The organism is Brachybacterium sp. p3-SID957, assembly GCF_025144775.1.
In the GTDB taxonomy this organism is placed as follows: Bacteria; Actinomycetota; Actinomycetes; order Actinomycetales; family Dermabacteraceae; genus Brachybacterium; species Brachybacterium epidermidis.
Genome location: NZ_JALXKT010000002.1, coordinates 57,672 through 104,064 on the forward strand (window position 1 = coordinate 57,672; position 46,393 = coordinate 104,064).

Here is a 46,393-nt window from a genome sequence, read left to right on the forward strand (position 1 = left end):
CAGCTGCGCCGGGACCTGGGGAATCCGAAGAAGATCGTGCTGGGCGTGGACCGCCTGGACTACACCAAGGGCATCCGGCACCGCCTGAAGGCCTGGCAGGAGCTGCTCAACGACGGCTCCGTGGACCCCTACGAGACGGTGATGATCCAGGTGGCCACACCGTCGCGTGAGCGGGTGGAGGCCTACCGCCAGCTGCGCGACGAGGTCGAGCTCACCGTGGGCCGCATCAACGGCGACTTCGCGCCGATCGGCCGGCCCGCCGTCTCCTACCAGCACCGCTCCTTCGACCGTCGCGACATGACCGCCCTGTTCATGGCCGCGGACGTGGTGCTGGTGACGGCGCTGCGGGACGGCATGAACCTGGTGGCCAAGGAGTACGTGGCCTCCCGCCCGGACCTGCGCGGCGTCCTGGTGCTGAGCGAGTTCGCCGGCGCGGCCGACGAGCTGCGTGCGGCCGTGCTGGTCAACCCCCACGACATCGACGAGCTCAAGGCCGCGACCCTGCGCGCCCTGGCGATGCCCGAGGAGGACCAGGAGGAGGCGATGCGCTCCCTGCGGCGCCAGGTGATGGACAACGACGTGCAGGCCTGGGCCCATTCCTTCCTCGACGAGCTCGAGCAGTCAGGCAAGCCGCAGGACGACGCCCCGGCCGTGATCCGGCTCAGCGGCGACGATCCCACCGATCCCGGTGAGCTCGACGAAGCCCTGGCGCAGTTCGCCCGGATCCCTCGGATCCTGGTGGCCTCGGACTTCGACGGGGTGATCGCGCCGATCGTGGCCGACCGCGACGCAGTCCAGCCCGACCAGGCGGCGCTGGGGGCACTGCGCGACCTTTCCGAGCTGCCGGGCACCTCGGTCGCGCTGGTCTCGGGCCGTGCCCTGGGGGATCTGGACCACCACACCCGCATGCCCAGCACCGTGGTGCTGGTGGGGAGCCACGGCGCCGAGGTGGGTGCACTGCCGCCGTGGATGCACGCTGAGGTGCTGGACAACACCGCGCTGGCGATGACACCGGAGAAGGAGCAGCTGCTGGCCTCGGTGACCCGCACCCTGCGGCGGATCGCCGCAGAGAACCCGGGGTCGGAGGTGGAGACGAAACCGGCCGCGGCCGTGCTGCACACCCGCAACGCCCGCGGGCGCGGCTCCATCAACGCCACCGAGGCTGCTCTGGCCTATGCCCGCACCCTGCCGGACGTGGTGGTCACCCCGGGCAAGGAGGTGGTGGAGTTCTCGGTCATCCACACCTCCAAGGGCGTGGCGATGGATGCGCTCGCCCGCGCCAGCGCCGCCGATGCCTGGCTGTACGTGGGGGACGACGTCACCGACGAGTCGGTCTTCGCCCAGCTGGGCGACTCGGACCTGGCGATCAAGGTGGGCGGCGGGGAGACGGCTGCCTCCTTGCGCATCGATGATCCCGAGGCGGCCTCCGCACTGTTCGCCCGCTTGCTGGAGCTGCGGCGCGAGCAGGGCTGAGCCCGGGCCTGCAGGAGCCCGCGTTCCCGCCCCGGCGACGGGGCGGGGCTCAGCGCTCTTCGTGCGCGGCGATCTCCGCGAGCGTCGGTGCGCAGGAGCCCTCGGGTCGTGCCGCATCGCACCCAGTGTGAACCCACGCAATAAAACCTGAGCCGCGACACCGTCTGTCAACGATGTCGCGACTCAGGACACCAGTGCCCGCGACAGGATTCGAACCTACGACCTTCTGCTCCGGAGGCAGACGCTCTATCCACTGAGCTACGCGGGCCCGGTCACGAACGGATCGCGACCGACCACGGCAGTCTAGCAATGGGTGTGCACCGGATGCCGTCTCCCGGGTGGGTGCGCTGCGCAGGTGAGGCGGAGGTCACGCAACGGGCGAGGGGCGGTGGGCGGACGGTGCTCAGCGCGGCAGCGGAAGCTGTGCCCCGTGCAGCACGGCGGAAGGATCCGCCGCGATGCCGAGGCCGCTGGGGTCGGCATCAGCGCGCACCAGAAGGTCACCGACCGCGGCGATCATCGCCCCATTGTCGGTGCACAGCCGCGGCGGCGGGATCCTCAGCTCGATGCCCTCGGCCTCGCACCGCTCGGCCGCGACGGCCCGCAGTCGCGCGTTGGCGGCGACCCCGCCGACGATCACCAGGGTGTCCAGACCGCGGTCCTTGACAGCCCGGACCGCCTTGGCGACCAGCACGTCCACCACGGCCTGCTCGAAGGAGGCGGCAATGTCCGCCACCGGCGCCGGGTCTCCGGCGCGCTCGATTGTCTCAACGGTACGGGCCACCGCTGTCTTCAGCCCGGAGAAGGAGAAGGTGTAGGCCGGATCGCCGCTGCGCATCATCGCCCGCGGGAAGCGGAATGCGGCAGGATCCCCGTCGACGGCGGCCCTGGAGATCACCGGCCCGCCCGGATAGCCCAGTCCCAGCAGGCGCGCCACCTTGTCGAAGGCCTCCCCGGCGGCGTCGTCGAGGGTGTCGCCGAGGTGCTCGATCGGGTCCCGCACGAGGTCGCCGATGGCGAGGATGGAGGTGTGACCGCCCGAGACGATCAGCACGATGCTGCGCTCCGGCAGCGGGCCGTGCTCGAGAGTGTCGGCGGCGGCGTGGCCGGCCAGGTGGTGCACCCCGAACAGCGGCACATCGAGGGCCCAGGCCACCGACTTGGCGGCCGCCAGGCCCACGTGCACAGCCGTGGCCAGTCCCGGCCCGGAGGTGGCGGCCACGTGGGTGATGTCGCCCAGCTCCACTCCCGCATCGTGCAGGGCGATCTGCAGGGTGGGCACCGCGGCGTCGAGGTGCGCGCGGGCGGCGATCTCGGGGACCACTCCCCCGAACTCTGCGTGCTGGGAGGCGCTCGAGGCGAGGCCCTGGCCCAGCAGGGTGCCCTCGGAGACGATGCCGAACCCGGTCTCGTCGCAGGAGGACTCGACACCGAGGACGACGGGAGTGCGGGTCACCGCAGCAGCGACATCGGGTTGGAGTAGGTGCCGGCCTCGTCCATCTTGGCGAAGTGGAGGTGGCAGCCGGTGGAGCGACCGGTGGAGCCCACGTAGCCGATGACCTCGCCGGCCTCGACGGTGGCACCCACGGAGGTGCCGTAGCTCTGCAGGTGGAAGTAGCCGGTGATGACGCCGTTGCCGTGGTCCACCTTCACGCGCTTGCCGGAGGCACCGTTGTACTCGACCGCGATGACGGTGCCGGACTGCGCGGAATGGACGGGGGTGCCGCAACTGGCGCCGAAGTCGACGCCATCGTGCATCTTGCTGTATCCGAGCACGGGATGGGTGCGGTAGCCGTAGCCTGAGGTGATGGGGCCGCCCACGGGGCGTACGTAGCCGCCGGAGTTCTGGGGCAGGGCCTGGCCGGACTCGTCGACCGCGGCGGGCTCAGGCTCCGGCTCGGGCACGGTGACCTTGATGCCGGTGACCGCGTCGTTCTCCGCCAGGGTGGCCTCGTCCTCGACGGGGGCGGCCGGGTCGTCCGCGGAAGCGGTACTGCCCTCGGCGGGCGAGGTGCGCTCCTGATCGCGGGTGGCGGCGGTCTCCTCGGTACGCACCTCGGCACCCTCGGCCGCGGGCAACGGCGCCTCGGCGACGGGGAGGGCGACGGGCTGGATCGATGCGACGGGCGCCTCGACGACGGGGGAAGCAGCGGGCTGATCGGCCGGGGCCGCCTCGGTGACGTCCGCGGCCGTGGCGGCCAGCGGGGCGGCGATGGTGGCGGTGGCGAGGGCGCCCAGGACGCCGGACTTCACGACACCGGCGCGGACAGCGGAATCGCGGTGCGTGCCACCACCGGAGCGTGCGCACACGAGTGCTCGGCCATGGGCGCGATGGTTCGCCACTGCTTGCTACCTGCTTCCGGGATCGACGTCGGGTCCTGTCTGTCCGAGCGCGACGCTGGACATGGGAAGGACGCGTCGCCGAACAACCTCGTCAAGGCTACGGCCGGGCTGTCAGGACGTACGAGCAGGTCAACGCTCCCATTGCCAAATCTTTGCCCCGGGGGCCCGCGATGGGGGAACTCTTGACGTACCCCCTTGTCGGTTTGACAGGAACGCGGTTCTTCGTTCCGTGGTCGCGGGATGCACGTCACATCCGACCGCCGTCCGGGACGCTCGCTACAGTGTCGCCATGTCGACGCCTGAGACCAGTCGCAGCAGCGCTCCCCCCGTACGAGTCGTGGTGATCGAGGACGAACCGACCATCACGCAGGCGATAGCGGATCGCCTCACCGCCGAGGGCTGGGACGTGAGCACGGCCCCGGACGGCCCCACGGGCGTGCGGACCGTCGCCGAGGTGCGTCCGGACGTGGTCGTGCTGGACGTGATGCTGCCGGGCTACGACGGCCTGGAGGTGTGCCGCCGGATCCAGGCCGACGAACCCGTCCCGGTGCTGATGCTCACCGCCCGTGACGACGAGACCGACATGCTGGTGGGTCTCGGCGTGGGGGCCGACGACTACATGACCAAGCCCTTCTCCATGCGGGAGCTGGTGGCACGGCTCAAGGCGCTGCTGCGTCGGGTGCGGCGGGCCGCGGCACCGGATGCCGCCAGGGAGAGCCAGACCATGCTCGAGCTGGGCGACCTGGTGATCGACCGGGCCGGTCGGCGCGTCACCCGCGGCGGTGACCCCGCGCACCTGACGCCCACGGAGTTCGACCTGCTGCTGTGCCTGGCCTCGACCCCGGGCACCGTGCTCACTCGCGAGCAGCTGCTGGCCGACGTGTGGGACTGGGTGGACGCCACCGGCACCCGCACCGTGGACTCCCATGTCAAGGCGCTGCGTCGCAAGCTGGGGTCGGATCTGGTGCGCACCGTCCACGGCGTGGGGTACGCGCTCGAGCTGCCCGGCCCCGACAGCGAGGCCCCCGAGGCCGCCGAGGCGGATCCGGCGGCCGATCGGGCATGACCCCGAGGCGCGTGCCCGAGCGGCTCGACGTCCGCCCGCTGGACCGCTTCCGCTCCTTCAAGGTCAAGCTGGGCGTGCTGGTGGTGGCCGTGGTGAGCGTCTCCGCCCTGCTGACCTGGGTGAGCCTGAGTGCGGGCCTGGAGCCGATCCTGGCGATCCCGCTGGTGGTGCTGCTCGCGCTGGTGTTCACGCAGCTGCTGGCCCGTGGCATGACCTCGCCGCTGCGCGAGATGACACGGGCGGCACGCGCCATGGCCACCGGCGACTACACCCAGCGCGTCCGCGCCAGCAGTCGTGACGAGGTGGGGCAGCTGGCCGCGGCCTTCTCCACCATGGCCTCGGAGCTGGAGCAGACCGACCGGATGCGACGGGACCTGGTGGCCAACGTGTCCCACGAGCTGCGCACCCCCGTGGCCGGCCTGAGGGCCCAGCTCGAGAACATCGTCGACGGGGTCACCGAGCCCGATCCCGCCGCGCTGTCGGTCGCCCTCGCCGAGACCGAGCGCCTCTCCCAGCTGGTGGACCACCTGCTGGACCTCTCGCGCATCGATGCCGGTGCCACCGCGCTGCTGCACGAGCAGATCGAGCTGACGCCGTTCCTGCACGAGGTGGTGGACAGCGCTGCTCTCGCGCCCGGTGCTCAGGACGTGCGCTGGGTGATCGAGGTGGAGCCGGCCGGACTCACCGTCCATGCCGACGCCGCACGGCTCCACCAGACCATCGCGAACCTGCTGGACAACGCCACCCGGCATTCGCCACCGGGCGGTCGCATCCGCGTCGGTGCGGCTCGCGACGAGGCGGGCAGCGGTGTGCGGATCGACGTGCACGACGAGGGCCCGGGCATTGCACGGGAGGACCGCGACCGCGTGTTCGAGCGGTTCCAGCGCGGGGGCGCATCCGACACCTCCGGGGGCACCGGACTGGGCCTGGCGATCGCCCGCTGGGCGGTGGGGCTCCACGGCGGGCGCATCGAGGTGATCGACGATCCGCGGGACGAGCTGGCGGTGCAGGGGCGCTCCTCCCTGATCCGCGTCACCCTGCCCGATGCAGGTGCTCCTGCGACTCCGGTCACCACCGCGGCAGGCCCTGCACCCACACCCCCGGCGGACCTGGGATACTGACGCTGCGACATCACCGATCCGCCGCCGCCGTGCGCCGAGGTCGTTCGCGCAGCAGCGGCTGGTTCCCCCAGGGGGCACCGCCTCCGTTACGCTGGTCGCATCCACATCACTCGAACGTGAGAAGGCTGGCGATCTCATAGTGTCACAGCAGACACAGAGCACGGACACCCCGGAGTTCGGTCCCAACCAGTGGCTCGTGGACGCGCTCCGCGAGCAGTGGCAGCAGGACCCCACGAGCGTGGACCGGAGCTGGGCGGAGTACTTCGCCTCCCACCCTGCCGCCGGGGGCGCGGTCACCGAACCGCCGCAGCCTGCTGACGACGCCGGCGCAGGCACAGCCGAGCAGCCCACCGACCGCTCGGGCGGGAGCACATCCGACGGTGCCGACCCCGACGGCGGCGGCCGGACGACCGCCTCGCAGACGAACCTCGACGTCCCCTCCCCCTCCTCGACCCCCGCGAAGGAATCCGAGCCCGTGAACGACGCCGCGAAGGCCGACGAGAAGAAGACCGACGAGACGAAGGCGGCCCCGAAGGCCGACGAGACGAAGGCAGCCCCGAAGGCCGACGTGAAGAGGGCCCCGGAGAAGAAGGCCGAGCAGAAGTCCGAGGACAAGAGCTCCTCGCCCGCCGGCACCAGGATCTCCAGCACCTCGGACCGCCCCGCCAAGATCCCCACGACCACGACGCAGATCCCCGCTGTGGAGCTGCGCGAGCCCGAGCCCGTCAAGCTGCGCGGCCCGGCGGCGGCAATGGTGCGCAACATGGACGAGTCCCTTACCGTGCCCACCGCCACCTCGGTGCGCGACGTGCCGGTGAAGCTGCTGTTCGACAACCGGATCGTCATCAACAACCACCTCAAGCGCAACCGCCAGGGCAAGGTGTCCTTCACCCACCTCATCGGCTGGGCGATGATCGAGGCGATCACCGAGATCCAGGACATGAACAACGGGTTCGACGTCGTCGACGGAAAGCCCGTGATGCTGAAGCGCGAGGACATCAACTTCGGCCTGGCGATCGACATGCCGCGCCCCGACGGCTCCCGTGGCCTGGTGGTGCCCAACATCAAGGCGGCCCAGCGCTTCGACTTCCTGGGCTTCTGGCGCGCCTACGAGGACGTCGTGAAGAAGGCCCGCGCGGGCAAGCTCACGATGGACGACTTCTCGGGCACCACGGTCTCGCTGACCAACCCCGGCGGCATCGGCACCGTCCACTCCATCCCCCGCCTGATGAAGGGTCAGGGCGTGATCGTGGGCGTGGGTGCGATGGACTACCCCGCCCAGTTCCAGGGCGCGAGCGCCAGCACCCTGGCCGACCTCGCGGTCTCCAAGGTGATGACGCTGACCTCCACCTACGACCACCGCATCATCCAGGGCGCTGCCTCCGGTGAGTTCCTCAAGGTGATGGCCGACAAGCTACTGGGCAAGGATGCCTTCTACGACCGCGTGTTCGCGGCGCTGCGCATCCCCTACCAGCCTATCCGCTGGGTCGAGGACAACCCGTTCCGCTACTCGGAGTCCGAGCGCCTGGCCCCGGTGATGGACCTGATCCACTCCTACCGGGTGCGCGGCCACCTGATGGCCGACACCGACCCGCTCCAGTACCGCGTGCGCCACCACCCCGATCTGGACGTGGAGACCTACGGACTGACCCTGTGGGACCTGGACCGCACTTTCCCCACCCGCGGGCTGGGCGGCAAGGACTCGATGACCCTGCGCGAGATCCTCGCGGTGCTGCGGGACTCCTACTGCCGCTCGATCGGCGTGGAGTACATGCACATCACCGATCCCGAGGAGCGCAACTGGCTGCAGCGGGAGATCGAGACCCCGCGCCGCCCCTTCGACAAGGAGGAGCACACCCACATCATGGACCGCCTCAACGCCGCCGAGGCGTTCGAGACGTTCCTGCAGACCAAGTTCGTGGGCCAGAAGCGGTTCTCGCTCGAGGGCGGCGAGTCCGTGATCCCGATGCTGGACTCGATCCTGCACGACTCCAGCCACGACGACGTCGAGGAGGTGTGCATCGGGATGGCCCACCGCGGCCGTCTCAACGTGCTCTCCAACCTCGCCGGCAAGAGCTACTCGCAGATCTTCCAGGAGTTCGAGGGCAACGTCGGCACCAATCTCGGTTCGGGCGACGTCAAGTACCATCTGGGCACCGAGGGGACCTTCACCGCACGGGACGGGGCCACGACCAAGGTGTACCTGGCGGCGAACCCCTCGCACCTGGAGGCCGTCAACCCCGTGCTCGAGGGCATCGTGCGCGCCAAGCAGGACCGCCTGGAGCGCGGCAACGACTTCCCGGTGCTGCCGATCCTGATCCATGGCGATGCGGCCTTCGCCGGGCAGGGCGTGGTCACCGAGACCCTCAACCTCTCAGAGCTGCGCGGCTACCGCACCGGCGGCACCATCCACGTGATCATCAACAACCAGATCGGCTTCACCACGTTGCCGGACTCCTCGCGCTCCTCCTACTACTCCACGGATGTCGCCAAGTCCACGCAGCTGCCGATCTTCCACGTCAACGGGGACGACCCGGAGGCGTGCGTGCGCGTCGCCGAGATCGCCTTCCGCTACCGCCAGAAGTTCCACCGCGATGTGGTCATCGACATGGTGTGCTACCGCCGCCGCGGCCACAACGAGGGCGATGACCCCTCGATGACCCAGCCGCAGATGTACGCGCTGATCAAGAACCAGCCCACCGTGCGCAAGCTGTACACGGAGGCGCTGATCGAGCGCGGCGACCTCACCGAGGACGAGACCCAGGGCGTGATGCGCAACTTCCAGGAGCACCTGGACCAGGCCTTCGCCGCGATCCGGCCGAGCAAGAGCGATGACTCCGATGACAGCGTGCGGGGGCTGGACCTGCCCGAGTCCCAGCAGGAGGAACCGGCCGGCGCCCCCAGCGACGAGGACGAGATCTCCACCGCCGTGGACGCCTCGGTGCTGGAGCGGATCGGCGAGGCCCACACGGGCTACCCCGAGTCCTTCACCGTGCACCCGAAGCTGGCGCCCCTGGCCTCCAAGCGCCAGCAGATGTCCATCGATGGCGACATCGACTGGGCGTACGGCGAGCTGCTGGCCTTCGGCTCCCTGCTGCTGGAGGGGCGCCGGGTGCGCCTGGCGGGGCAGGACTCCCGCCGCGGCACCTTCGTGCAGCGCCACAGCGTGTTCATCGACCACGAGAACGGCGACACCTGGACCCCGCTGTCCCACCTCGGTGAGGGCCAGGCGCGGTTCAACGTGTACGACTCCTCCCTCTCGGAGTTCGCCGCCCTGGGCTTCGAGTACGGCTACTCGGTGGAGAGCCCGGACTCCCTGGTGCTGTGGGAGGCGCAGTTCGGCGACTTCGTCAACGGCGCCCAGACGATCATCGACGAGTTCATCTCCGCCTCCGAGCAGAAGTGGGGCCAGAACTCCGGGGTGGTGCTGCTGCTCCCCCACGGCTACGAGGGGCAGGGACCGGACCACTCCTCCGCCCGCATCGAGCGCTTCCTGCAGCTGTGCGCGGAGGACAACATGCGTGTGGCGATGCCGTCCACGCCGGCCAGCTACTTCCACCTGCTGCGCCGCCAGGCCAAGGCGACCCCGCGCAAGCCGCTGATCGTGTTCACCCCGAAGTCGATGCTGCGCAACAAGGCCGCCACCAGCCAGGTGGAGGACTTCACCAGTGGCTCCTTCGAGCCTGTGCTGCCGGACACCACGGTCGATCCCGCGAAGGTGAAGCGCGTGCTGCTCACCTCGGGCAAGGTCTACTGGGACCTGGTCGCCAAGCGGAAGAAGGAAGGGCGCGAGGACACCGCCATCGTGCGGGTGGAGCAGCTGTACCCGCTGCCGGCCGAGCAGCTCTCCTCCGTGCTGGAGGCGTACCCCGACGCCGAGCTCACCTGGGTCCAGGAGGAGCCGCGCAACCAGGGCGCCTGGTTCTACATGGCGATGAACTTCGCCGTGACCGTGGGCCGTACGCTGCGCGTGGTGGCGCGTCCCGCCTCGGCCTCGCCCGCCGCCGGATCCTCCAGCGTCCACAAGGCCGAGCAGGAGGACCTCCTGCGCCGTGCCTTCGAGCGCTGAGCGGTCCGTCGCTACAGTGGAGACTTCGTCCCCGCCCCAGGAGGTACAGGTGCCAGCAGCGTCCACCCCGTCCGATGCCGGTCAGGAGCCCCGCATCCGCATCATCGCCCTCGGCGACGAGCTCCTCGCCGGTGTGGGTGATGCCCGCGCCCTGGGCTGGCTCGGCCGAGCGGTGGCCAACGAGCAGGGTGCCGACAGCCGCATCGACCTGTTCACCTCCGCCCTGCCTCAGGAGACCTCGGCGCAGCTGGCCGAGCGCTGGGATGCGGAGGTGGCGCGCCGCCTCGACGAGCGGGGCCGAGCCGAGGGCAGCATCGACCACCGGGTGGTGCTGGGGATGGGGCGCGCGGACATCACCACAGGAATCTCCCTGGCGCGCTCGCGCCTGAACCTCGCCAAGGTGCTGGACGGGCTGGAGCGGCAGCGGCTCTCGGCCTTCGTGGTGGGCCCGCCGCCCAGCCGCGATTCCGAGCTGACCGCGAGCGTGCGCGATCTCTCCGGTGCCTACGAGGACGTCTGCTCCCGCCGGCGCATCCCGTACGTGGACACGCTGAACGCCCTGGACGGCCACGAGCAGTGGACCGCGGACATCGCTCGTTCCCCGGGTGATCATCCCGGTCAGACGGGCTACGGGCTGATGGCGTGGCTGGTGCTGCACGGCGGCTTCGGCAGCTGGCTGGGCACCTCGGCGTGACCGATCCGACCTTCATCACTGCCTGCTCGGGCCGCTGCGAGGCGCAGCGATCCCGGTGACTGTGGCACAATTGCGGGGTTGTCCGGCCGAAGGAAGGAGAGCGCGATGAGCAAGCGCGGACGCAAGCGCAAGGCCCGCCGCAAGAACGGCGCCAATCACGGCAAGCGCCCCAACAGCTGACGCCACCGAGCACGACGGCGTAGTGAAGGCCTCTTCTCCACCTGGGAAGAGGCCTTCGTCATGCCCGGACCGGTCGCGGTCAGGACGGCGGCAGAACGGTGGAGCTGGTGGAGGTGATGCGCACGCTGGAGGTGCCGTCGGTCCCGGTGCGCGAGACGGTCACGCTGCGGTACTGCACACTGATCCGCTCCCGCAGGGAGCTGGGGGCACGGTCCGCACAGCTGCGGCGCACCAGGTTCTTCACCCGGCGCAGCCGTTCGAGCTCGTCGGCGCACTCGGGGCAGTCCTGGGCGTGGAGGAGCATGCGCTCCACCATTTCGACGGGCAGCTCGCCGTCGATCGCTCCCTCGAGCCCGAAGCGCAGGTCGCGGCCGTCCTCGCCACTGCTGGCGCCGGGCTGCTCGCGCCGGCTCTGATCGCGGTTCATCGCTCCTCCTCCGACTGCTCGTCCCCGCGCAGGTACCCACTGCGACGCGCGTAGTCCGAGAGCAGCTCGCGCAGCTGCCGCCGACCGCGGTGCAGCCGGGACATCACCGTGCCGATCGGGGTGTCCATGATCTCGGCGATCTCCTTGTACGCGAAGCCCTCGACGTCGGCCAGGTAGACGGCCAGGCGGTAGTCCTCGCGCAGCTCCGCCAGCGCGTCCTTGACCGCGGAGTCCGGCAGGTGGTCCAGCGCCTCCGCCTCAGCCGATCGCAGGCCGCTGCTGGTGTGGGACTCGACCTCGGCCAGCTGCCAGTCCTCGACGGTGTCCGTCCAGGACTCCTTGGGGCGGCGCTGCTTCTGCCGGTAGGTGGAGATGTAGGTGTTGGTCATGATGCGGTACAGCCACGCACGCATGTTGGTGCCCGGGGTGAACCGCTCGCGGGCGCGGAAGGCCTTCATGAAGGTCTCCTGCACCAGGTCCTCGGCGTCCGCGGGCTTGCGAGTCATCCGCAGTGCGCCGCCGTAGAGGGAGTCGAGATGGGAGAGGGCCTCGGCCTCGAAGTCGAAGTCCTCGGCGGCAACGGGGGCGGCGAGATCCGCCTGCGGGGCGGAGTCCTCCCGCGACAGGTCGGTCGGCTCGGTCTGTGTCATCAGGTCCCAACCTACGCCAGGTGGCTCCAGCACAGCGACGCCCATGCGCGCTCCTCTCGATGCTCGTCCGGCATGTCGGCGCGGATCCGGTTCGGGCCCGCACCGGATGAACGCGGCAGGTGCTCCGGTTGTTCCCAACGGCCGCCGGCGCTGCCGCCGCGGCTGCTGGGGACTGCTCCGCCACGGCCGGACAGGATGCTGCACCTGGCAGTGGGGCCAGTCACGGTAGGCTGGGCGCCATGCCGAGCACCTCGGGTGGGCACCACCGCCCAGGCCCGGCACCACGAACCATCGTCGAGAACGTGAGGACACCATGGCCCTGGTCCGCCGCATCGCCCGCCCCCTGCTCGCCGCTCCCTTCATCCTCGAGGGGGTGCGCACGGCCTCGCAGCCCGAGCGTGAGATCGACGTCTACCCCCAGGCCTTCGAGGCCGTCGACTCCGCCCTGGCGAAGACCTCCACCCCGGACTTCCTGGACGCCCGCACCATCATCCGTGCCTCCGGTGCCATCGCCGCCGGCGCCGGCATCATGTACGCCACGAACCGCCGCCCCCGCCTGGCTGCTGCCACCCTGCTGCTGACCACCTCGGTGGGCTGGGCCGGCCGCAAGCGCATCTGGGAGCTCAGCGGCGAGGAGCGGATGCAGGAGATCCAGTCCATCCTCACCGACGCCGGCCTGCTGGGCGGCGTGCTGCTGGCCGTCGTCGACCACGACGGCCGTCCCTCGCTGGGCTACCAGGTGAACAAGTTCGTCGAGCGCAGCAAGAAGAACGCCGCGGCCAAGCAGCGCGAGATGGAGAAGAAGGCCGACGCAGTCGGCAAGCGGGCCAAGAAGCGCGTGGACGCCACGCAGAAGAAGCTGGCCTCCGCGCGGGGCTGACGGCGTGACGTCCGAGGTCCTGTGGACGGCTCCTGTCGCACAGGGGCCGGTCGACGCACTGGTACGGGTCCCCGGGTCGAAGTCGCTGACCGCACGCTGGATGCTGCTGGGCGCCATCGCCGATGAGCCCACGCGGCTGCGCAGAGCGCTGGTCTCCCGCGACACACGCCTGATGCGCGATGCGCTGGAGCGCCTGGGGGCCGTGCTCTCGGTGCAGGACGGGGAACTGCAGGTCACCCCGATCCCCCCTCCGTCGGAGGCTCCCGCCGAGCCGATCGAGATCCACGCCGGGCTGGCCGGCACCGTGATGCGCTTCGTGCCGCTGCTGGCCGCCCTGCACCACGGTGACGTGCGCTTCACCGGGGACGACGCCGCCCTGCAGCGGCCCATGTCACCGGTGATCGCCGTGCTGCGCGCGCAGGGCGTGGAGGTCACCGAGCACGGCGAGGCCGGACGCCTGCCGTTCACGGTGCACGGGAAGGGGCACCTGGCCGGCGGCCGCATCGAGGTGGACGCCTCGGAATCCAGCCAGTTCGTCTCCAATGCCCTGCTGGTGGCCGCCCGGGGGGACCAGGACCTCGAGCTGGTGCACCGGGGCGCCTCGCTGCCGTCTCTGCCCCACATCGACATGACCATGGAGACCCTCAGGGCCGTCGGCGTGCAGGTCAGCCACGAGGTCGACGAGGACGGCCTGCACCTGTGGCGAGTGGCCCGGGGAACGATCGCCCCCGGCAGCATCGTGGTCGAACCGGATCTCTCCAACGCCGGGCCGTTCCTGGCCGCCGCCATGGTCACCGAGGGCACCATCGCGATCGCGGACTGGCCCGAGCGCACCACCCAGCCCGGGGACGCCTACCGCGGCCTGCTCGAGCAGATGGGTGCAGAGGTGTGGCGCGAGGACGACTCGCTGTGCGTGAGCGGCACCGGCACCATCATGGGCATCGACGCGGACCTCTCCCGCACCGGCGAGATCGCCCCCACCATCGCGGCGCTCGCCGCGCTCGCGGAGTCCCCGAGCCGTCTGCGCGGCATCGGGCACCTGCGCGGTCACGAGACCGACCGGCTGCGGGCACTGGCCACGGAGCTGACCCGGCTGGGTGCCCGCACCGTGGAGCTCGAGGACGGCCTGGAGATCAACCCCAGTCCCTTGCGCGGGACGGTGTTCGAGACCTACGAGGACCACCGCATGGCCACGGCCGCCGCCATCATCGGACTGCGGGTGCCGGACGTCCGGGTGGTGAACGTGGAGACCACCCAGAAGACCCTGCCCGACTTCGTGGGCATGTGGCTGTCGATGCTGCACACCGATGCTCCCGCGGGGGGCACCTGGTGAGGCGCTCCTACCGCGACCTCGACGAGTCCGACGTCAGGGTGCGACCCAACCGGCGGGGCAGCCGCCCCCGCACCAAGGACCGCCCCGCGCACGAGGACGCGATCCCGGCGCGCGTGGTCGCCGTGGACCGTGGCCGCTGGCGCACCGTGGTGGGCGCCGGCACCGACCAGGAGCGCACCGTCACGGCGATGCGGGCCCGCGAGCTGGGCCGCTCCCCCGTCGTCCCCGGGGACGTGGTGGCGCTGGTGGGTGACACCAGCGGCACGGACGGCACCCTGGCCCGGATCGTGCGGATAGAGGAGCGCTCCTCCTTCCTGCGCCGCAGCGCCGACGACGACGACTCCTCCGAGCGCCCGCTGGTCGCCAACGTCGACACGATGGTGATCGTCACCGCCCTCGCCGATCCCGAACCCCGCGGGGGCATGGTGGACCGCTGCCTGGTGGCCGCCTGCGTGGCCGGCATCGACGCCCTGCTGGTGCTGACCAAGGCCGATCTGCGCGACCCGGAGGACTTCCTGCACACCTACGCGCCGCTGGGGGTCGAGCACCTAGTGACCCACCAGGATCAGGACGGGCGGATCGTGGGATTGGAGCAGCTGCGCGAGCGGCTCACCGGTCACGTCAGCGTCCTCATCGGGCACTCCGGCGTCGGCAAGTCGACCCTGCTGAACGCCCTGGTGCCCGGCACCGAGCGCGGCACCGGGGTGGTCAATGCGGTGACCGGGCGCGGCAGGCACACCTCCTCCTCCGCTCTGGCGATGCAGCTGCCGGATTCCGCGGGCTGGGTGATCGACACCCCAGGAGTGCGGTCCTTCGGCCTGGGCCACGTGGCCCCCGAGGAGCTGCTGAACGCCTTCGCGGACCTCGCCAAGCTGGCCCAGCAGTGCCCGCGGGGCTGCACCCACCTCGAGGACGCCCCCGACTGCGCCCTGGACGAGCTGGTGGAGCAGGGAGAGGCCGGCACGGCGGGGCCGGCCCGCCTGGCCTCCTACCGGCGCCTGGCCGCGGCCCTGCGCCGCAACGACCCCTGGGACGTCTGAGCCGCAGGGCAGGAAGGAGATGACGGGGCCCGGGAGGTCCGGGCTCGGGTCGCCGCGTCGCTCCCGGTCCGCGGCACCGGGTGCCCCTAGTCTTTACCCATGTCCAGCCGCTATGCCGACGATCTCCGTCTGGCCCATGTGCTCGCCGATGCCGTGGACCAGCTCACCATGTCCCGCTTCAAGGCACAGGACCTGGAGGTCACCACCAAACCGGATCTCACCGAGGTCACCGACGCCGACCGCGCCGCCGAGCAGCTGGTGCGCTCCCAGCTCTCCCGCTCCCGCTCCCGCGACCAGGTGATCGGCGAGGAGTTCGGCTCCACCGGCTCCTCACCCCGGCAGTGGGTGATCGATCCGATCGACGGCACCCGCAACTTCGTGCGCGGGGTGCCGGTATGGGCCACCCTGATCGGCCTGATCGAGGACGGCCAGCCGGTGATCGGTCTGGTCTCCGCGCCCTCGCTCTCCCGCCGCTGGTGGGCCGGCGCGGGTGCGGGCGCCTGGACGGGCACCCGCATCAGCTCGGCCTCGCAGCTGCAGGTCTCCCAGGTGGACGACATCGAGGACGCCTCGCTGTCGTACTCCTCCCTGCACGGCTGGGCCGATGCGGAGCGGCTCCCCCAGATGCTGAACCTCATGCAGCGGTTCTGGCGCACCCGCGCCTACGGCGACTTCTGGTCGTACATGCTGGTGGCCGAGGGTGCGGTGGACGTGGCCTGCGAACCGGAGCTGAACCTGCACGACATGGTGGCGCTGGCACCGATCGTCACCGAGGCCGGAGGTCGCTTCACCTCGATCGACGGCGAGGACGGCCCCTTCGGCGGCAGCGCCGTGGCCAGCAACGGGATCCTCCACGACGAGGTGCTCGAGGCGATCGCCGCACGCAACGAGCGCGATTGATCCCTCCCGCAGGGATTCACCTGAACAGGGTCCCCCACCCGGCTCGGTAGACTCTGGACGTCGTTGACCCGAACCGTGAAGGGACCTGATCATCCATGACCGTCAAGCGCGTCGCTCTGCTCACCGCCGGTGGCTACGCCCCCTGCCTCTCCTCCGCTGTCGGAGGTCTCATCGAGCGGTACAACGAGCTGGTGCCCGACGTCGAGATCATCGCCTACAAGCACGGCTACTGGGGCCTGCTGTCCGGCGAGAAGATCGTGGTGGATGACGAGGTGCGTGCCAAGGCCGGCCTGCTGCACAACTACGGCGGCTCCCCCATCGGCAACTCCCGCGTGAAGCTCACCAACACCGCCGACCTCGTCGAGCGCGGCCTGATCAAGGAGGGCGAGAACGCCCTGGAGGTGGCCGCGAACAGGCTCAAGGAGGACGGCGTCGACGTCCTGCACACCATCGGTGGTGACGACACCAACACCACCGCTGCGGACCTGGCGAAGTACCTGCACGAGAACGACTACGACCTGCATGTGGTGGGCCTGCCCAAGACGATCGACAACGACATCGTGCCGATCCGTCAGTCCCTGGGCGCGAAGACCGCCGCAGAGCAGACCAGCGTGTTCGCCCAGAACATCATCGCCGAGCACGGCTCGAACCCGCGCATGCTGATCATCCACGAGATCATGGGCCGCGCCTGCGGGTACCTCACCGCACAGGCCGCCGAGTACTACCAGCAGTGGCACGCCCAGCAGGAGTGGCTGCCGGCGATCGGCCACAAGGCAGAGCGCTGGGACGTGCACGCCGTGTTCCTGCCGGAGATGAAGCTGGACATCGACGCCGAGGCCGAGCGCCTGAAGAAGGTCATGGACGAGACCGGCTGCGTGAACATCTTCCTGTCCGAGGGCGCGGGCATCCCCGAGATCGTCGCCGAGATGCAGAGCCGCGGCGAGGAGCCGGAGAAGGATCCCTTCGGCCACGTCAAGATCGACAAGATCAACCCCGGCCAGTGGTTCGCGGGGCAGTTCGCGGAGAAGCTGGGAGCGGAGAAGGTCATGGTGCAGAAGTCCGGCTACTTCTCGCGCTCCGCGAAGGCCAACGCCGAGGACCTGCGCCTGATCAAGTCGATGACCGACCTCGCCGTGCAGGTCTCCCTCGAGGGCGGCTCCGGCGTGATCGGCCACGACGAGGAGCAGGGGAACGTGCTGCGCGCCATCGAGTTCGACCGCATCGCCGGCCACAAGTCCTTCGACATCTCCCAGCAGTGGTTCACGGACGTGATGGACCGCATCGGCCAGAAGGTCGCCCCGGCCGAGAAGGACTGACCGAGCACCGGCCGATACCGCACGCCCGACGAGCCCCGCGCACCCGATGAGCGCCCCCGTCCCCGGGGCGACCGCTCACGGGCAGCGCGGGGCTCGCGTGCGCCTGCGCACCTGGCGACGGTCCCTGACGGCTTTGGCCGGCCTCCTGGGTCGCATCAGGGTGACGTCGTCCTCGTCGGCCTCGTCGGGTTCGGAGACGGCATCCTCGCAGGGCCTGGCCCCGGGTCCGCATGCCGTACGGTTCGCGCAGGACCGTGGGCCGTGGCGGCCATCGGCTCGGCCCCGCCAGGGACGCCTGGGCGACTGCTGGGTGATGGCGGGGATGCTCGCGGTGCACGAGACGGCTCCGGAGCGTCTGCGGGCGCTGATGACCCGGGAGCAGGACGGATCGGTGACCGTACGGCTGCCAGGAGCCGGGCATCCCGTGCGGGTGGATCGGATGATGCCGGTGGACGCAGCAGGCGTGTTCGTCTACGGCCGGCAGGACGGTGGAGGCCCCGGCTGGGCGGGGGTGCTGGAGAAGGCCATCGCTGTGCAGGTGGCGGGCGGCTACCGATTCCTTCAGCGGGGCTTCGGGCGCTTCGGCCTGGAGCTGCTGCTGGGCGAGAGGGGACGCATGCTGCTGGCGATGCCCACCGCCGGTCAGATCGAGGCCTGGAGGGCCGAGCACCGTGCGATCCTCGCCTCCACCCATCCGCTGAGCCGCCGGGTGCGCACGGCCCACGGCCCTCTGCCGCCGAACCACGTGTTCGCGGTGATCGGAGCGGAACCGGTCAGTGGTCACATACTGCTGCGGAATCCGGTGAACCCGGGGCGGGTGCTGCGGGTGGATGCACGCACGTTCCGGCGGGGGTTCATCTCGGTGGATGTCACCGGGCCGCTGCGCTGACCGGGCAGCCGGGAGCAGCCGGTCCCGTCAGTCCCGGGCGTCGTCGATCCGTGCGAATTCGGCCAGCCAGGCGTCGGCGATGAGGCGGTGACCGGCGATCGTGGGGTGCACGCCGTCCTCGGCGATGCTGGCGGGTGTGTGCCCCACCGACCAGGCCCGCTCCATCACCTGCTCCAGGTCCACCACTGCGTGCCGGAACTCGTGGGCCAGATCGCGGATGACTGCCACCTTCTGGTCGAGATCGGCATGGAAGCCGGCCTTCTCCTGGTCGATGTCGGTGACGAAGGGGACCACCATCAGCACGGGCACAGCGGGCCGGGTGGCCGAGAGCTGGTCCAGCATGTACCGGTAGTCGCGCTCGAACTCCTCCGCGGTGACGGTCTCGCCCCGGGTGAAGCCGTGCCAGGTGTCGTTGACTCCGATGTAGACGGTGATGACGTCGGTCTCGAGCTCCAGGCAGTCCCGATCGAAGCGACGCACCAGCTCCTGAGCCCGGTCGCCGGAGATGCCGCGGTTGATGACGCGGGCGGTGGGCTCGTGAGCGGCGAGGTGCTCGGCGATGAGGCGCACATAGCCGTAGCCGAGACCCTGTGGGTCCTCGGCGCGGCTGCAGTCCGTGATGGAGTCGCCGAGGAACAGGAAGGATCGCTGAGCGCGGGCAGCGGGTGCGGTGGCCGTCATGGGGCAATCCTGCCAGACGGCCGAGGAATCGGGCGAGCACGACTGGCCTGGAGGAATAGCGAAGGCCCTGATCAACATTCCTGCTGATCAGGGCCTTCATCTCGTAGCGGGGATAGGATTTGAACCTATGACCTCCGGGTTATGAGCCCGGCGAGCTACCGAACTGCTCCACCCCGCGGCGACGTCCTCCACTGTAGGGGGTGCGGCGTCGGCCCGTCCAGGCGGGAGGGCATGAACGTGGGACAGCCCACGTTCACGCCCCGTTCACCGCCGGGGTGGACCCGGCATTCAGCCGCCACTGCCCTCGAGCTCCTGGTTCGCCTGGATGGCGCGATCGAGTGCGTCGGCGACGCGGTCCTGGGCCTCGCCGTACTTGGCCCAGTCCCCGGCCTCCAGCGCCGCCTCGGAGTCCTTGACGGCTTGGTCCATGTCGGCCAGGGCCTGGTCCAGTCGCTCCTGGGGGGTGCCTTCCTCCGGTGCGGCCGGGGCGGAGCTGTCGGTCTCCTCCCCCTGCGGCGCGTCGGTCGGGGCGTCGGTGGGCTCCTCCGTCGGGGCGTCGTCCGGGGTCTCCACCTCGCCCTCCCCGGTCTCGGTGTCGGCCGTGCCCTTGGCACCGTCCGGATCGGTGACCGCGGCGTCGCCGGCGTCGGCGCCCGAGTCGCCGCCGAACACCAGGTCCAGCGCCTCGTTCAGCGTGGGAGCGAACCCGATCTTCTCGCCGAAGGAGACCAGCACCATCTGCAGCAGCGGGTACTGGGTGCCGCCACCGGAGGCGGAGGACTGCAGGTACACCGGCTGCACGTACAGCAGGCCGCCGCCCACCGGAAGCGTGAGCAGGTTGCCGTTGATGACCTCGGAGTTGCCGGACTTCAGCAGGTTCAGCGCCTGGGACACATTCGGCTCGGCGTTGAAGGTGGCCTGCACCTGACCGGGTCCGTTGACCGGGTTGGTGGCCGGCAGCACCAGCAGCGTCATGTCACCGAAGGTCTCCGCGGGGTTGCCCTCCAGGCTGCCCGTCTCGGAGTCCACGGCCAGGAACCCGGTGAGCACGTTCTGCCCCTGGGCCGGGATGTAGCTGGAGGACAGCGTGAAGCGCGGATCATCCATCCCGGGCACCTGCATGGTGAGGTACATGGGCGGCTGCGGCGCCTGCTGACCTGCGGATCCATCCGGGTTCTGTGGGGCCGGCTGGGTGGGATCCGGGGGGATCTGCCAGAAGTCCTGCTGACCGAAGAAGTCATCCGCATCGGTGACGTGGTACGTAGCCAGCAGTTCGCGCTGCGCCTTGAAGTAGTCCGCGGGGTAGCGCAGGTGGCTCATCAGCTCGCCGCTGATCTCCGTCGCGGGCTGCAGGGCCTCGGGGAACACCTCGCCCCACGCCTTGAGTATCGGATCCTCCGTGTCCCACGCGTACAGCTTCACAGAGCCGTCGAAGGCGGAGACGGTGGCCTTGACGCCGTTGCGCATGTAGTTGGCCTGCCGCACCCGATTGCCGGCCGTCTCCCCCGGTGTGGTCTGGGAGTCGTTGATGGCCTCGTCCAGATTGACGCTGCGGGAGTACGGGTAGTGGGTGGTGGTGGTGTAGCCGTCGACCACCCACACCAGCTCACCGTCGACGACCGCCGGGTACATCTGCGAGTCCAGCGACAGGAACGGTGCCACCTCCCGCACCCGCTGCTGCGGGTCGCGGTCGTAGAGGATCTGCGACTCGGGGTTGACGTAGTCGGAGATCACGATGTTGGGGTCGCGGAACTTGATGGCGTACAGGAGGCGGTTGAAGAAGGTGCCCACCGACGGGCCGCCATCACCCTGGTAGGTGTTGTTCACCTGGGTGCCGCCGTCCTCTTCCCCGGTTCCGAGCTGGTAGTCGAACTCCTCGGGTTCGGCACCCTCGGGGGCGCCGACGATCGAGTAGTCCGGGGAGTGGCGGCCGAAGTACACCCGCTCCTCGTACTCCCCCAGGGACCCGTCGCCGGGGACGCCGGACTGCAGGAAGCTGGGCTCACCGTCGGCGTTGCGGCGGTTGCCGTAGGCGGCGGCGGTGCCGTAGCCATGGGTGTAGATGATGTGCTGGTCCACCCAGGAGCGGCTGTCCAGCTCGAACTGGTCCGGGCGCAGCTCGCGCACACCGATCACGGTGTCCTGCAGCGCGCCGTCGATCTCGTAGCGGTCCACGCTGAGCACCTCGTCGAAGCCCCAGTAGCGACGGTTGGCCTCGCGCTGCTCGAAGGTCTTGGAGACGATGTTGGGGTCCATCAGGCGGATCTGCGCGGTGGTCTCGGCGTCTTCGCGCAGGGCTCCCGGAGCGGCATCGGTGCTGGCTGCGTAGGAGACCTCGCGAACGTCGTCGATGGCGAACGCAGCACGGGTGGCGTCGATGCTGCGCTGGATGTAGGGCTGCTCGAGGGCGCGCTCATTGGGGTTGACCTGGAACTGTTGGATCGCCCAGGGGTACAGGTTGCCCACCACCAGGGTGGAGAGCACCATCAGGCCGGCGCCGATGGCGGGGATCCGCCAGTCCGCGCGCACGATCCACACGATGAACAGGAACGCGACGATGATCGCGGCGATCGCCAGGATGGTCTGCGCGGGCAGGATCGCATTGACGTCGGTGTAGGAGGCACCGTCGAAGCGGCCGTGCGGGGTCACCAGCAGGTCATAACGGTGGAACCAGTGGCCGAGGCCCAGCAGCAGCACGTAGACGGTGGCCAGCACGCCGAGGTGGCGGCGGGCCGCCTTGGTGACCTCGAGACCGCTCTCCTGCCCCCAGGCGACACCCCCGTACAGGAAGTGCCCCACCACCGCACCGACGATGGCGACCAGGCAGACGAACTGGCCGAAGGCGATGATCAGGTCGATCAGGGGCAGGGTGAACACGTAGAAGGAGATGTCGTTGCCGAACACCGGATCGGTCTCGCCGAAGGGCTGGGGGTGCAGGAACAGCTGGACGTCCTGCCAGCGGCGCGAGGCGGCGAGCCCGCCGAAGGCACCGATGACCAGGGGGGCGACGATGGTCAGGCCGCGGCGGAGCGGGTCCACGGCGGAGCGGAACTGCTCCAGGGCCTCCTGCTCCCGGGTGACCGGCGGGTACACGGGGCGCTTGGTGTAGGCGATGCGAAGGCTCAGGTACAGCGGCACCGCGAACAGCACGAAGCCGATCACGAACAGGATCGCCTCGGTGATCCACCGGGTGAACAACACGTCGGAGCGCCCCAGCTGGTCGAACCACAGATAGGTGGTCCACACCTCGGAGGCGATGATCAGCGCCACCAGCAGGGCACCCAGCACGATCGCCGTGATGCTCAGCGGGTTCAGCTTCGGCCGGGAACCGCCTTCTCGAGCAGCCGGACGCGGACGCGGGGAAGGGGTGTCACCGAAGGGGACGGAGAAGCTCACAGATGACCTCGTGTTGATCTCGGGCCCGCGGCCGCGACAGGCGCGGTGGGGGTCCGGGTACAGTGTGGTGCCCCCGCTGACGGCGGTGGCCCGTCCATTCTCTCAGGCGAACCTGTAAGGGAACCTCTCGATCTGATGACGAATCCGAGCCCTGACCCCCTTGATGCGCCCACGGCTGCCCTCGCCGCGGCGGTGCTGGAGATCGCCCGGCATGTCGAAGGCGAGCCGCTCGCCGCACCGCGCTGGTTCGCGCTGGCCAACGGTGCCCAGCTCCTCGCGCAGCAGCCGGGGCTCGCGGCTCTGCTGGGAGAGGAGTCGGCGGCAGTGATGGCCGGGGACGAACTGCAGCTGATCTCCATCGAGCTCGACGAGACTGCAGATGCGGACAGTGCCGACCCGCTTCACGCCCTGGCCCACGTCGAGTGGCCGGAGATGGCCGCCGGTGGAGTGCTCGCCTGCGACCTCGCTCCCGAGCAGTGGTCCGTGCGCGAGGAAGACGACACCAGCGCAGCCACCCCCGGGGCGGTGAGTGCTCATGGGACGGGCGGTACGGGACCACTGCGCATCGTGGTCGGCGCGCTCGAGGACGGCACCACGTGGTCGGCCCTGCAGCGTGACGGGGACCAGCAGTACACCCTGGGGGCTGCGCTCCTCCCTGATCTGACCGCTGCACTGCTGGAGAGCCTGCAGCCCGCCTCCTGAACGGAGCGGACGTGCTGCGACTCCCGAGCGCCGGTGCACCGGCAGCCCGGGAGCTGCGCAGCCGGGCCCGCACTCAGTGCGAGGCCACCAGCGAGTCGTCAGCGGCCGTGTCCTGGTCGAGCAGGCCCTCGGCACCGCCGGAGCCCAGCCCCTCCGATCCCCCCGCGGGGGCACCGTCCTTGATCTCGCCGGTGTCGTGATCCACATCCGGGATGTCCGCCACTCGGGGCGGCTTGGTGAACTCGGCGGTCCCGAAGGTGAGGTCGTGGCCGATGGTCTCGGCGGTCAGCGTGAGCGAGTGGTACGTCCTACCGTCATCCCCGGTCCACTCGGAGGTGCCCAGGCGGCCCGTGGCCACCAGCGGCTGCCCCTTCTTCACCGAGGCGATCACGTTGCGGGCCAGCTGGCGCCGCGCGTAGACGTTGACGAACTCGGTCTTGCGGTCGCTGTAGTCGTTGATGCTCGAATCGAAGTAGCGCGAGTTCACCGCGATGCGCACCATGGCGCTGATGTCGCCGTTGGGGAACTGCTTCTCGCGGGGGTTGTCGGTGGCGTTGCCCACGACGGTGCTGCGGATCTCTTTCATGGTGGTGTCCTTCCTCGATGCGGGGGCCGTCCCCGTCGTCGACTCCGTGCCGACCACCTCAGCGTGGCGAGCGCCGCGACGGGGGACCACCGGGTCACGGGGATTGGGGACGAACGGACTCTGGGGAGGAACTTCGTCGCACACGACGACGGCCGGCCCCGCAGAGGGGACCGGCCGTCGGTCGTGGATCGGTGCGCGGCCGGGGCCGCGACGCGATCAGGCCTGGGGGACCACCAGGCCCGAGGCGTTGGTGCGGGCGTTCTCGAAGCGCGCCTGGACGTCAGCCCAGTTCACAATGTTCCAGATCGCCTCGACGTAGTCCGCCTTCACGTTCTGGTAGTCGAGGTAGAAGGCGTGCTCCCACATGTCCAGCTGGAACAGCGGGATCGTGGCCACCGGGACACCGTTCTGCTGGTCGTAGAACTGCTCGATGACCAGGTTGCCGCCGGCCGGCTCGTACGCCAGGACCGCCCAGCCGGAGCCCTGGATGCCCAGAGCAGCGGCGGTGAAGTGCTTGCGGAAGGCGTCGAAGGAGCCGAAGTACTCGTCGATCGCGGAAGCGAGCTCACCGGTGGGCTTGTCGCCGCCCTCCGGGGAGAGGTTCTTCCAGAAGATCGAGTGGTTGGTGTGGCCGCCCAGGTTGAAGGCGAGATCCTTCGAGAGCTGGTTGACGTTGCCGAACTCGCCGGACTCACGCGCCGCGGCCAGCTTCTCCAGGGCGGTGTTGGCGCCCTTGACGTAGGTGGCGTGATGCTTGGAGTGGTGAAGCTCCATGATCTGGCCGGAGATGGAAGGGGCCAGGGCCCCGTAGTCGTAGTCGAGATCCGGAAGCGTGTACTCCGCCATGTCGTCCATCCTCTCTGTTGGTCGTTCCGAACCCGAGGGGGTCCGGTGCGCTTCCATCCTGCCACGATCGTTCGAGGTGTGGTGAGGGGCCGCTGCACCCTCCGATCACGCGTTCAGGTGGAGAGGTCCAGATCGTCCCAGTCCCGGTGCGGGATCGGGGGCTGCCGCACCGCCCGATCCAGGGCCCACCGCGATCCGATCCGGTGTCCGATCCTGGTTCCGCATGCTGCCCCCCGCTCGCCGTCGTGCTGCGAGTGTCCCACCCACGGTCCACAATGGGGCGGTGGCACGACAGGACCGGGACGGCACCGCAGCAACGGGTACGGCGACCAGTGCGCTGGACCTGTTCAGCGCGCCCACTGCCCACTGGTTCCGCGAGGCGTTCGGCGCGCCCACGCCGGCGCAGGAGGGGGCCTGGCGCTCGGTGACCGCGGGGCAGGACACCCTGGTGGTGGCGCCCACCGGGTCCGGGAAGACCCTCGCCGCGTTCCTCACTGCGATCGACCGGCTGGCCTTCGGACCTGAGGAGGACGCCCAGGAGCCGTCGGGCACCAGCGTCCTGTACATCTCCCCACTGAAGGCCCTCGGGGTGGACGTGGAGCGCAACCTCACCTCTCCCCTGGTGGGAACGATGCGGGCAGCGCAGCTGCTGGGGCATGCGCGCCGATCGATCGAGGTGGGGGTGCGCACCGGGGACACCCCGCCCGCCGAGCGCAGGCGCCTGATCGCACATCCGCCGGACGTTCTGATCACCACCCCGGAATCGCTGTTCCTGATGCTGTCCTCCGCCGCCCGCGAGACGCTGCGCTCGGTGCGCACGGTGATCGTGGACGAGGTGCACGCCGTGGCCGGCACCAAGCGCGGCGTGCACCTGGCACTGTCGCTGGCGCGCCTGGATGCGCTCGCCGCGCACGCGATCCAGCGCATCGGCCTGTCGGCCACGGTGGAGCCGGCCGACGAGGTGGCGGCCTTCCTGGCCGGGAACGGTGGGGGGCAGGATATGACCGTGGTGCGGCCGCCCTCCCGGAAGGAGTGGGACCTGTCGGTGCGGCTGCCGGTGCCGGATCTCTCGGCGATCGAGCCGCCGGCCGACGCCGCCGATGAGGATGACGTGGCCGGCACGATCTGGCCGCACGTGGAGCGCGCGGTGCTGGACGAGGTGCTCGCCCACCGCTCCACCATCGTGTTCACCAACTCCCGCCGCCAGGCTGAACGGCTCACCAGCAAGTTGAACCTGCTGCACCGCAGGCGCGCAGGCGCAGATGTCGACGACGTGGCGCGCGCCCACCACGGCTCCATGTCCAAGGAGCACCGCAAGCAGATCGAGGAGCAGCTGAAGGCCGGTGCCCTGCGCTGCGTGGTGGCCACCAGTTCCCTCGAGCTGGGGATCGACATGGGCGCGGTGGATCTGGTGATCCAGGTGGAGACCCCATTCTCCGTCTCCTCCACCCTGCAGCGCATCGGCCGGGCCGGGCACGACGTGGGCGCCGTCTCCCACGGCATCGTCCACCCCCTGCACGCAGCGGACGTGGTGCGTGCCGCGGTCACCGTCGGCGAAGCGGTCGCGGGCAGGATCGAGCCGCTGACCGTGCCGCGCAACGCCCTGGACGTGCTCGCCCAGCACACCGTCTCCGCCGCTGTCGAGAGCGACCTGGACGTCGAGGAGTGGTTCGAGCTGGTGCGCACCGCTCATCCGTACGCCGCTCTGCCCCGTTCCGCGTTCGATCAGACCATCGACCTGCTGGCTGGCCGCTACCCCTCCACCGCGTTCAGCGAGCTGCGCGCCCGCCTGGTCCACGACCACGAGGCCGGCACTCTCAGCGCCCGGCCCGGCGCGCAGCGCCTGGTGGTCACCAGCGGCGGCACCATTCCCGACCGCGGCCTGTTCCCGGTGTACATCGTGGCCGAGGACGAGGACTCCCAGGCCCGGAGGGTGGGTGAGCTGGACGAGGAGATGGTGTACGAGTCGCGACGCGGGGACGTGATCACCCTGGGCACCTCCTCCTGGCGGATCGAGGAGATCACCCACGACCGGGTGAGCGTCTCCCCCGCCTTCGGGCTGTCCGGGCGGATCCCCTTCTGGCACGGCGACGGTGTGGGCAGGGCCCCCTCGCTGGGGCGGGCGATCGCGGGTTTCCAGTCCGAGATCTCCCGGCTCGAGGAGCCGGCGGCCCGCGAGCGCCTCGCGTCGCTGGGCCTGGACGAGAACGCCTCCGGCACCGTGATCGACCATCTGGCCGAGCAGCGGGAGGCGACGGGGTCCGTTCCCGGGCCGCAGCACCTGGTCATCGAGCGGTTCCTGGACGAGCTCGGTGACTGGCGCGTCGTGCTGCACTGCGCCTTGGGGCAGCGGATCAATGCTCCGTGGGCGCTCGCCGTCGGGGCCCGCGTCGAGGAGCGGTACGGCCTGGAGGGCCAGGTGATGGCGGCCGACGACGGGATCGTGCTGCGCATCCCCCACGGGGAGGAGCCGCCGGGGGCGGATCTGTTCGTGTTCACGCCTGAGGAGATCGACGAGGAGGTGCGGCGCCTGGTGGGCTCCTCGGCGCTGTTCGCCTCCCGGTTCCGCGAGTGCGCAGCCCGCGCCCTGCTGCTGCCCCGGCGGGATCCCCGCTCCCGGGCGCCGCTGTGGCAGCAGCGCCAGCGCGCCGCGCATCTGCTGGACGTGGCCCGGCCCCATCCGCAGTTCCCGATCATGCTGGAGGCGGCACGGGAGTGCTTGCAGGACGTGTACGACCTGCCCTCCCTGGTGGAGCTGATGGGGCAGGTGGCCTCCCGCCGCGTGCAGGTGCAGGAGGTGGAGACCACCGCGCCCTCCCCCTTCGCACGCTCCCTGCTGTTCGGGTACCTGGCCCAGTTCATCTACGACACCGACGCCCCGCTGGCGGAGCGCCGCACGGCGGCCCTGACGCTGGACCAGTCGCTGCTGGCGGAGCTCCTGGGCACCGTGAGCCTGCGCGAACTGCTGGATGCGGGCGTGATCGACGAGGTCACCCGGCGCCTGCAGGGCCTCACCGAGGAGCGCGCGCTGCGGGGCGCGGAGGATCTCGCCGATGCTCTGCGACGCCTGGGCCCGCTCAGTGCGCAGGAGATCGCCCAGCGCGGCGCGGACGGCGTGGACACCGGTGCTGCGATCGCCCACCTGGTGGACTCCCGACGGGCGATCGAGGTGCGCATCGCGGGGACCGCTCGCTTCGCCGCTGCGGAGGATGCTGGCCTCCTGCGCGATGCTCTCGGTGCCGCTCTCCCGGTCGGCGTGGCCGAGGTGCACCTGGCTCCGGCTGATCATCCGGTCGAGGAGCTGGTCTCGCGCTGGGCCCGGTCCCGGGGCCCCTTCGATGCGGGCGCCGTGGTCCAGGCATGGGGACTGGCTCCCGGAGTGGCCCGCTCCGCTCTGGAGGCCCTGACCGCAAAGCGGGTGCTGAACCAGGGGGAGTTCACCCCGGGTCGCGAGGGCACGGAATGGGTGGACGCGGACGTGCTGCGACGCATCCGTCGGGCCAGTCTCGCCGCCTCACGCCGGCAGATCGAACCGGTGGGACCGGAGGCGTACGCCCGGTTCCTGGCCGACTGGCAGCACCTGGCGCAGCGGCGGGATACCGGCCGGCGGGACCGTCCCGCGTGGTCCGGCGCGGACGGAGTGCTGTCGGTGATCGATCAGCTCACCGGGGTGTCGCTGCCGCTGTCCACCTGGGAGGCCCAGGTGCTGCCCGCCCGGCTGCCGGACTACGCAGCCTCCACGCTCGATGGCCTGTTCGCGGCCGGGGAGCTCACCTGGACAGGGCACGGCCGTCTGGGTGCCGACGACGGCTGGATCCGTCTGCACCTGACCGATGCCCTGCCGCTCGGCGTGGACGCGCAGGAGGTGGAACACGCCGCGTCGGCGCTGGAGGAGGGCTCGGTGGCCGCCCGGGTGCTGGACCTGCTGCGCTCCTCCCCCGGTGCGCTGCGACACGGGGAGATCCTGCGGGCCCTCGCCGATGACGGTGACGCCGTGGGCCCGGCCGATCTCACGGCGGCGCTGTGGGACCTGGCGTTCGCCACTCTCCTCACCAACGACTCCTTCGCCGTGCTTCGCACCCACGCCCTCGGCCCGGCCCCCCGCTCCGGTGCGCGCCGCGGCGGCCGTTCGCGTCCCGCCTCCCGTCGGGGAGCGGCACGGCTGTCGGCCGCCATGATGCGCACCGGCGCCACCACGCCAGCTGAGCTGGAGGTGGCAGCGGGGCCGACGGCCACGGGCCGCTGGTCAGCAGTGCGCGTGCAGCCGGTGGACGCCTCCGCGCGAGCGGCGGCGATCGCCACGCTGCTGCTGGACCGGCACGGGGTGGTCACGCGCGGAGCGATGGACGTGGAGGCGATACCCGGATCGTTCGCAGCCGTGTACCGAGTGCTGTCCTCCCTGGAGGAGAACGGCTCCTGCCGGCGCGGCTACTTCATCGACGGGCTGGGCGCCTCGCAGTTCGCCCCCACCGAAGCGGTGGACCTGCTGCGCGACCGTGACCGCGAGCAGGAGGCACCTTCCCACAGGAACGCCACGGGCACGCAATCCGGCTCGTCGTTCGCGGTGCTGGCCGCGACCGATCCCGCGAACCCGTACGGTGCGGCTCTGCCGTGGCCCGTGCTGCCGGTGGAGCCACCGGAGGGCGTGACCGCACGCCCGGCTCGTCGGGCCGGCGCGATCGTAGTGCTGCGCGACGGCGAGGTGGCCGCCTTCGTGGACAAGGGCGGCAAGCACCTGCTGTGGTGGGCGGGGCAAGAAGCGAGTTCCGAGATCGCAGTGCAGCTGGTGCGCTCGGTGGCGGAGGATGCGGTGCTGCCGGCGCTAGCGATCGAGCGGATCAGCGGGCGTCCGATCACCGCCGAGCAGAACGCGCCCGTGGTGGATGCGCTGGTGGCGGCCGGCTGCTACCGCTCCCCGCGGTCGGTACGGGTGCGGGCCGGGGGTCGCTGATGAGAACGGCCCCGGCACTGCGACGGTTCCGCGGGCGGCGCGAGGAGGTCGAGCATGCCTGAGGGCGATACCGTGCATCGGCAGTGCCGGGTGCTGCACGAGGCCCTGGCCGGCGCCGTGCTCACCGTCGCGGATCTGCGTGTTCCCGGTGCGGCCACGGCGAACCTGGTCGGCTGGTCGGTGAGCGAGGTGGTGCCTCGGGGCAAGCACCTCCTGATCCGGCTGCTGCCAGCCGAGGGCAGCATCGGCGATCCTGCACGCCCGCCGCTCACCTTGCACAACCATCTGATGATGGACGGGATCTGGCACGTGGACGGCAGGGCCCTGCGCTCCGGTGACACCTCCGCGGGCCCGCGCCCCCCGCACACCCTGAGGATCCGCCTGCAGGCGCGGCACCCGGACGGCCGCACCGTGGCGGCGAGCGGCTACGACGTGAAGCAGGTGCAGCTTGTGCGCACGGCCGACGAGCACGAGCTGGTGGGCCATCTGGGTCCGGACCTGCTGGATCCGCGCTGGGGCGACCAGCACCGGGAACGGGCCGTGGCGAACCTGATCGCGCAGGAGGATCGGGAGCTGGGCCTGGCACTGCTGGACCAGCGGGTGATGGCGGGACTGGGCAACATCTACCGCTCCGAGCTGTGCTTCCTGCAGCGCGTCCACCCCACCGTGCCCGTCAGCAGCTGGCTGGCTGCGGGCGGGGAAGCCGGAGCGCTGGTGGATCTTTCCCGCCGACTGCTGGTGGTCAACAAGGACCGCACAGTGAGGGTGACCACGGGCGGAATGATGGGCCGCGACGGTGACCTGTGGGTGTACGGACGGGCCGGGAAGCCGTGCCGTCGCTGCGGAACCCGCATCCGCCGCGGCGAAATGGCCGATCCCAGCATCGAGGGCAGCACCGCCCGAGTGATCCACACCTGTCCCCGGTGCCAGGGTGAGCCTCCCGACGGCCGGTAGGATCGTGGCGCCGGTTCCACCCGGCACGTCGGCCGAGTCCGGCACGTCGGCCCAGTCCGGCACCAGCCTCCATAGCTCAATGGATAGAGCAACGGCCTTCTAATCCGTAGGTTGCAGGTTCGAGTCCTGCTGGGGGCGCTCTGCCTTACGAGGAGGGGACCGGCATCACTACGCCCAGCGAGTCAGGACGTTCACAGTCTCGAATCCATCGGTACCGCCACCCCTGGGTAGCGCTCGCGCTGACAGTGATCGGGGTCTGCCTGCTCGTCACTGCCATGGTGCTTCGCCTTCACGGTGATTCTGACGTCGACGCGGTCGCGAGCGAACTGCGCTCGTGGGCGATGTTCAGTGGGTTGTTCGCCTTCCTACTGGCGGGAGCGACCCTGGAGGAAAAGGCGCAGGAAGTGCTCTTCGCCAGAAGGCTGATGCTTCGGATCTTCCCCGCCGCTGATCAGACCCCTCCCCCTGTGACCCCGGCAGCCAGACGATGGTCGCCGATCGCCCGATGGTCTGGACTCATCGTCTTGTTGATCGCGATGCTCTGGTCCATGGTCGCGCTGGCCATGGAAGTAGCGGGGTACCTCGTTGGTCTGCTCTGACCGTTTACTGCTGCACCGAGAGCCCCTCTGACGCGGACATCTCCGTATCGGACACTCGGTCACGCAAACAGTCAGTAGAAGCCGAGATGCAGCGCCAGTAGCACGTGCAGCGTGCCGGAGCGCGCACGGATGGTTGCGAAGACGACACCCATCGCAAGGATCCCCAGGGCCGGGAGCCAAGGGCGGCGCGGGTGCGGTAGCGCGACCACCGCCAGGATCTCCAGGGCCGCGCCGAGTCGGCGCCGTGCGGACTCGGCATCGTGCCTCACCGGTTGCGGGCGTGCCGCGCGGATTCCTGCGTCCAGTCCTGCACCCACGCTGGCACCTCTCGGTCAGCGGGCACGCCGCCCACCGCCTCGATCAGCTCGGCGCTGGTGACGGAACCGCCGGTCCTCTTCAGGAAGCGTGCGCGCACGACCGCATCGGCGATCAGCACCTCGCCGCGGTGGAAGCTCTGCTCCATGTACACCCACGCCTCGTCGATCCCCATCACCCGGGTGCGCACCTCGAACTTCTCCCACAGCCGCAGGGACTTGCGGTAGGTGATGCCCTGACCGGCGACCACCGGGTACCAGCCCCGCTCCTCGGTGACCTTCCAGAAGCCCGAGCGGAGCATCAGGTCCATCCGCCCCAGGTCCAGGATCGAGAGGTAGCGCCCGTTGTTCATGTGCATCAGCACGTCCAGGTCCAGCGGGTTCACCCGGAACGGGGTGCGGGCCGTGTCCCAGATGGACAGGCGGCGTCGGAACCTCACGCGCACCATCAGCACCAGCAGGCGGAAGAACAGGTTCACGTCGGCTCCTTCACCACGTCGGGGACCCGGGTGAGCCTACCGGAGGGTCACCCCGTAGTCTCTTCCCGTGAGCTCTTCTCCTACGCGCAGCAATCAGGACCGCATCATCTGGGTCGACTGCGAGATGACCGGCCTCGACAAGCAGCGTGACGCGCTGGTCGAGATCGCCGTCCTCGTGACCGACGCCGATCTGAACATCCTCGGGGACGGCGTCGACGTCGTGATCAAGCCTCCGGCGGAGGCGCTCACACAGATGGACCCCTTCGTGCGCACCATGCACACCACCTCGGGGCTGCTGGAGGAGCTCGACGGCGGGATGACCCTGGCCCAGGCGGAGCAGGCGTGTCTGGACTACGTGCGTCGGCACTGCCCGGAGCCGGGCAAGGCGCCCCTGGCCGGCAACAGCGTGGGCACCGACCGCGTGTTCCTGGACCGCGACGTGCCGGAGTTCGCCGAGCATCTCTCCTACCGCACCATCGACGTGTCCAGCCTCAAGGAGCTGGCCAAGCGCTGGTTCCCCCGCGTGTACTACAACATGCCCCGCAAGAACGGCGGCCATCGTGCACTGGCGGACATCCGCGAGTCGATCCAGGAGCTGAAGTACTACCGGCAGGTGCTGCTGGTGGCCGAGCCCGGCCCCACTACCACCGAGGTGCAGGCCGCGGCGAAGTCCTTCGAACTGCCTGCCGTTGGCGCCCCCGCAGCTGCCACCACAGGGGACGCCGCAACCACCGAGAACGCTACGACCGTTGAGGACACCACCGTGACCATCGACTCCCCCGCAACCGAAGGCCCTGCCGGATCCACCGCGGAGGGTGCCACCGGCGCGCGCACTCCGTGGCTGGACGTGCCCGCGCACCGCACGTGGCTCGAGGGCGAGGGCGACGACCTGCTGGTGTTCGCGACCGACTCAGCACGTGAGGACGGCGGCTTCGCGTGGCTGGACGAGAACGGCGAGGCGGATCTCACCCGCCCCTCCGAGCTGTGGATCACCTGCCGCATGACCCACTGCTTCGCGCTCGGCCACATGATGGGCCGCCCCGAGTTCGGACGGTTCGCTGACCACGGCGTGGCCTCGCTGCGCGGCGTGTTCCGCGACGCCGAGCACGGCGGCTGGTTCGCCTCCGTGGCCGACGGTCGGCCCGTGGACGACTCGAAGCAGGCCTACGCCCACGCCTTCGTGGTGCTCGCGGCGGCCTCCGCCACCGCGGCAGGCCGGCCCGGCGCCCGGGGCCTGCTGGACGAGGCGCTCGAGGTGCTGGATCAGAAGTTCTTCGACCACTCCGCCGGGATGAGTGTGGACACCTTCGACCGCACTTTCACCGAGTGCGAGGCCTACCGCGGCATCAACGCCAACATGCACACCGTCGAGGCGCTGCTGTCCGCGGCCGACGTCACCGGCGAGCGCCGCTGGCTGGACCGGGCCGTGGGCATCATGACCCGCGCGATCGACGAGTTCGCCCGCGGCAACGACTGGGCGCTGCCCGAGCACTTCGACGTGGACTGGAACCCGCTGCTGGACTACAACCGCGAGGAACCCAACCACCCGTTCCGTCCCTACGGCGCCACCGTGGGCCACTGGATCGAGTGGGCACGCCTGGTGCTGCACGCCCGCGCCGCCCTGCTGGCGGCCGACGGCTCCGCCCCGGAGTGGATGCTGGAGGCGGCCACGGCACTGATGGAGAAGTCCGCTGACAGCTTCGGCACGGACGGTGCGCCCGGGTTCGTGTACACCGTGGACTGGGACGGCACCCCGATGGCGCGCGAACGCATGCACTGGGTGGCGGCCGAGGCCGTGGGTGCTGCAGCGGTGATGTACCGGGTGACCGGGGAGCGGGTGTGGGCCGAGCGCTACGAGCAGTGGTGGGAGTACATCTCCACCTACCTGCTCGATGCGGACGGGGGCTCCTGGTTCCACGAGCTCGATGCGGACAACGAGCCGCAGGGCGTGACCTGGCCGGGCAAGCCGGACGTGTACCACGCCTTCCAGGCCACGATCATCCCGCGCCTGCCCGTGACACCGACGATGGCCGCTGCGCTGCGCGAGGGGATGCTGGACTCCAGCAGGGCCTGATCCCGGCGCGGATCAGTCGCGGCCCAGTGCCCGCTCCATCCGCTCGATCTTCCCGTCGAGCTCACCGGTGCGGCCGGGCCGGATATCGGCCTTCAGCACCAGGGACACGCGGGAGCCGTAGCGCCCTGCCGCGTCGGTGGCGCGGCGCACGACGTCCATCACCTCGTCCCACTCGCCCTCGATCTCGGTGAACATCGAGCTGGTGCGATGGGGCAGCCCCGAGTCCCGCACGATCCGCACGGCGGCAGCGACCGCGTCGTGCACACTGGCGCTGTCGGATCCCTCCTGCAGGGCCCGGCGCAGGGTCGGGTCGGAGGGCTCACCGGTGGGCTGGACGGAGAAAGCGACGATCATGCGTCCCACTCTGCGCCGCGGCAGGTCCTCTGGCAACCCTCGCACCGCTGAGTGCCGGCGGATCGGTCCTGGCGGTCGTCGGGCCGCGATGGACAGCCGGCACATCCCGCGGATCGAGGACGCTCCGACGATCGTCGGGGGCATCCGGTCCCTTGGACGGGTCAGGTCTCGACCCCGGAGGGGTGGGTCAGTGCCGCAGCTGCTCCTAGCGTGGAGGCCATGAACACGGCACCCCTGCACGACGACTCCGACGGCCGGCCCGATCGGTCTGGACACGGTCCCGCCTCGCTGCTGTCCAACCCGTATGCGCTGATCGCTGCGGTGCTCGGCATGGTGGGCGTGGGCATGATGGTCGGCGGCAACAACGCGGGCCTGCCGTTCCTGGTGATCGCCCTCAGTTTCCTGGTGATCAGCTTCGACGGGAGCGCCGAGGAGACTGATCCCCATCACCGGCCCGACGCCCGCTCCTGATCGGCTTTCACCGCGTGGGCTGCGGCTCCGAACCCCTTGGTCAGCATCGTCCCGTCGGTGCAACGCGTCTCACACGAACAGGTGGCCCACCAGGTCTGATCCAGACCCGCAGAGGCGGTATGCTTGTCTCTCGTTGCGGTCGATGACTGCACATGGTGGTCGTAGCTCAGTTGGTAGAGCTCCTGGTTGTGGTCCAGGCGGTCGCGGGTTCAAATCCCGTCGATCACCCCAGAAAACGCCCTGGTGACAGGGCGTTTCTCTTTTCCTCGGCGAGGTCCACGGCATCGTGGCGGGCCGATGGCCACCTCGACCCGGCAGTGGCCTGCTGTCATCCGCTGTCCCTCACATGGGCATGGCGCAGCGCTCCGGAGCGCCGACTATCCTTGCGCGGTGTCCCACCCCCCTGACTCCTCGCGCACCGACGACGGCTTCCCCGTCATCCGGACCATCGGCCTGGTGATCGTCGCACTGGTGATGATCTGGCTGGCACTGACCGTGCGCCTGCCGGGCATGGACGCTCTGCGCGACCGGATCGACGACTTCGGCTTCTGGAGCTGGGCCGTGTTCATCCTGGTCTACGCGGGGGTGGCCCTCACCCCAATCCCGGTGACCGTCATGGCACTGGCCGGAGGCCTGCTGTTCGGGGTGACGATCGGCAGCGTGCTCTCGGTGATCGGAGCGATGCTGGGGAGCCTCGCCGGCTATGCGATCGCACGCGGTTTGGGCAGGGAGACCGTGCTGCAGCTGCTGGGATCCCGCCGCAAGACCCTCGAGGAGCGGCTGGAGGACGCCGGCTTCGAGGCCGTGTTCACGCTGCGTGTGCTGCCGGGCATGCCGTACTGGCCGATCAACTACGCGGCCGGGGCCCTGGGCGTGCCGTTCCAGGTGTTCGCGGTCGCCTCCCTGGTCGCGTCGATCCCGGGCCAGGTGTCCCTGGTGGCGATCGGCGCGTTCCTGGGCCAGCCCACCGTCGCGATGGGGGCGGTGGTCGCCATCGCCTGGGTCGTGGTGATCGTCATGACGATCTGGGCGTGGCGATCGTGGAAGGGCACAGCGAGGCTCCCTCTGCCCGGGTCGTCCGACGGGGACTGAGACCGAAGCACGATCGGGCCGACGCCGCGACCGTCTGGTAGGACTGAGCTCCCGCGGCCGTCCGACAGGACCGAGCTCCCGCGGCCGGCTGTTGCGGCCGGCTGCTGCGGGACAACTGTTGCGGCACGGTTGCCGCGGCACGGCTGCTACGGCACTGCTGCCGCGTGCACGACCGCCCGGTCTTTGCCGGGCGTTCGTGCGCAGTAGAGCACCGCTGCCCCGCGCCTGCGCACCACGTCCGCCCTGCAGTCCCGGCCCCGACCGAACAGATGTGTGGAGACCGACGGGCCCCGCGGTGCCGCCGCCACCCATAATGGGGCCATGAACACGTCGACGAAGAAGCGAGTCCTCATCACCGGCGCCACCGGCGGGATCGGCCTGCACCTGTCCGAGGTGCTGGCCGGTGACTACGACATCGTCCAGCACGGTCGGACCCCCAAGAACGAGGAGCAGGAGAAAGTGCTCCAACGCGCGGACCTCGGCGACTACGACGAGGTGCTGGGCCTGATGGACGGCGTGGACACCGTGGTGCACATGGCCGGCTCCGCCTCCCCCGAATCGGACTGGGACTCCGTGCTGGAGGCCAACATCATCGGCCTGCGCAATGTGCTCGAGGCCGCGCGGGAGTCCGGCGTGAGGCGAGTCGTCTTCGCCTCCTCCAACCACGCGATGGGCATGTACGACCGGCATGAGCAGTGGCCGGTGTACCCCGATCAGCTCCCCCGCGGCGACTCCCTCTACGGGGTCTCCAAGATCTTCGGCGAGGCCCTGGGGCGCTTCTACCACGACGAGCACGGGCTGGACTTCATCGCGCTGCGCATCGGGTGGATGAGCGAGGACCCGTTCAGCGCGGACGAGGACATCCTGCACGCCATGTGGCTGAGCCCCGGCGATTGCGAGCAGGTGGTGCGCCGGGCGATCGAGGCCGAGGTGACCTTCGGTCTGTACTACGCGATCTCCGACAACCCCAACCGCCGCTGGTCCATGACCAACACGACCCTGGAGCTGGGGTACCGCCCCCAGGACTCCTGGACCGACCATGCACCCGGCCCCGAGGACGTGGTGGAGGGCGGCGAGGACGTGCGGGACGACTGGCCCAAGGATTCATGAGCACGGCCGCGGCCGCGGCACGGCTGCTGGTCGCGCTGGCGGTCCTGACCGCACTGGTGTCCAACGCGGTCACCGCCTGGCAGGACGGCCTGCTCGCGCAGAACCTCTCCTACTTCACCAACCAGTCCAACCTCGCCTTCGTGCTGCTGGTGGCCACCGGGCTGCTGCTGCGGGGGCGCAGGCCGCCGTGGTTCGAGGACGCCCGCGGGGCAGTGGCGTTCTACCTGGTGATGACCGGGATCATCTACGCACTGCTGGTCGCGCCACTGGAGGAGCTCTCGCGCTGGGACATCGGCTGGACCGGCATCGTGCTGCACCGCCTGGCGCCGGTGGCGGCACTGCTGGACTGGATGTTGACCCCGCGCACGCACCGCCCGCGCGCGGTGCGGATCCTGTGGTGGCTGCTGTACCCGGTGCTGTTCCTGGTGTTCACCTGGGTGCGGGGCGGGATCACGGGCTGGTACCCGTATGAGTTCCTTGATCCCACGGCCTCCTCCTGGACGCAGGTGCTGATGACCACCGCGGTGGTGCTGGTCGCGTTCGTCTCCATCGCTGCCGTGATGCACCTGCTCGGCGGCCGCCTGCGTCGGCCCCTCCCGCCCCCGCCCGGACAGCCGGATGCGGCGATCCCAGCGGCGGTCCCACCGGACACATCGCCTCCGCAGCAGATGCAGCGCCCCTAGGCTTGAGCGCATGAGCATCCCCCTCTACGACCCCACCGGCGTCGAGCCCCGCTCGGCCACCGACGAACAGCGCGCCGAGGGCCCCCTGGCCCGCACCCCCGACGGCCACTGGATGGTGCTGGGGCATGCGGAGGCCGTCGAGGTGGCGCGCGATCACGAGGCGTTCTCCTCGGCCGTCTCCCGCTTCCTGCAGGTCCCCAACGGCCTGGACGGTGCCGAGCACACCGCGGTGCGCGTGGCCACCGATCCGTTCTTCGGCCCCGAGGAGATGGCCGCCTTCGAACCAGCGCTGCGTCGGCTCGCCCACGACCTGGTGGGCGAGCTGATCGCCGACGTGGGCCCCGCCGGCACCGAGGTCGATGCGGTCTCCGCGATCGGAGCCGTGTTCGCCGTGCGGGCGCAGACCGCGTGGCTGGGATGGCCTGCCGAGCTCGAGGGCGAGCTGCTGCAGTGGATGGTGGACAACCACGAGGCCACCCGTTCGGGCGAACTGGCCCGCACCGCCGAGGTGGCACAGCGCTTCGACGCCATCATCGACTCGGTGCTCGCGCCACGACGGGAGCTCGGCGATGACGCACCCGAGGATGTCACCACCCGGTTGATGCGTCAGCGGGTCACCGTCTCCTCCGAGGACGGCGAGTCGGCCGGCGAGCGCCCACTGCGGGACGAGGAGATCGTCTCGATCCTGCGCAACTGGACCGGAGGCGACCTGGGCTCGATCGCGCTGTGCGCCGGGGTGTTGCTGTCCGCTCTGACCACCATGCCGCCGGTCGCAGAGCGACTGCGGGTGGGCAGCTACGCGGAGGCCTGCGCGATCGTGGACGAGCTGCTGCGGATCGACGACCCGTTCGTGCAGAACCGCCGCAGGGCCACCTGCCCGGTCACCCTCGCGGGCCACCGGATCGAGGAGGGCGAGAGGCTGATCATCCACTGGACCTCCGCCAACCGCGACGAGAGGGTGTTCGCGGATCCGGACCGCTTCGACCCCGAGGGCAATGCGCCGCACAACCTGGTGTGGGGCATCGGCAAGCACGTGTGCCCGGGCCGCCCCCTGGCCACGCTGGAGCTGGTGGTGCTGCTGCAGGAACTGCTTGCCGCAGCCGACGTCACGCCGGCCGAGACCGTGGGCCTAAGGTCCTTGGCGCCCACCGGCGGGTGGAGCCATGTCCCCGTGGTGCTGAGCCCCCGCGGCTGAGCGCCCGCTTCTGAGCCCCCGCTGCTGAGGACACCGGCGGTGAGCCCGCTGTGGGCGCACACGCACCCGGCGGGCCCGCTACCCGCGGGCCTGCTCCCGGCACATCCTGCTCCCGACACATCCTGCTCCCGGCACATCCTGCTGCCCGTCGAACGGCCCGTCCGCGCCCTCCTTGCGACCTGTCGGTCGGCTCCCCTCTTCCGGGCCGGTGGCTCGTACGCCTACGGTGAAGGCATCCTGCCACCGTCGAAAGGACCGGCATGACCGCCAAGGACCAGCTCGTCTTCTGCAACCCCGTCACCCGATTCCCCGAGATCACCCCACCGAAGCAGGACCAGCCCGAGCCCGGCCTGGATGCCGAGCTCGAACCGAAGAGCGACCGCGGCGAGGACTCCTACCGCGGCACTGGCCGCCTCAAGGGCCGCAAGGCCCTGATCACAGGTGCGGACTCCGGCATCGGCGCGGCCGTGGCCATCGCCTTCGCTCGCGAAGGTGCGGACGTGGCCCTGTCCTACCTGCCCGCCGAGGAGGAGGACGCCCAGCACGTCAAGAAGGTCATCGAGGAGACCGGCCGCAAGGCCGTCCTGCTGCCCGGTGACCTGAGCAAGAAGGACTTCTGCACCCAGGTGGTCGAGGACGCCGTGCGTGAGCTGGGCGGCCTGGACGCCCTGGTGAACAACGCCGGCAAGCAGATCGCCCTGGACGACCTGGCGGAGCTGGACGACGAGCAGTGGACCACTACCTACGAGGTCAACATCCACGCCATCTTCCGTATCACCAAGGCCGCCCTGAAGCACCTGCCGGCGGGCTCCACGATCGTGAACTCCACCTCGATCCAGGCGTACGAGCCCTCCCCCACCCTGGTCCACTACGCCTCCACCAAGGCCGCGATCAACAACTTCACCAAGGGGCTGGCCCAGCAGCTCGCCCCCAAGGGCATCCGCGTCAACGCCGTGGCACCGGGACCGATCTGGACGCCGCTGCAGGTCAGCGACGGCCAACCCAAGGAGGCCCTGCCCGAGTTCGGCAAGAGCACACCCCTGGGCCGCGCCGGCCAGCCCACCGAACTGGCCCCGGCCTACGTGTTCCTGACCTCCTCGGAATCCAGCTACGTGCTGGGCGAGACCCTCAACGTCAACGGCGGCATGCCCTCCCCGTGACCGGAGCCGGCGCGCAGGATCTCCGCCCGGCGCGCCGTGCCTGACGCCCGCCCCTCCTCTCATGGACGGGGCGGGCGTCCGCTGTGACAGCTCGGCCGCGCCATCCGATTTGTCATGCTTTGCAATGTGCGGGACGGGAATGCCCTTTCCAGCCCGGAACTGTCGCCGGCGCCTCACAGGCGTCCCTCCGTTCGTCACCGACCCTGCCGGAGAGGATAGGGAGCAGGGACGGCCCTGCAGCAGCACTGAGAAGACTTGCACTTCCTCCAGATCCGCCGTCCAGCTGCGCTGCGCGAGGGTGAGATGCCCGTGGGGGCGCTCGGCGAGGCCGTCGGCAAGCCCGTGCCCGCGGTGTCCCAGCACCTGGCGAAGCTGCGGATGACGGCGATGGTGGAGTGCCTTCAGGAGGGCAACCGCGTGTTCTACCGGTTGATCAACGACCATGCCGCACGGCTCGTGACCGACGTGATGCACCAGGCGGAGCACGCCGCGTCCCCGAACCCCCCGCGTCCCCGAACCCGCCGCATCACCGGACCGGAGGGTCGGGACCGCGGGGCTGACCTTGGACCCCCGCGGAGTAGGGTGGCCCGCATGTCCTCGTGGCCATCGGTCGCATCAGCGACAGCGCCGTTCTCCCCCGCCGGTCACCTTCCGACTCGTGAGCCGGCCATGCACCCCGGGCCTCTTGTCGGGCCCCGACGCGCACGGCTTCGCCGCACCGTCACCGCGGCAGCAGCACTGATCGTGATGCTCCTGGTCACCACTGGGTGCCTGGGCTCGATGCCTCGGGATTCCCAGGGCGCGCTGGACCGTGCGACCGGTGGCGTGCTGCGGGTGGGCGTCAGCGAGCATCCCCCTTTCACCGTCGTCGGGGAGAACGGAGATGTCAGCGGGGAGGAGGTCGATCTTATTCAGCAGTACGCCGCGGGCATCGACGCCCGGATCGAGTGGACCGCGGGACCGGAGAGCGTGCTGTCCGAGGCGATGAGGAACGGTGACCTCGACGTGGTGATCGGCGGGTTCACTGCCGATGCCCCCTGGACCAGCACCATCGCCTTCACCCGCCCCTACACCACCCTGGAGCGGCCCGACGGTTCGACCGCGAAGGTGGTGATGGGCGTTCGGCCCGGGGAGAACGCCCTGATGGTCGACCTGGAGCTGTTCCTGGCCCGAGCGGCGGGCGAGATCTGATGGCACAGCACAAGGACCCGGGCGGAACAGGCGCGCACGGCGCAGCCCAGGGGCACCATGCGATGGGCGAGCAGCAGCGCGAGACCCTGCGCCGCGCGATCCGCCTGGAATGGATCACGATCGCGTGGGTGAGCGCCACCGTGGTGCTGGTGGGGCTGGTGGCCGGCCAGTCTCAGGCCATGCGCGCAGCCTGGGCGGAGGATGCCCTGTCCCTGCTGCCGCCGATCGCCTTCCTGGTCGCCACCCGGTTCATCCGCCGCCCCTCCAGCCGATCGCACCCATACGGCCACCATCGGGCGATCGGCGTGGCGCACCTGGTGGCGGCTCTGGCCCTGCTGGGCATGGGCACCTATCTCGCGATCAGTTCCGCGATGGGTCTGATCCGCGTGGAGCGACCTCCGGTGGGGTTGATGGTGATCTTCGGACAGCCGATCTGGACGGGTTGGCTGATGATCGCGGTCATGGTGGTCACCAGCCCCGGGCCCGTGGTGCTGGGGCGTATGAAGAAGAGGCTCGCCGAGGACCTGCACGACAAGGTGCTCAGCGCCGACGGCGACATGGGCAGCGCCGACTGGCGCACCGCGATCGCCACCGTGGTGGGCGTGCTGGGGATCGGCATCGGCTGGTGGTGGGCCGACGCCGTGGCTGCGATCATCGTGTCGGTCTCGATCATCAAGGACGGCGTGCACAACCTGTGGTCCGCCATCGCGGGGCTCATCGACACCGAGGCCCGCACGGTCGATGGCTCCGAGCCGCACCCGCTGACCCTGGAGGTGGAGCAGCGGGCGCTGGCCGAGCCCTGGGTCGCCGATGCGTCGGCTCGCGTGAGGGACCTGGGCCACGTGTTGCACGTCGAGCTGTTCGTGGCGCCGCACGCGGGTATTGCTCCGCAGCTGGAGCAGCTGGAGGCGCTGCACCGCCGGGTGTGCGAGCTGGACTGGAAGGTGGACGACGTGGTGGTGGTGCCCTGCAGCGAACTGCCGTCCTCCCAGACCTTTCGGTCGACGCTCAGGGACTGAGCATCCCCCCTCGTTAAGGTGGAGGGCACGCTCGGGCAGGCGGATCCGGAATCGGATCGGCGCCCGCACACCAAAACGGAGGCCGGATCATGAAGGCAGTCACCTGGCAGGGAACTCGGAAGGTCAGTGTCGAGGAGGTGCCGGATCCCGGCATCCAGCAGCCCACCGATGCGGTGATCGAGGTGACCTCCACCGCCATCTGCGGCTCTGATCTGCACCTGTACGAGGTGCTGGGTCCCTTCATGAGCGAGGGAGACGTGATCGGCCACGAACCCATGGGGATCGTGGTGGAGACAGGATCCGAGGTCACCCACGTGCGGGCCGGCGATCGGGTGGTGGTCCCCTTCACCATCTCCTGCGGGCACTGCGCGATGTGCACCGCGGGCCTGCAGTCCCAGTGCGAGACCACCCAGGTCACCGAGTACGGCTCCGGGGCGGCCCTGCTGGGCTACTCCAAGCTGTACGGGCAGGTGCCCGGTGGGCAGGCCCAGTTCCTGCGCGTCCCCCACGCGGACTACGGGCTGGTGAAGGTAGGCACCGAGCTGCCCGACGAGCGCTACCTGTTCCTCAGCGACATCCTTCCCACCGCCTGGCAGGCCGTGAAGTACGCCGACGTGCCCGCTGGCGGCACCCTCGCGGTGCTGGGCCTGGGGCCGGTGGGTCAGTTCTGCGCGCGTATCGGCCTGCATCTGGGCTCACGAGTGGTCGCCATCGATCCTGTGCCCGAGCGCCGCGAGATGGCCTCCCGCCATGGGGTGGAGGTGTTCGACATGGGCAAGGACGGCATCGAGGCCATCCGGGAGTCCACGTCCGGTCGGGGGCCCGACGCCGTGGTCGATGCGGTGGGGATGGAGGCGCACGGCAGCCCCGTGGCCGGCCTCGCCCATCGCGCCACCGCGCTGCTTCCGGACGCGGTGGCGCGGCCGATGATGCAGCACACCGGACTGGATCGCCTGCAGGCTCTGCACACCGCCATCGAGCTGGTGCGCCGCGGGGGCACGGTGTCCCTCAGCGGCGTGTACGGGGGCGCGGCCAGCCCCATGCCATTGCTGACCATGTTCGACAAGCAGCTGCAGCTGCGGATGGGCCAGTGCAACGTGCGCTCCTGGACCGACGAGCTCCTGCACCTGGTGGAGGATTCGGCCGATCCGCTGGGAACCGGCGATCTGGTCACCCACCGGCTGCCGCTGTCGCAGGCACCGGCGGCCTACGAGATGTTCCAGAAGAAGCAGGACGGCTGCATCAAGGTGGTTCTGGAGCCGAAGAAGGGCTGATTCCTGGTGACCGCATCCCCCACCGAGCACCGGGACGCACTGCTGCTGGTGGACCTGCAGGAATCGTTCTTCGAGACCCCGGAGCTGAAGGAGCGCCGGGCCGTGGTGGCCGAGGCCGCCAACCGGCTGCGCCAGGCCGCGGATGGGGCAGGCGTGCCCGTGTTCGTCATCACCACCGTGCACAGCCGGGACCGCTCCACTTGGACCCTGTCCATGCTGGAGGACGAGCAGGGCTACCTGTTCTCAGGCGACCCGGGCACGGAGGTGATCCACGAGCTGGACACCGAGCGCACCACGCGGCTGGAGAAGACGCGAGACAGCGCTTGGTTCGGCACGGATCTGCTGCTGCGAGTGCACAATCTCGGCGTGGACCGGGTGGTGATCGCGGGGGTGTCCACCCACGCGTGCATCGCCCAGACCGCCCGGGACGCCTACGCCAACAACATCCGGGCCGCGATCGTGCCCGACGCGATCGGCGATGAGCGACCCGACCACCGCGAAATGGTGCTGGACCAGCTGGTGGAGGACCGCCAGGCCGAGCTGGTCCCGCTGGAGGAGGTCATCGGCACCTGGAAGGAGTGACGCCGTCCGCTGAGCGCCGTCGGGGGCAGGTCACGACTGCTCTCACGGGCATCGGGCCGGCCTGTTTCCTATGGTCGAAGAATGAGCGGGCCAGCAGATCCAGGAGGCCAACCCCCAGCGCGCAGCTGCACATGTACCCGCAGGCCGGGCACATGTTCGCAGTCACTCGGTGGAGCGGACCAGCCGTTCGTGTCCGGTCTCCTCCAGCTGGGCGATGTCGGAGTTCGCCTTCAGGAAGTCGCTGAAGGACTTGTAGCCCAGGGCCTTCTCGCTGAAGGAGGGATCCATGCGGCGCATGTGGGTCTTCACCGCGGAGCTGTGCAGCCAGTCCCCGTCCCCGCGATCGCCCAGCTGGAGGGCCCGCTGCAGCAGACGGGAGGCCGTCTCCTGCGGATCCTCCGCGGTCTCCTCCGGGTCCACCACGGCTCCGCTGGGCTCATCGACCGGATCGGTGTGCTCGTCGCTGGTGCCCGAGGAGTTCTTGGTGCTCCTGCCCTTGCCCTTCCCGGAGCCGCGGCCGCCGCGCGAGCGGCTGCTGTCAGCACTGTCGGGCCGGGTGACACCGGGCAGCTGGTCGTAGGCCTCGAACTCGTCGCAGGCGGCGGCCAGGGACTTGGCGGTGGAGCCGGTGACGCCCATCCCGATCACGTACCGGCCCAGGCGGCGGCAGCGCTGCGCGAGGGGCACGTAGTCGGAATCGCCGCCCACGATCACCACGTGGGTGAGGTCGGGGATGCGGAACATGTCCTCCACGGTGTCCACCGCGAGGCGGATGTCGGCACCGTTCTTGGCGTACGCCGCGGCAGGGAACAGCTGCACCAGGTCCACCGCACGCGCCACCAGCTGGGTGCGGTAGTCGGCGTTCAGCGGCGAGGACCAGTCCGCATAGGCGCGGGTGAGCATCAGGGAGCCGAACGAGGCGGCGTAGTCGATGATCGCGCCCACGTCCACCGTGGCCGCGGCCAGTTTCTCCGCGATCTCGGGATCGGTGATGTCCTGCGCGATCCGCTGGCGGTCACGGCTGTAAGCGTTGCGCCCGTGCACCCGGTCGTACCAGGACATGACGATGTTGTCGAAGTCGAGGTAGACGGCGACGCGGGGATCTGAGGTCTCTGCCATCCCCCCAGTCTGCCTCAGCGGCGCGAGTCCAGGGCACGCACCCCACGCCAGGCGGCAGGGATCACCAGTGCGGCGATCGCGGCCTTGACCAGTCCCCCGGCGATGAACGGGGTGACACCGACCGCGAGGATCCCGGCGAGGTCGTAGCCGGCGCCCATCACGACGTTGAGGACGTAGGCCATGTAGGGAACCCCCACCAGGAACGGGACGATGCTGGCGGCGACGAAGCCGATCATCGCCAGCCAGGGGCGGCGGTCCCAGGCCCGCTCGGCGAACCAGCCCGCGATGAACGCGGCGGGGATGAACCCGAGGATGAAGCCGAAGCTGGGCGTGGCCACCGCAGCAATGGTGCCGGTGAACCCGGCGAACACCGGCAGCCCGGCGAGTCCCGCACCCATGTAGGTCGTCAGTGCCGCGGCGCCCCGGCGTGCTCCAAGCGCGGCCCCGACCACGAGAACCCCGAGGGTCTGCCCCGTGATCGGCACGATCGGCAGCGGGATCGTGACCTGCGCGAGCAGCGCGACCAGCGTGGCGCCGGCGAGCACGAGCGCCAGGTCGGTGAGCACGGTGGTGCGGGGCAGGATCGCGTCGGCCAGCACCGGGCGGCGGGCAGGCAGCGGAACGGCATGGGCGGCAGGGCTGGAGGCGGTCATCTCGCTCCTCGTGGACGGGGGTCTTTTGAGAGCCACACAGTAGTGCACCGCCAGCGCGGGGGCAGGGGCACTCCACTGCGCGGTCCTGCGCAGCGGCCGAACACGAACCGTTCCGCCATGGGTCTTGCGCCGGGCCGGCCAGCTGCGTCCCGTGGTTGCGGCAGCCGATCACCGGATGATCCACAGCGGCCCTTCGCCAGGGTCGGCGGTTCGAGGTCACGCGCGAACGTGGACTTTCCGGACCCTGCCGGGCCGCACATGAGGATCACCCGCCTTCGAGAGTGATGAACCCGGCGCTCCAGGACCCGGGCTTCACAGTGGCGCATCGAGAATGCTGAGCTCGAGGCGTACATCTCGCGGTCTTACCATTCGCCGCGGGCACGCGACCAGCACGCATAACTTCTATTATGCGCACTACAACTTTGGGTCCTTGAGGACAGCGAGGGGTCAATCCCCCCTGGGCTGACCCCGTTTTCTAGGTCCGGTGGTTCTGGGAGTCGTCCTGTCGCCCGTGGTTGCGGGCAGGG

Annotated in this window: 40 protein-coding genes and 4 tRNA genes (1 of these 44 running past the window's edge); 29 read left to right on the top strand and 15 right to left on the bottom strand. The window is 70.2% G+C overall.

The window, feature by feature from the left end:
* Window positions 1-1,473, top strand: partial view of a bifunctional alpha,alpha-trehalose-phosphate synthase (UDP-forming)/trehalose-phosphatase gene (locus tag M3B01_RS00650; protein ID WP_259788914.1) — the 3' portion only. Its footprint begins 804 nt before the window's first position; only the last 1,473 of its 2,277 coding nucleotides appear in the window; its start codon lies off the left edge, out of view; it ends in the stop codon at window positions 1,471-1,473.
* Between the two features lie 195 nt (window positions 1,474-1,668).
* Here M3B01_RS00650 and M3B01_RS00655 read toward each other — a convergent pair.
* The 3 genes from M3B01_RS00655 to M3B01_RS00665 form a co-directional block, all read right to left on the bottom strand.
* Window positions 1,669-1,741 (bottom strand) — tRNA-Arg (locus M3B01_RS00655).
* 135 nt (window positions 1,742-1,876) lie between these two features.
* The gene (tsaD, locus tag M3B01_RS00660; RefSeq protein WP_259788915.1) at window positions 1,877-2,929 is read right to left on the bottom strand and encodes a tRNA (adenosine(37)-N6)-threonylcarbamoyltransferase complex transferase subunit TsaD; all 1,053 of its coding nucleotides are present in this window, start codon (window positions 2,927-2,929) and stop codon (window positions 1,877-1,879) included.
* Window positions 2,926-3,816, bottom strand: coding sequence for a M23 family metallopeptidase (locus tag M3B01_RS00665; RefSeq protein WP_259788916.1), 891 nt, complete (start codon window positions 3,814-3,816; stop codon window positions 2,926-2,928). Before M3B01_RS00665 ends, tsaD begins: the two co-directional genes overlap by 4 nt.
* Window positions 3,817-4,105: 289 nt before the next feature.
* Here M3B01_RS00665 and M3B01_RS00670 point away from each other — a divergent pair, with 289 nt between their 5' ends.
* The 5 genes from M3B01_RS00670 (at window position 4,106) to M3B01_RS14665 (ending at window position 10,946) form a co-directional block, all read left to right on the top strand.
* On the top strand, window positions 4,106-4,882 hold the full coding sequence (locus M3B01_RS00670) for a response regulator transcription factor (RefSeq protein ID WP_259788917.1): 777 nt from the start codon (window positions 4,106-4,108) through the stop codon (window positions 4,880-4,882).
* Window positions 4,879-6,003: a cell wall metabolism sensor histidine kinase WalK gene (locus M3B01_RS00675; RefSeq protein WP_259788918.1), complete on the top strand. Its 1,125-nt coding sequence runs from the start codon at window positions 4,879-4,881 to the stop codon at window positions 6,001-6,003. The genes M3B01_RS00670 and M3B01_RS00675 overlap by 4 nt, the downstream gene beginning before the upstream one ends.
* Window positions 6,004-6,142: 139 nt before the next feature.
* Window positions 6,143-10,072, top strand: a complete 3,930-nt coding sequence (locus M3B01_RS00680) for a multifunctional oxoglutarate decarboxylase/oxoglutarate dehydrogenase thiamine pyrophosphate-binding subunit/dihydrolipoyllysine-residue succinyltransferase subunit (protein WP_259788919.1) — start codon at window positions 6,143-6,145, stop codon at window positions 10,070-10,072.
* A gap of 49 nt (window positions 10,073-10,121) precedes the next feature.
* Window positions 10,122-10,766 (top strand): GDSL-type esterase/lipase family protein, encoded by a 645-nt coding sequence (locus tag M3B01_RS00685; protein WP_259788920.1) that lies wholly within the window; start codon window positions 10,122-10,124, stop codon window positions 10,764-10,766.
* A 105-nt stretch (window positions 10,767-10,871) separates the two neighbouring features.
* On the top strand, window positions 10,872-10,946 hold the full coding sequence (locus M3B01_RS14665) for a 50S ribosomal protein bL37 (RefSeq protein WP_369832988.1): 75 nt from the start codon (window positions 10,872-10,874) through the stop codon (window positions 10,944-10,946).
* 79 nt (window positions 10,947-11,025) lie between these two features.
* Here the strand turns inward: M3B01_RS14665 and M3B01_RS00690 are convergent, their stop codons facing one another.
* Both M3B01_RS00690 and M3B01_RS00695 read right to left on the bottom strand, forming a co-directional pair.
* Complete coding sequence (locus M3B01_RS00690; protein WP_259788921.1) at window positions 11,026-11,373, bottom strand: anti-sigma factor; 348 nt, start codon at window positions 11,371-11,373, stop codon at window positions 11,026-11,028.
* Entirely contained in the window at window positions 11,370-12,023 is a 654-nt protein-coding gene (locus M3B01_RS00695) for a sigma-70 family RNA polymerase sigma factor (protein WP_259788922.1), read from the bottom strand. Before M3B01_RS00695 ends, M3B01_RS00690 begins: the two co-directional genes overlap by 4 nt.
* Before the next feature lie 313 nt (window positions 12,024-12,336).
* Between M3B01_RS00695 and M3B01_RS00700 the strand changes: the two genes are divergently transcribed.
* The 6 genes from M3B01_RS00700 to M3B01_RS00725 all read left to right on the top strand — a co-directional run bounded on the left by M3B01_RS00700 (window position 12,337) and on the right by M3B01_RS00725 (window position 18,381).
* Window positions 12,337-12,903 carry a hypothetical protein gene (locus M3B01_RS00700; protein WP_193864780.1) on the top strand — a complete coding sequence of 189 codons (567 nt, stop codon included), beginning with the start codon at window positions 12,337-12,339 and terminating at the stop codon, window positions 12,901-12,903.
* A gap of 4 nt (window positions 12,904-12,907) precedes the next feature.
* Complete coding sequence (aroA, locus tag M3B01_RS00705; protein WP_193864779.1) at window positions 12,908-14,236, top strand: 3-phosphoshikimate 1-carboxyvinyltransferase; 1,329 nt, start codon at window positions 12,908-12,910, stop codon at window positions 14,234-14,236.
* On the top strand, window positions 14,230-15,276 hold the full coding sequence (gene rsgA / locus M3B01_RS00710) for a ribosome small subunit-dependent GTPase A (RefSeq protein ID WP_259788949.1): 1,047 nt from the start codon (window positions 14,230-14,232) through the stop codon (window positions 15,274-15,276). Before aroA ends, rsgA begins: the two co-directional genes overlap by 7 nt.
* A gap of 99 nt (window positions 15,277-15,375) precedes the next feature.
* Window positions 15,376-16,176 (top strand): histidinol-phosphatase, encoded by an 801-nt coding sequence (hisN, locus tag M3B01_RS00715; protein WP_259788923.1) that lies wholly within the window; start codon window positions 15,376-15,378, stop codon window positions 16,174-16,176.
* Between the two features lie 95 nt (window positions 16,177-16,271).
* Window positions 16,272-17,492 (top strand): pyrophosphate--fructose-6-phosphate 1-phosphotransferase, encoded by a 1,221-nt coding sequence (locus tag M3B01_RS00720; protein WP_259788924.1) that lies wholly within the window; start codon window positions 16,272-16,274, stop codon window positions 17,490-17,492.
* A gap of 46 nt (window positions 17,493-17,538) precedes the next feature.
* Window positions 17,539-18,381 (top strand): C2 family cysteine protease, encoded by an 843-nt coding sequence (locus M3B01_RS00725; RefSeq protein ID WP_259788925.1) that lies wholly within the window; start codon window positions 17,539-17,541, stop codon window positions 18,379-18,381.
* Window positions 18,382-18,408: 27 nt separating this feature from the next.
* On the opposite strand, the gene M3B01_RS00730 is transcribed toward M3B01_RS00725, so the two are convergent.
* The 3 genes from M3B01_RS00730 to M3B01_RS00740 all read right to left on the bottom strand — a co-directional run bounded on the left by M3B01_RS00730 (window position 18,409) and on the right by M3B01_RS00740 (window position 22,458).
* Window positions 18,409-19,062 carry an SGNH/GDSL hydrolase family protein gene (locus M3B01_RS00730; RefSeq protein ID WP_259788926.1) on the bottom strand — a complete coding sequence of 218 codons (654 nt, stop codon included), beginning with the start codon at window positions 19,060-19,062 and terminating at the stop codon, window positions 18,409-18,411.
* Between the two features lie 104 nt (window positions 19,063-19,166).
* Window positions 19,167-19,240: transfer RNA gene (locus tag M3B01_RS00735), tRNA-Met, on the bottom strand.
* A gap of 110 nt (window positions 19,241-19,350) precedes the next feature.
* Window positions 19,351-22,458 (bottom strand): UPF0182 family protein, encoded by a 3,108-nt coding sequence (locus M3B01_RS00740; RefSeq protein ID WP_259788927.1) that lies wholly within the window; start codon window positions 22,456-22,458, stop codon window positions 19,351-19,353.
* Window positions 22,459-22,593: 135 nt separating this feature from the next.
* Between M3B01_RS00740 and M3B01_RS00745 the strand changes: the two genes are divergently transcribed.
* The gene (locus tag M3B01_RS00745; RefSeq protein ID WP_259788928.1) at window positions 22,594-23,160 is read left to right on the top strand and encodes a PPA1309 family protein; all 567 of its coding nucleotides are present in this window, start codon (window positions 22,594-22,596) and stop codon (window positions 23,158-23,160) included.
* Between the two features lie 73 nt (window positions 23,161-23,233).
* On the opposite strand, the gene M3B01_RS00750 is transcribed toward M3B01_RS00745, so the two are convergent.
* Entirely contained in the window at window positions 23,234-23,746 is a 513-nt protein-coding gene (locus M3B01_RS00750; protein ID WP_259788929.1) for a single-stranded DNA-binding protein, read from the bottom strand.
* Window positions 23,747-23,962: 216 nt separating this feature from the next.
* On the bottom strand, window positions 23,963-24,592 hold the full coding sequence (locus tag M3B01_RS00755; protein ID WP_259788930.1) for a superoxide dismutase: 630 nt from the start codon (window positions 24,590-24,592) through the stop codon (window positions 23,963-23,965).
* A 283-nt stretch (window positions 24,593-24,875) separates the two neighbouring features.
* On the opposite strand from M3B01_RS00755, the gene M3B01_RS00760 reads away from it, so the two are divergent.
* The 4 genes from M3B01_RS00760 (at window position 24,876) to M3B01_RS00775 (ending at window position 31,096) form a co-directional block, all read left to right on the top strand.
* Window positions 24,876-29,543, top strand: a complete 4,668-nt coding sequence (locus M3B01_RS00760) for a DEAD/DEAH box helicase (protein WP_396123319.1) — start codon at window positions 24,876-24,878, stop codon at window positions 29,541-29,543.
* Window positions 29,544-29,597: 54 nt separating this feature from the next.
* Window positions 29,598-30,497 carry a DNA-formamidopyrimidine glycosylase family protein gene (locus tag M3B01_RS00765; protein WP_259788931.1) on the top strand — a complete coding sequence of 300 codons (900 nt, stop codon included), beginning with the start codon at window positions 29,598-29,600 and terminating at the stop codon, window positions 30,495-30,497.
* Window positions 30,498-30,562: 65 nt separating this feature from the next.
* Window positions 30,563-30,635 (top strand) — tRNA-Arg (locus M3B01_RS00770).
* Between the two features lie 137 nt (window positions 30,636-30,772).
* The gene (locus M3B01_RS00775) at window positions 30,773-31,096 is read left to right on the top strand and encodes a hypothetical protein (protein ID WP_259788933.1); all 324 of its coding nucleotides are present in this window, start codon (window positions 30,773-30,775) and stop codon (window positions 31,094-31,096) included.
* 71 nt (window positions 31,097-31,167) lie between these two features.
* Here M3B01_RS00775 and M3B01_RS00780 read toward each other — a convergent pair whose 3' ends face one another.
* Window positions 31,168-31,365 carry a hypothetical protein gene (locus tag M3B01_RS00780; RefSeq protein WP_259788934.1) on the bottom strand — a complete coding sequence of 66 codons (198 nt, stop codon included), beginning with the start codon at window positions 31,363-31,365 and terminating at the stop codon, window positions 31,168-31,170.
* The gene (locus M3B01_RS00785; RefSeq protein WP_259788935.1) at window positions 31,362-31,889 is read right to left on the bottom strand and encodes a thioesterase family protein; all 528 of its coding nucleotides are present in this window, start codon (window positions 31,887-31,889) and stop codon (window positions 31,362-31,364) included. The genes M3B01_RS00780 and M3B01_RS00785 overlap by 4 nt, the downstream gene beginning before the upstream one ends.
* Before the next feature lie 67 nt (window positions 31,890-31,956).
* Here M3B01_RS00785 and orn point away from each other — a divergent pair, with 67 nt between their 5' ends.
* Window positions 31,957-33,963 carry an oligoribonuclease gene (gene orn, locus M3B01_RS14600; protein ID WP_311203186.1) on the top strand — a complete coding sequence of 669 codons (2,007 nt, stop codon included), beginning with the start codon at window positions 31,957-31,959 and terminating at the stop codon, window positions 33,961-33,963.
* Between the two features lie 12 nt (window positions 33,964-33,975).
* Here the strand turns inward: orn and M3B01_RS00800 are convergent, their stop codons facing one another.
* Window positions 33,976-34,317: a thiamine-binding protein gene (locus M3B01_RS00800; RefSeq protein WP_259788937.1), complete on the bottom strand. Its 342-nt coding sequence runs from the start codon at window positions 34,315-34,317 to the stop codon at window positions 33,976-33,978.
* Between the two features lie 219 nt (window positions 34,318-34,536).
* On the opposite strand from M3B01_RS00800, the gene M3B01_RS00805 reads away from it, so the two are divergent.
* From M3B01_RS00805 to M3B01_RS00855, 11 genes are all read left to right on the top strand, one after another.
* Entirely contained in the window at window positions 34,537-34,788 is a 252-nt protein-coding gene (locus M3B01_RS00805; protein WP_259788938.1) for a hypothetical protein, read from the top strand.
* A gap of 155 nt (window positions 34,789-34,943) precedes the next feature.
* Window positions 34,944-35,019, top strand: a tRNA-His gene (locus M3B01_RS00810).
* A gap of 159 nt (window positions 35,020-35,178) precedes the next feature.
* Entirely contained in the window at window positions 35,179-35,880 is a 702-nt protein-coding gene (locus M3B01_RS00815) for a TVP38/TMEM64 family protein (RefSeq protein ID WP_193864765.1), read from the top strand.
* 321 nt (window positions 35,881-36,201) lie between these two features.
* Window positions 36,202-36,990, top strand: coding sequence for an NAD(P)-dependent oxidoreductase (locus tag M3B01_RS00820; RefSeq protein WP_259788939.1), 789 nt, complete (start codon window positions 36,202-36,204; stop codon window positions 36,988-36,990).
* Window positions 36,987-37,673: a Pr6Pr family membrane protein gene (locus M3B01_RS00825; RefSeq protein WP_259788940.1), complete on the top strand. Its 687-nt coding sequence runs from the start codon at window positions 36,987-36,989 to the stop codon at window positions 37,671-37,673. The genes M3B01_RS00820 and M3B01_RS00825 overlap by 4 nt, the downstream gene beginning before the upstream one ends.
* Window positions 37,674-37,683: 10 nt before the next feature.
* A complete protein-coding gene (locus M3B01_RS00830; protein WP_259788941.1) occupies window positions 37,684-38,868 on the top strand; it encodes a cytochrome P450 in 1,185 nt (394 codons plus the stop codon).
* 260 nt (window positions 38,869-39,128) lie between these two features.
* Entirely contained in the window at window positions 39,129-40,028 is a 900-nt protein-coding gene (locus tag M3B01_RS00835; protein ID WP_259788942.1) for an SDR family oxidoreductase, read from the top strand.
* A gap of 255 nt (window positions 40,029-40,283) precedes the next feature.
* Entirely contained in the window at window positions 40,284-41,219 is a 936-nt protein-coding gene (locus M3B01_RS00840) for a transporter substrate-binding domain-containing protein (protein WP_259788943.1), read from the top strand.
* Window positions 41,219-42,238 (top strand): cation diffusion facilitator family transporter, encoded by a 1,020-nt coding sequence (locus tag M3B01_RS00845; protein WP_259788944.1) that lies wholly within the window; start codon window positions 41,219-41,221, stop codon window positions 42,236-42,238. Before M3B01_RS00840 ends, M3B01_RS00845 begins: the two co-directional genes overlap by 1 nt.
* Window positions 42,239-42,327: 89 nt before the next feature.
* Window positions 42,328-43,512: a zinc-dependent alcohol dehydrogenase gene (locus M3B01_RS00850; RefSeq protein ID WP_259788945.1), complete on the top strand. Its 1,185-nt coding sequence runs from the start codon at window positions 42,328-42,330 to the stop codon at window positions 43,510-43,512.
* A gap of 6 nt (window positions 43,513-43,518) precedes the next feature.
* On the top strand, window positions 43,519-44,094 hold the full coding sequence (locus tag M3B01_RS00855) for a cysteine hydrolase family protein (RefSeq protein ID WP_193864760.1): 576 nt from the start codon (window positions 43,519-43,521) through the stop codon (window positions 44,092-44,094).
* A gap of 162 nt (window positions 44,095-44,256) precedes the next feature.
* Here M3B01_RS00855 and M3B01_RS00860 read toward each other — a convergent pair whose 3' ends face one another.
* Both M3B01_RS00860 and M3B01_RS00865 read right to left on the bottom strand, forming a co-directional pair.
* The gene (locus M3B01_RS00860; RefSeq protein ID WP_193864759.1) at window positions 44,257-45,213 is read right to left on the bottom strand and encodes an NYN domain-containing protein; all 957 of its coding nucleotides are present in this window, start codon (window positions 45,211-45,213) and stop codon (window positions 44,257-44,259) included.
* Between the two features lie 14 nt (window positions 45,214-45,227).
* Window positions 45,228-45,866: a biotin transporter BioY gene (locus M3B01_RS00865; protein ID WP_259788946.1), complete on the bottom strand. Its 639-nt coding sequence runs from the start codon at window positions 45,864-45,866 to the stop codon at window positions 45,228-45,230.
* Window positions 45,867-46,393 lie beyond the last annotated feature (527 nt).

Bases quoted from the DNA above. Each gene is read 5' to 3' on its own strand.
- M3B01_RS00670 (WP_259788917.1), top strand. From the start codon at position 4,106: ATGTCGACGCCTGAGACCAGTCGCAGCAGCGCTCCCCCCGTACGAGTC.
- M3B01_RS00675 (WP_259788918.1), top strand. From the start codon at position 4,879: ATGACCCCGAGGCGCGTGCCCGAGCGGCTCGACGTCCGCCCGCTGGAC.
- M3B01_RS00690 (WP_259788921.1), bottom strand. From the start codon at position 11,373: ATGAACCGCGATCAGAGCCGGCGCGAGCAGCCCGGCGCCAGCAGTGGC.
- M3B01_RS00695 (WP_259788922.1), bottom strand. From the start codon at position 12,023: ATGACACAGACCGAGCCGACCGACCTGTCGCGGGAGGACTCCGCCCCG.
- M3B01_RS00700 (WP_193864780.1), top strand. From the start codon at position 12,337: ATGGCCCTGGTCCGCCGCATCGCCCGCCCCCTGCTCGCCGCTCCCTTC.
- hisN (WP_259788923.1), top strand. From the start codon at position 15,376: ATGTCCAGCCGCTATGCCGACGATCTCCGTCTGGCCCATGTGCTCGCC.
- M3B01_RS00720 (WP_259788924.1), top strand. From the start codon at position 16,272: ATGACCGTCAAGCGCGTCGCTCTGCTCACCGCCGGTGGCTACGCCCCC.
- M3B01_RS00725 (WP_259788925.1), top strand. From the start codon at position 17,539: ATGAGCGCCCCCGTCCCCGGGGCGACCGCTCACGGGCAGCGCGGGGCT.
- M3B01_RS00730 (WP_259788926.1), bottom strand. From the start codon at position 19,062: ATGACGGCCACCGCACCCGCTGCCCGCGCTCAGCGATCCTTCCTGTTC.
- M3B01_RS00745 (WP_259788928.1), top strand. From the start codon at position 22,594: ATGACGAATCCGAGCCCTGACCCCCTTGATGCGCCCACGGCTGCCCTC.
- M3B01_RS00750 (WP_259788929.1), bottom strand. From the start codon at position 23,746: ATGAAAGAGATCCGCAGCACCGTCGTGGGCAACGCCACCGACAACCCC.
- M3B01_RS00755 (WP_259788930.1), bottom strand. From the start codon at position 24,592: ATGGCGGAGTACACGCTTCCGGATCTCGACTACGACTACGGGGCCCTG.
- M3B01_RS00765 (WP_259788931.1), top strand. From the start codon at position 29,598: ATGCCTGAGGGCGATACCGTGCATCGGCAGTGCCGGGTGCTGCACGAG.
- M3B01_RS00775 (WP_259788933.1), top strand. From the start codon at position 30,773: ATGGTGCTTCGCCTTCACGGTGATTCTGACGTCGACGCGGTCGCGAGC.
- M3B01_RS00800 (WP_259788937.1), bottom strand. From the start codon at position 34,317: ATGATCGTCGCTTTCTCCGTCCAGCCCACCGGTGAGCCCTCCGACCCG.
- M3B01_RS00805 (WP_259788938.1), top strand. From the start codon at position 34,537: ATGAACACGGCACCCCTGCACGACGACTCCGACGGCCGGCCCGATCGG.
- M3B01_RS00820 (WP_259788939.1), top strand. From the start codon at position 36,202: ATGAACACGTCGACGAAGAAGCGAGTCCTCATCACCGGCGCCACCGGC.
- M3B01_RS00825 (WP_259788940.1), top strand. From the start codon at position 36,987: ATGAGCACGGCCGCGGCCGCGGCACGGCTGCTGGTCGCGCTGGCGGTC.
- M3B01_RS00830 (WP_259788941.1), top strand. From the start codon at position 37,684: ATGAGCATCCCCCTCTACGACCCCACCGGCGTCGAGCCCCGCTCGGCC.
- M3B01_RS00835 (WP_259788942.1), top strand. From the start codon at position 39,129: ATGACCGCCAAGGACCAGCTCGTCTTCTGCAACCCCGTCACCCGATTC.
- M3B01_RS00845 (WP_259788944.1), top strand. From the start codon at position 41,219: ATGGCACAGCACAAGGACCCGGGCGGAACAGGCGCGCACGGCGCAGCC.
- M3B01_RS00850 (WP_259788945.1), top strand. From the start codon at position 42,328: ATGAAGGCAGTCACCTGGCAGGGAACTCGGAAGGTCAGTGTCGAGGAG.
- M3B01_RS00860 (WP_193864759.1), bottom strand. From the start codon at position 45,213: ATGGCAGAGACCTCAGATCCCCGCGTCGCCGTCTACCTCGACTTCGAC.
- M3B01_RS00865 (WP_259788946.1), bottom strand. From the start codon at position 45,866: ATGACCGCCTCCAGCCCTGCCGCCCATGCCGTTCCGCTGCCTGCCCGC.